Origin of the sequence: Micromonospora sp. NPDC052213 (assembly GCF_040679695.1) — a bacterium.
Classification (GTDB): Bacteria; Actinomycetota; Actinomycetes; order Mycobacteriales; family Micromonosporaceae; genus Micromonospora.
In genome coordinates, this window is sequence record NZ_JBFAVI010000005.1 from 55,864 (window position 1) to 102,004 (window position 46,141).

Here is a 46,141-nt window from a genome sequence, read left to right on the forward strand (position 1 = left end):
TGGTCGACATGGCGGTGCAGTTCCGCAACCTGCGGGGCGAGAACCTCACCTTCGTGACCAGCCCGCACGTCGGCAGCCAGACCATCAACGGGGAATCCGTGGTGGTCTCGGACAAGGAGAAGGCGCTGGCCATGTACAAGGCGATGTCCGCCGACACCATGACCGCGTGGGTGAAGGCCAACCAGAAGGCCGACGGCACCGGGAACTGACCCGCTCCGCATCGACGCCGGCCCCTACCGTGATCGACGGACGTCATCGCGGGTCGGGGGCCGGCGTCGCGTTTCCTGTGAGCCAACGGCCGACCGGTCGTATCGATCTGGACGTTTGGACAGTTTTGCTGGATGGCGGCGGGGAGAACGCCAATTGACGTCCCGACGAACTACCCAGGACGGGAAAGCGTCCGTACAGTGATCCCGCCCCCTGATCACGCGAGCTGGAGCACGCATGCCGGTTCAGACCAGCCGTCGCCCTCCGGCGCTGGAGTCCTCCGGCGGCCCGGCGCGGGCCGCCACGACCACCCCGACCCAGCCCGGAAAGGGCGGAAAGACAGGCGGCCGGCCCGCGAAGAAGCGGTCGCGCCGCAAGGACCCGCTCTGGGCCCGACTCACCCTAATCCTCGGCGCCGTGCTGATGATGACCAGCGGCGTCGCGATCGTCGGTAGCAAGGCCCTGATCAGCAAGGCCACCGGCAACATCGCCCAGCGCAACCTGCTGGGTGACGCGGGCAAGTCGGACGCCGAGGGCGGTGCCAACCTGGACGGCCCGATCGACATGCTGCTCCTCGGCGTGGACGCCCGGGAGCGGTGGGCCGCCGACGACGTCCGGGCGGACAGCATCATCGTGCTGCACATTCCCGCGACGCACGACCAGGCGTACCTGATCTCGATCCCGCGCGACACGGAGGCCCAGATCCCGGCCTTCAAGAAGAGCGGCTACTCCGGCGGGGTCGACAAGATCAACGCCGCGTTCCAGGCCGGCGCCCGCAACGGCGGCGGCTGGGAGGGCGGCGCGCAGTTGATGGCACAGACGATCAAGAAGATGACCGGGATCAGCTTCGACGGCGCCGCGATCATCAACTTCGGCGGCTTCAAGAACATCATCGAAACCCTCGGCTCGGTTCGCATCTGCGTCAGCCAGGAGGTCCAGTCGATCCACATGTCGTACGTCGACGGCAAGCCGATGTGGAACGCGGACGCCAAGAAGACCGGCAAGCCGATGAAGCCCGTGGTGCACAAGAAGGGCTGCCGGGAGATGGAGGGTTGGGAGGCGCTGGACTACTCCCGCCAGCGCAAGACTCTGAAGAACGGCGACTACGACCGCCAGCAGAACCAGCAGCAGCTCATCAAGGCGATGGCGAAGAAGGCCACGCAGAACGGCACGCTGACCAACCCGCTCAAGCTGAACGAGCTGATCACGGCGGCCGGCAAGGCGTTCATCCTCGACGTCGGCGGGGTGCCCGTCGCCGACTTCGTCTTCACGATGCGCGGCGTCACCGGCAACGACCTGGTCATGCTGAAGACCAACGGCGGCACCTTCCACGGCGACGGCAGCCGGGAGACGCTGAGCCAGGAGACGCTGGACATGTTCCACGCGGTCAAGCAGGACAAGCTGGCCGAGTTCGTCTTCGCCAACCCTCAGGTGATATCCAGCCGCACATAGCGCCGGCCCTGCCCGGCCCGCGAGCGGGGCGGCCGGGCAAACTCGGTGAAGCGGCCCGGGACCACGGAGCCGCCCGTAGCCTGACGTGAGAGAGATTCACGTACGGCCGCGGGGAGGGGTCACGTCCAGATCGGCGCGCGACGGTCGGGCACGGACCGGGGCCGACGCCCGGGCCGCCCGGCCGCGCCGCGCCCGCTGGCCCCGCGTCCTGCTCGGCCTCGGCCTGGCCGTGGTGCTGCTGGCCGGGCTCGCCGTGGTCGGCCTCCGGGTGCTCGGCGACCGGTACGAGCGCACCGTGGTGCGGGAGCAGTTGCTCGACCCCACCGCCCGGCGGGACCGGACCGACCCCCACGGGCCGCTGAACTACCTGCTCGTGGGGACCGACCGGTGGCAGAGCGGCAGCGCGGCGGACCGCCGGTCGGACAGTATCCTCATCGTGCACGTGCCCGCCGGCGGGCGCGAGGCGTACCTCGTCTCCGTCCCCCGGGACCTGCTGGTCGCCATCCCGCCCGGCAACGGCTTCGGCGGCGGGCAGGACAAGATCAACGCGGCGTACGAGCACGGCGGGGGTGGCGAGCCGGGCACCCGACTGCTCTCGGCCACCCTGGCCCGGCTGACCGGGATCCGCTTCGACGGCGCCGCCCTGATCGACTTCTCCGGCTTCCGCAAGGTCATCGACCTGCTCGGCGGGGTACGCATGTGCGTGGACACCGAGGTCCGCTCGATCCACACCGACCGGGTCTTCCACCCCGGCTGCCAGCAGATGGACGGCGGCGAGGCGCTGGACTACGTCCGCCAACGCTACGACCTGCCCGGCGGTGACTACGACCGGCAGACGCACCAGCAGCAACTGCTCCGGGCCCTGCTGGAGCGCACGAACGAGACGTCGCTGCGGACCAATCCCGTCAAGCTCGACCAGGTGATCCGGGCGGTGGGCAGCTCGCTGACCGTGGACACCAACGGCGTACCGCTGGAGGACCTGGTCCTCGCGCTGCGCGACCTGCCGGCCGACGCGCTGCGCGGCGTGCAGGTCCCCTCCCACCCGCAGACCATCGACCAGGTGTCGTACGTGGTCCTCGACAACGGCGGGAACGGGCTGTTCGAGGCGGTCCGCGGCACCCGGGTGCCGGAGTGGGCCCGGGCCAACCCCCGGTGGGTCACCCGATTGTGACGTGCGGGACGCCCCCACCTCGCCGCACCCGGCAGCACCGACCGCCCGCCGACGGTCGGCCGGGCGAGGTTCTAGGCTTGGCGCGTGTTCGGACCCCAGGTTCCCACCGTGACCGTGCCCGAGATCGCCGACGACACCTACCTGCTCGACGTCCGCGAGGACGACGAGTGGGCCGCCGGCCACGCTCCCGGCGCGCACCACCTGCCGATGATGGAGCTGCCGGCCCGGATCGCGGAGGTGCCCGCCGACCGCGACGTCGCCGTCATCTGCCGCTCCGGCGGGCGCTCCGCCCAGGTCGTCGCCTACCTGATGCGCAACGGCTGGGACCAGGTGCGCAACGTCGCGGGCGGGATGGACGAGTGGGCCGCCGCCGGGAGACCCGTCGTCGGCGGGAACGGACAGCCGGGCCACGTCCTCTAGGCGGGCGGGATGGGCGCACCCCTGGTCTTCGCGCACCGCGGCTCCTCGTACGACCTGCCCGAGCACACCCTCGCCGCCTACCTACGCGCCCTCGACGAGGGTGCGGACGGGCTGGAGTGCGACGTCCGGCTGACCCGGGACGGGCACCTGGTCTGTGTGCACGACCGCCGGCTCGACCGCACCAGCAACGGTCAGGGCCTGGTGAGCACGCGTACCCTCGCCGAGCTGGAGGCGCTGGACTTCGGCTCCTGGCACCCCCGCTGCGTGCCCGCCGACGGGGACGAGGTGCTGGACGAGTCGCACACCCGGCTGCTCACCCTGGAGCGGCTGCTGGACGCGGTGCTCACCGCCGGGCGGCCGGTCCGGCTGCTCGTGGAGACCAAGCACCCCTCCCGCTACGGCGGCGACGTCGAGCGCCGGCTCGTCGCGATGCTGCGCCGGTACGGCCTGGCCGAGCCGAAACCGGACGATCCGGTACGCGTCACCGTCATGTCGTTCTCCGCGCTGGCCGTACGCCGGACGCGGGAACTGGCCCCCGCGCTGCCCACGGTGCTGCTGCTGGAGGTGCTGCCGCCCTGGCTGCGGGCGGGGCGGCTGCCCTTCGGCGCCCGGATCGCCGGGCCCGGCGTGGCGCTGGTGCGGGCCCGCCCGCAACTCGTGCCCGCGTTGCGGGCGGCGGGCAACCAGGTCTACGTGTGGACCGTCAACGAGCCGGCCGACCTGGACCTCGTCCTCTCCGCCGGGGTGGACGGCATCATCACCGACCGGCCGGCGCACACGCTGGCCCACCTGGGCCGCTGACCGCGCGCCCGGACCGCGTCCCCGGCCCGCCCGGCCGGACGCGGGCGGCCCGGACCGGTGGGCGGGATACGGCCGGGCAGGGGTGTCCGGAATCCGACCGCCGGGGCACACTCGGGGCATGCCGGAGCGCACCGACCTCTCCGCTCTCATCGCCGGCCACACCGCGGTGATCGACTCGATCAACTCCGGCGGCGCCGGCGTCCCCGTCCTCACCCAACTGCTCCGGGTGGTCCGGCCCGCGCTCGACGCGGCGGGCATGGCCTTCGTCGAGTTCGCGCCGACCGGTGGCCGGGTGATCGCCGCCGCCGGCGCCGTCGAGTGGATCATCGGCCGGCCCGTCCCGCCCGACGACCCGGCCGTCGCCTGCCTGCTCTCCGGCACCCGGGTACGCCAGGTCCGGACGGACCGGCTCACCGGCAGGCTCGCCGGCGAGCTGGCCGCACGCGGCCTGCTCCGGATGGTGGTCGCCCGCGCGGAGATCGGCGGGCTGACCGTCGGCAGCCTGCACGCGCTCTACCCGGGCGAGGACGGGACGCGGGACGCCGGCCGGCACGACGCGATGGGCTACATCGCCTCCTGCATCGCCCACATGTACGGCGACCAGACCGGGCTGCCGGTGCACGGCGACGGCCCGGTGGTGGCGGCGCTGGCGGACGGGCTGGCCGTGGTCGACCAGGACGGGCACGTGCGCCTCTGGAACCCGGCCGCCGCCCAGGTCACCGGCCGTTCCGCGGCCGAGGCGCTCAACCGGCCGCTGCCCTTCCCGCTGCCGCCGTCCGGGCAGGTGCTCGACCACCGGCTGCCGGACGGCCGCTGGCTCAAGATCACCTCCGGGGAGCTGCCCGGCCCCGGCACCCTGCACGTGGTGACCTTCCGCGACGTCACCGACCAGCAGCGGCGCGACCACGACCGGGACCTCTTCGTCGCCGTGACCAGCCACGAGCTGCGTACGCCGGTGACCGTGATCAAGGGCTACGCCGACACGCTCACCGACCACTGGGAGTCGCTGACCGAGACCGACCGGCGGCAGGCGGCCCGGGTCATCGGGCAGCGCGCCAACGAGCTGGCCCGGCTGGTCGACCGGCTGCTCTCCGCCGCCGCCGAGCCGGGCCCGGGCGACGAGCCGCCCGCCCCGTACGACCTCGGCGACGCGCTGCGCGCGACGGTGACCGACCTGCCGGCGGAGCTGCGGCACCGGCTCGTCCTCCGCCTCCCGGCCAACCTGCCGAAGGCGCTCGGTCACCGGCCCAGCCTGGCCACCGTGCTGACGGAGCTGTGCACGAACGCCGGCAAGTACTCCCCGCCCGACTCCCCCGTCGAGATCAGCGCGGACGCGGACGGGGCGACCGTCTCCTTCCGGGTCAGCGACCGCGGCATCGGCATCCGGCCGGAGCACGTGGAACGCGCGTTCGACCGGTTCTGGCAGGGGGAGTCGGGCGACCGCCGCCGCTATCCCGGGGCCGGTCTCGGTCTCTATCTCGTCCGCCGGATCGTTGAACAGCAGAATGGATGGGTATTCCTCCGGCCGAGGGCCGGTGGCGGTACGGTCGCAGAGGTGCGGCTGCCGCGCGGGGTACCGGCGACGGGCGGCGGGGCGTGAAGGGGCGAGGGTGTCGACGGGAGCTGCCGAACGGGCATGGTGCGTGGTGGTGCCCCACCACGCCACGGGGGCACGGCAGGCGCGGCACCGGCTCGCCGACGAGCTGACCGGCGTCGTACCCCCGCCGCTCCTGGCCGACCTGGTCGCGGTCCTGGCCGAGCTGGTCGGCAACGCGGTCCGGCACGCCGACCCGCTGCCCGGCGGGGTGGTCCGGGTGGCCTGGCGACTGCGCAGCTCCGCCGCCGGCCAGCAGGTGCAGCTCCGGGTCACCGACGGCGGCTCCGCCGCGGGCCCCCGGATGCGGATGGCCGACACGGACGCCGTCGACGGCCGCGGCCTGCACATCGTCGCCGGGCTGGCCGACCGCTGGGGCGTCGAGCGTGACGGCCTGGGCCAGAGCGTGTGGGCCGAGTTCGACCCGGTCGACGTCACCCGGTCGGACCTGGCCGTGGCCGGCTGACCGTCCCCGACAGGCGGGTCCTGCCCACGCCGGCCGGCTGCGGCCTCTAGGCTGTGTCGCCGTGAGCAAGCGTCGAAAGAGCCAGCGGGCCGCCGAAGCCACCCCCAAGCGGGAGAAGGTGCGCGACATCTTCGTGCCCCGACCGTTCGAGGGGCTGACCGACGAGCCGGAGTGGATCGCCCTGCGCGAGCTGGTGCCGGCCGCCTCCGCGCCGCTGCGGCTCGCCCCCGCCCTGGTCGAGGAGTTCGGTGACCGCGAGGTCGTCCTCGCCACCGTGCTGCCGATGGCCGCCCCGGCCGTGACGAAGCCGGACGGCCGGGTCCTCGTCGGGCTCCAGCGCCACCAGCAGTCCGGCGACGTCTCCCGGGACCTGGCCGAGGCGCTGCTCTGCGCGCTGCGGGCCGAGCCGGGCCGCCCGGTGGCCGTGCCGCCGCTGCCCGGACCGGGCCCCCGCCTGCAGGACGTCCTGGTCGACGGTCCGCTGGAGATCACGATGCACGACGGGTTCGAGTTCTGGCTCGACCCGGGGGCCGGTGACGACCCGAACGTGCAGGCGTCCCTGGAACGCGCGAACGCCGCGATCTACCCGACCGTCCGGCTCGCCGCCGCCCGGGCCGCGTACTGGTGCCAGGTGCCGGAGAAGGCGCACGTGCGCTGGGTGCTGCCCGACGACGAGGACGCCGCGCTGGACGCGCTGGCCAGGCTGAGCGTGGCCGGCACGCTGACGCTCGGCGAGAACACCCGGTTCGCCGGCATGTTCCGGGCGCACGGCCGGCTGGTGCCGGTCTGGGACCTGCCCGAGGACGTCCCGGCTGCCGACTGGGAGCAGCCGGTCACCGAGTTCGCCAAGCGGTACGCCGAGGCGCTCGCCGACGCCGCCCCGCTGGACGCCGCCGGCCGGCGCGCCCGGCACGGCCTGCTCGGCCGCCAGCTCACCCTGCGCTGAGCCCCGGCCCCGCCCCGCTTCCCGGCGTCGGCGGGGCGTCCGGCCGCCCGCCGACGCCCGAGGGGTCAGGAAGGGCGCCTTCCATCACCGGAAACGTGCGGAAGGGCCCTTCCTCCCCCGCCGAGCGGCTCGCGGACCAGGGGGCAGGACATGCAGCGCGGCCCGCCCCGGCCGGAGCCGAGTTCGGAGCCGGCGATCGGGATGACCTCGATGCCGGCCCGTTCCAGTTGCGCGTTGGTCTCCGTGTTGCGCTCGTAGCCCACGCAGAGCCGGGGCGCGAGGGCGAGGGTGTTGTTGCCGTCGTCCCACTGCTCGCGTTCCGCGGTGACCGGGTCCAGGCCGGTGTCGATCACCCGGAGCTGGGCCAGGTCCATCGCGTCGGCGGCGGCCCGCAGGAACGGCGCCGGGCCGTCCACCCGCGGGTCCTCCCCGTCCGCCCCGGCGATCACCGTGTACGCCGACAGGGTGTGGGCGATGTTCGGATACATCAGCACGGCGTCGACGTCCACCATCGTGCAGACGGTGTCCAGGTGCATGGTCGCCCGCTCCTGGGCGATCGGCACGACGAGGATGGTGTGCGCCAGCCCGGCGGCGAAGACCTGCCGGGCGAGGCGTTCCGCGCCGGCCGGGGTGGTCCGCTCGCCCACGCCGACGGCCAGCACCCCGGGCGCGAGCAGCAGCACGTCGCCGCCCTCCAGGTGCTCCAGCTCGGGGTGGTAGACGAACTCGGTGCCGGCGAAGCGCGGGTGGTGCCGGTAGATCGCGTCGGTCAGCGTGGTCTCCCGCCGCCGGGCCGGCATCGCCAGGCTGGTCACCCCGACCCGGTCGCCGATCCAGAGCGAGGAGTCCCGGGTGAAGAGCAGGTTGGGCAGCGGGTCGATGACGAAGTCGTGCCGGTCCATCAGGGTGTAGACCAGGCCGCCCGGCCGTTCCCGGCTGACCCGCAGTTCCTCGTGGGCCAGCCCGGCGATGAGCACGTCGGCGAGCGCGGCCGGGTCGAGGTACGCGAGGTGGTCGGCGACCCGGGCGCGCAGCGAGTCGCCGAGCCGGGGCGAGCGCAGCACCTCCTCGGTCAGCTCGGCCCGCGCGTCGGTCACGGCGAGCGTCTCGGCCAGCAGGGTGGCGAGGTAGAGCACCTCGATCCCGCGCTCGCGCAGGGCGGCGGCGAAGGCGTCGTGTTCCTCCTGGGCGCGCCCCACCCAGGGAATGGCGTCGAAGAGCAGCGAGTCGTTGTTGCGTGGGGTGAGCCGGGCGAGCTCCGCGCCGGGCCGGTGCAGCAGCACGGTGCCGAGCCGGCCGACTTCGCTGTCCACGTAGTGGGTCACCATCGCAGCGTAGGGCAGGGTTTGGCGGCATCCGATAAAACGGTGGTGGATGAATATGGCATTCATCCGCACTCACTCCGGCGTTCCAACTTGCCGACACGGGGGACTGGCAACGTAGGGTAGTGAGGTCATAACTTCGAGGGACCTTTTGCCGGAGGTCGCGATGACTGTCTTTCCCGCTCGTCGAGCCGTACCGCCCGCCCGGGCACTGCCGCCCGCGGCGGTGCCACATCCCCGCGTGGAGTCGCCGGGGGTGCTCACGCCGGTCCGTCCGTCCCCGTTGGAGTGGGCCCGCCGCCGGCGGGCGGAGCGGGGCGCCCGCCGGCTGGAGGCGGCCGGCGCGCGGGCGCTCGGCCAGCTCGACCACCTCGGGCCCGCCTGGCACGTCATCGAGTGGCCCCGCACGGACGCCTCCGACCTGTTGCTCGACCACGAGCGCGACGAACGCGCCGGCTTCCTCGCCATCGGGCCGAGCGGGCTCTTCGCGGTCACCATCGCCGACCACGGCCGGGCCCGGGTGCTCGTCGCCGGCGACGTGGTGCAGATCAACGGCAAGCGACCGCCCTACGTGGCGGAGGCCCGCCGCGACGCCAAGCGCGCCAGCAAGGCGCTCTCCGACGCGGTGGGGCTGCCGATCCCGGTGACGCCGGTGCTGACATTCGTCGGCTCCGGCGTCATCAGCGTCTACGGCCTGCCGAAGGACTGCCTCATGGCCACCCACCGCGAGCTGGACCGCCTGCTCGTCGCCGGGGGCAGCCGGATCAGCCCGGCCACCGCCGAGAAGCTGTCCCGGGTCGCCCAGCACCCGGGCACCTGGATGAACGGCGCCTACCGGCCGGCCGCCGACTACCGTTGGTACGAGGACGGCCGAACGGCCGCTGACAAGCCGGCCGGCCGGCGGTAACGTCACCGGCGACGCCACGCGGCCCGGGTGCAGGTCGGCACCCGTCGGTCGCGCCGTCGCCGGCCGTCCGGTCGGGGCGCCCCATCACCACCGGCGGCCCGGTGACCGCAGCGCGGTCGGCGGCATCCGCGGCGACCGGCTAGCGTGGACAGACCGTCGGTGTACATAGGAGGCGCGGTGGCCCACGTCGAACTCTCGCTCTCTGACGTGTTCGTGCCGGCGGCGGGGACATCGACAGAGCTGGGGTCCGACAACTTCGGGCAGTGGTCGTCGACCGTCTCCCACGCCGACGAGCCGTGCCTGCTGATCGACGCCGAGACGAGGGTGATCGCCGTCTCCGCCTCGGGCTGCGAGCTGCTCTGCCTGGGCACCCCGGAGGACGTGGTCGGGCTGCCGCTGCTCGACGGCGGGCTCCGGCTGCTCGACTTCACCGCCAACCGGGGCGAGCTGACCGAGCCCGAGATCGACAAGATCCCGCCGCTGCTGGCCCTGTCCTCCGGGCGCCTGGCCCGAGGGCTGCTCCGGGTCCAGGCCGCGTCGGCCGACCGGCCGGACTCGACCGTGGACGCGATCTCCACCCCGGTGCTCACCGACGGTTTGGTCGCCGGTTCCCTCACGTTCTTCTGCGAGGTCTGACCTGCGGCGGGATGTGGCGTTCGCCGCACGCGGCGAATCTGGGGCGGGCGCTCTCCGAGGCCGTAAGGTGCCCTCATGCTCGATATCGCTCTGCTGCCGGGGGAGTACGCCGTGTGCCGGATGGCCGCCGGCTCCGCCCTGCCGCCCGAGCTGACGGGCGGGTTGAGCGGCGGCGACGTCGTCACGGTGAGCTGGACCGCCGACGGGATCTCGCTGATCTGCCCCGCCGACCGGGTGCCGGAGCAGGTCGCCACGGAGACGGCCTGGCGCTGCCTGCGGGTCACCGGGCCGCTCGACCTGGCCGTGAGCGGCACCCTCGCCGCGCTGGTGGACCCGCTCGCCGCCGCCCGGGTCAGCGTGGTCGCCTTCTCGACGTACGACACCGACTACCTGCTGGTTCCCTCGGTACGCCTCGGCGAGGCGACCGCCGCGCTGGAGCGGGCCGGCCACCGGGTCCTCGCCTGACCTTCACCCGGCCGCAGGTTCCTCCTAGGATGGGCTCGGCCTCCCGGCCGCAGCGACGCTCCCCGATGTCCCGAGGATCGGCCCGTGCCGCCCACCCCCTCGCGCCCCGCCGCCCCCGACCACCCGACCGGCCACCCCGCCCGGCGCGGCCGGCTCCTGGCCGCCGTGCTGCTGGCCGCGGTGCCGCTGGCCGGCTGCGGCACGCCGCCTGAGCTGCGGAACACCGCCCCCACCGCCGTCCCGACCCGCGCCGCCCCGAGCCCGGCCGGCACACCGACCTTCACACCGGCCCCGCCCCCCGCCACCGGCCTGCCCGGCGCGGCCACCCCGACCGCCGACTCCGGCCTGGTCGCGGTGCCGTGCACCGACGGCCCCTCCGGGACGCGGATCGTCGACCTGGTGCGCGGCCGGGGCGGGGTGCTCCCGGGCGGCGCCCGGGTGCGGGTGCGGACCGGCCCGCTCTGCGCCGGCGGGTGGCACTACACGCTGCTCGACGTGACCGGGCACGAGAGCCTCCAGGTGGTCACCGAGGGCCGGGCGGGCGCTCCGCGGCTGGTCACCGCCGGGACCGACGTCTGCACGGTCGAGGTCCGGGCCGCCGGGCCGCCCGGCATCCGAACCCTGGTCTGCGACGGCGGGTCGGCCGGCGTACCGGGTGCGTAGGCTGTCGCCATGCCGGGAACACCGCCGACGCGCTTCGTCTACCTCGGACCCGAGGGCACCTTCGCCGAGCAGGCGCTGAACACCATCCCCGCCGCCGAACGGGGCAGCCGCGCACCGGCCCGCAGCGTGCCGGAGGCGCTGGACGGCGTACGGGCCGGGGAGGCGGACGCCGCCCTGGTGCCGCTGGAGAACTCGATCGGCGGCGCGGTCGGGGTGACCCTGGACGAGCTGGCCGAGGGGGAACCCCTGGTGATCACCCGTGAGGTGATCCTGCCGGTCGAGTTCGTGGTCGCCGCCCGGCCCGGCACGGCGCTCGCGGACGTCCGCAGCGTCGCCGCCCATCCGCAGGCGTCCACCCAGTGCCGGGGCTGGCTGCGCGCCCACCTGCCGGACGCGGTCGTGGTCGACGTGCTCTCCAACGGCGCGGCCGCGGCCGGCGCCGCCGCCGGCGAGTACGACGCGGCTATCTGCGCCCCGATCGGGGCCACCCGGCACCGCCTCGACGTGCTCGCCGACAAGATCGCCGACCACCCGGACGCGGTGACCCGCTTCGCGCTGGTGTCCCGCCCCGGCCCGCCCCCGCCGCCGACCGGCGACGACGTGACGTCGCTGGCGGTCTACATCGCCCACGACCGGGTGGGCGCGCTGCTGGCGGTGCTGATGGAGCTGGCGGTCCGGGGCATCAACATGACCCGGATCGAGTCCCGCCCGACCGGCGAGGCGCTCGGCCGGTACGTCTTCTTCCTCGACTGCAGCGGGCACGTGGCGGACGTCCGGCTCGGGGAGGCGTTGCAGGGGCTGCGCCGGGTCTGCGCCGACGTGCGCTTCCTGGGCTCGTACCCCCGGCACCGCTGGACCGCGGCGGCGGGCGACCGGCCGGTCCCCGCGCCGCCCGGCCTCTCGGACGCCGACTACGCCGACGCCGCCGCCTGGCTGGCCCGCCTGCGCGCCGGCGACCTCACCTGACGACACCGCCCCCGATCGCGGCGGACCCGGCGGGGCCGGGCGAGACGCGGGCGGGGGCGGTACGCCTGTGGGGCGCGGGTCAGCTGAGCAGGCCGCCGAGCAGTCCGCCCTGCTGTTCCTGGGCGCCGCTGCCCATGATCGGCGGCTCCTCGGAGGGCTGCACGACGACGAAGCCCTGGCCGGCGAAGCTCATCGTGAACGCCTCGCCGGTGCGCCGGCCGAGCAGCGTGCCGAGGCCGAGCTGCTCCGCCCGGTGGTAGCCGGTCTGGAGGTTGGCCGACCAGCAGACCGCCGCCTGCGGGTCGACGTAGGTGGGAGCGTCGACGTTGAGCACGACCGGCGTGCCCTTGGTGGTGATGGCGATCCGGCCGTGGCCGGTGAAGACGCAGTTGAACAGGCCCGACGAGGAGGCCATGCCGGCCCCGCCGACCATCCGGATGTCGTACTGGAGGGTGGAGTCGAACGCCAGCACGCTGGAGCCGTTGATGGAGAGCGCGTCGCCCGGCTCCAGGTCGATGACGTGCACGTCCTTGGCGAAGTCGGCGAGGAAGACGTCACCCCGGCCGGTGACCTTCATCAGCGGGACGCCCTCGCCGGTCAGCTTCTGCTTGAGGAACTTGCCGAGCCCCCCGGAGCCGAGCGCCTGGAACTGCACCTGCCCCTGGTAGGCGACCATCGACCCGACGCGGGCCATCGCCTCGCCGTTGAGTTCGATCTTCAACATCTTGGAGTTCTGCAGCCGCATGCCGGGCTGCGCGGACTCCTTCTCCAGGTTCTCCGCGGAGAAGAGCTCGCTGCGCATGGAAGTGCCTCCTGATTTCGCGATGCCTGGACCGACGGTAGGCGTACGCCGCAACCGTCGACCACCGGCCGACCGGCCCGGCCCATCCGCCGGTCGGCGCGACCCGCGGCCCGCCCGCCGGTGGCGGCACCGGTCGCGCGCCCGCTAGCCCCAGCCCAGCTCGTGCAGGCGCTCGTCGTCGATGCCGAAGTGGTGGGCGATCTCGTGCACCACCGTCACCGCGACCTCGTCCACCACGTCCTCGTCGTCGTCGCAGAGGCGCAGGATCGGGTTGCGGTAGATGAGGATGCGGTCCGGCAGCACGCCGGAGTAGTCCCAGCCCCGCTCGGTGAGGGCGTGGCCCTCGTAGAGGCCGAGCAGGTCCTCGCCGGGGGGCGGGTCGTCCTCCACCAGGATCACGACGTTGCTCATCAGGGCGAGCAGTTCCTCGGGCACCTCGTCGAGCGCGTCGCCGACCAGCTCCTCGAAGCGCTCGCGGCTCATCTCCACCGGCACCCGCCCATTCTGCCCGACGGCGTGGCCCGCGCGGCCCGGCCAAGATCGGCGCGCCTCCACCGGAAGGGTGGCTCCCCGTGGAGGCGTACGCCGACGGCGGAGGCGCTCAGGAGGCGAGGCGGGCGGTCAGGGTGATCTGCGCGCCCGGGGAGAGCAGCCGCGAGATCGGGCAGTTCTCCTTGGCGATCTCGGCGAGCTTGGTGAACTGCGCCTCGTCGATGCCCGGCACGTCGCCGACCGTGTCGAGCTCGATCCGGGTGACGGTGAACCCGGCGTCGGTCTTGTCCAGGTGGACCTTGGCGGTGGTCTCCACGGAGGAGGGCGGCGAGCCGGCCTCGGCGAGGGCCTTGGAGAACGCCATGGAGAAGCAGCCGGCGTGCGCGGCGCCGACCAGCTCCTCCGGGTTGGTGCCCTCACCCTCCTCGAAACGCGACTTGAAGGAGTAGTTCCCCTCCAGCCCGCCCTTGCCGGTGCGGACCGTGCCGGACCCCTCGGTGAGGTTGCCCTGCCAACGTGCGGAAGCGGTACGGATAGGCATGCCCCCGACGCTATCGGAAAGGGCACCCACCGGCGACCGTTCACGCTCCGCGTCCTCGGGTGCGTACTGTGTCATGATTCGGCTCAGGCCCGCGAACGCGGAAGGGTGGCCGATGTCCCAGGATCTCCCCATTCCCCGCCAGGACCACCGGTCCGACGGCACCGCCGTCGTGGAGTGGGGCGGGTCGGAGTCGGCCCCGCCGGGCCGGCTCGGGCGTACGCTCTCCGACCTTGGCCGGGACCGCCGGCTGCCGCCGCTGCTGGCGGCGCTGGGCGCGGTGGCCGCCGTCGCCTCCCTGCTCGGCGAGTGGCAGGTGATGACGATCCCCAACGCCGGCCCGCAGGGCAACACGCCGGTACGGGTGCCGGGCGGGGTGTCCGACATCGGCGGCTTCGGGGTCGGCTACCTGGTCGGGCTGCTGGCGCTGGCCTGCGCGGTGGCGCTCGCGCTGCGCGGCACCGCTGCGGTGCGGCGCAACGTCCGGCTCGCCGGCCTGACCCTGGCCGGGGCGCTGCTGGCGCTGCTGGCCGCGACCGCCGCCTCGCTGGACGAGGCGGGCCAGCGCGTCTTCTTCTACTCGACGGACGACGGGTTCCGGGTCGAGTACGGCCGGGGCCTGGTGGCGGCGTTCGTCGCGTGCGCGCTCTTCGCGGCGGCGCTGAAGCTGGCCCCGGTCGGGGCGGCCACGCCGGGCGAGGAGGCCGCCGACGAGGGAGCGGCCGCCGACGAGGGGGAGCCGGTCGACCGGCGCCGCCGGAGTCTCAGGGCCCGCGACGTGGAGGACGACGCGCTGCCCCCACCGGCCGACCTCACGGTCGGGCCGGCCGTCCCCTTCGCCCGCCCCGAGCCCCGCGACTGACCCGGCCGTCCACCGCGCCCTCGCCGGGCCCGACCCGCTCCCGTCGCCGGCCGCCACGGAACCGGTCGGACCGGGCCGTGCCGGTCCCACCCGGCCCGCGGCCGCACCCGGCCCGCTCCGGCACCCGGCCCGCTCAGGGGGCGGCCCAGCGGACCTCGCCGTCGACCAGTTCGTCGGTGGCGCGCAGGCCGAGCCGCTCGGCCACCCGGGCGGAGGCCCGGTGGTCGGGGTGCACGTGCGCGACGAGCGCCGCGATGCCCTGCTCCGCCAGCCAGCCGACCATGCCGGCCGCGGCCTCGCCGGCGTAGCCGCGGCCCTGCTGCGGTGCCACGACCACCCAGGCCAGCTCGGCGACCGGCCGGTCGCCGTCGAGCCGCACGGTGGCCTGCACGGTCCCGACCGCGTCGCCGGTGTCCCGGTGCCGCACGACCCAGTTGAGCCAACCCTCCCCGCCGTCCGGGGACCGCCCGACCGTCTGCCGGCGGTAGCGCTCCCGCAGCTGCTCGGGGTTCGCCGGGCTGCCGCCCGTGTACTCGTGCAGGGCCGGGTCGTCGAGGAGCGGGGCGAGTTCCTCGGCGTGGTCGACACGGAGGGGCTCCAGCAGCAGCCGCTCCGTGCCGATGATCTCCGCCACCGGCCAGTCCCGCTCTCCCATCCGCCCACCGTACGGCCACCCCGCCGGACCGGGGACGGGGACACCGACGGGCCGTCGTCCGTTGGCACCGACTTCGCCCAAAGGCAATGGTCGGTACCTGCCGCGCGAGGTACGGTTGCTGCCCGCCGTCACTCAGGGTCGAGGCACCGACGACCGAAACGGCTGGTTGCGGCGGCGGCGGGCGAAGGAGGAACGATGACCCGCCCGGGCCTGCCCAAGCTGATCGCCACCGATCTCGACGGGACGCTCGTCCGCAGCGACGAGACCGTCTCCGCGTACACCCACGGGGTGCTGGACCGGGTGCGCGCCGCCGGGATCCCGGTGGTCGGCGCGACCGGCCGCGGTCCCCGACTGGCCGAGCTCACCCGCAACGACATCCGCGCCGCCGACTTCCTGGTGATGGCGGGCGGCGGTCGCGTGGTCGACCAGAGCGACCCGGCCGGGCCGGTGGTGCTGCGCGACGAGCGCCTTTCCGCCGAGGTGCTGGCCACGCTGCTCGCCGACCTGGAGGCGGCGGTCGGGCCGCTGACGGTGATGGTCGAGGCGTCGGACGAGCACGACGCGCCGCTCTGGGGCGACTACCACCCGAGCTGGCCCTACCAGGACGCGTTCGAGGCGCGCAGCCGCGCCGAGTGCCTCTCCTGCGACGTGATCAAGGCGTTCGTCCGGACCGCCGACCACCACGTCGACGAGTTGCTCGCCGTCGCCCGGGAGGTCGTCCCGCCGGAGGTCGCCACGCTCACCCAGGCGGGGCTGGGCTTCGTGGAGATCTGCCCGCCGGGGGTGGACAAGTCCACCGGGCTGGCCGTCGTGGCGCAGCGGCTCGGCGTCGACCCGGCCGAGGTGCTGGTCTTCGGCGACATGCCCAACGACCTGCCGATGTTCGCGTGGGCCGGCTGGGCCCGGGTGGCGGTCTCCAACGCCCACCCGACGGTCCGCGCCGCCGCCGACGAGGTGACGCTGCGGAACGACGACGACGGGGTGGCGGTGTACCTCGATCGACTACTGTCCCGCTGATGGGAGAAGCACCTCGGCTGATCGCCACCGACATCGACGGCACCCTGCTACGGGACGACCGCACGCTCAGCCCGCACACCGCCGACGTGCTGGCGCGGATCTCCGCGCGGGGCACGCCGGTCGTGCTGGTCACCGGCCGTCCGATCCGCTGGCTGAAGCTCGTGTACGACCAGCTCGCCGAGCCGCTGCCGGCGATCTGCGCCAACGGCGCGGTGGTCTACGACCCGGCCGCCGACGAGGTGCTCCGGGCCGACCCGCTCGCGCCGGAACTGCTCGCCGAGGTGGCCCGGCGGCTGCGCGCCGAGGTGCCCGACATCAGCTTCGCGGTGGAGATCGTCGACAGCCGGCAGATGCGGCACGAGGCGCACTACCCGCTGCGCTGGGACGCCGACCACGAGGCGATCCGGGCGGTCGAGACCCCGGAGGAGCTGCTGTCGGCGCCGGCGGTGAAGCTGCTGGCCCGGGCCGCCGACCAGGACCCGGACGCCTTCGTCGCGCTGGTCGCCGGGGCGCTGGAGGGGCTGGCCGAGGCGACCCACTCGTCGTACTCGGGGCTGGTGGAGATCTCCGCCGCGGGCGTGACCAAGGCGGCCGGGCTGGCGTGGTACTGCGCCCGGCTCGGGATCGACGCCCGGGACGTGGTCGCCTTCGGCGACATGCCCAACGACGTGCCGATGCTGACCTGGGCCGGGCGGGGGGTGGCGGTGGCGAACGCGCACCGCGCCGTCCTGGCGGTCGCCGACGAGGTGACCTCGGCGAACTCGGCGGACGGCGTGGCGGCGTACCTGGAGAAGGTCTTCGGGGTGGGCTGACGGCCGGCCGGGGGGCCCGGCCGGCCGTCACGCTCAGAGGTACTGGCCGGTGCTGTGCCCCTCGCCGCCCTGCGGCTGGCCCATGCCCGGCATGCCCGGCATCACGCCGCCGGGGCCGCTGGGCAGCGCCTGCCGGCCCGAACGCATCTGTTCGAGCTGGACCCGGGCGGCCATCTGCTGGGCGACCAGGGCCGCCTGGATGCCGTGGAAGAGGCCCTCCAGCCAGCCGACGAGCTGGGCGTGCGCGATGCGCAGCTCGCTCTCGCTGGGTGCCTTCTCCTCGGTGAAGGGCAGGGAGATCCGCTCCAGCTCGTCCCGCAGCTCGGGGGCGAGCCCCTCCTTGAGCTCGACGATCGACCGCTCATGGATCTCCCGCATCCGGTGCCGGCTGGCGTCGTCGAGCGGGGCGGCCTTGACCTCCTCCAGCAGCTGCTTGATCATGCTGCCGATCCGCATCACCTTGGCCGGCTGCTCGACCAGTCGGGTGGGGTCCTCGCCGGCGGCCTCGTCGGTCTGCACGGTGCCGACCGGCCGCCCGTCCGGGCCGACCACCACCACCGTTCCGGAGTGACCGGTGCCGTCCTGGCCCGGCTCGTCGTTCTGTCCAGCGGAGTGCGTTTCGGTCATGGGATCCATCTTTACCCAGCCGCACGGCACACCGCGCCCGGGGACCGATCCCCGACGCCGGATCGGCGGGTGATCCGCGCTACGGTCGCGCCATGCCCGCCGACCCGCGCGCCGTACTCAGCCGCCCCGCCCCGGCCCCGGACGTCACCGTCTCCTACGGCGACCACCCGGACCATGTCGCCGACCTGCGCCGACCCGCCGGGTCCGGTCCGGCCCGGCCGCTGGTCGTGGTGGTGCACGGCGGCTTCTGGTGGGCCGAGTACGACCGGCGGCACACCGACCCGCTGGCCGCCGCGCTGGCCGCGCTCGGCCACCCCGTGGCCCAGGTGGAGTACCGCAGGACGGGGCAGCCGGGCGGCGGCTGGCCCGGGACGCTGACCGACGTGCTGACCGGCGTGACGGAGCTGCCCCGGCTGGCGGCCGAGGCGTTGCCCGGGCGGGTCGCCGCCGGGCCGCCGGTCCTGGTGGGGCACTCCGCCGGCGGGCACCTGGCGTTGTACGTGGCGGCGACCGCCCCGGTCGCCGTCGGCGGCGTGCTGGCCCTGGCCCCGGTGTCGGACCTCGCCGAGGCGTACCGGCTGGATCTGGACTCCGGGGCGGTGGCCGCGCTGCTGGGCGGCGGCCCGGCCGACCTCCCCGACCGGTACGCCGCCGCCGACCCACGGTCGCTGGTGCCCATTCCGACACGGACAGTAGTCATGCACGGCGCGCTGGACGAGCAGGTGCCGGTGGCGATGAGCCGCGAGTTCGTCGCGGCCGACCGGGCGGCAGGTGGCGGCATCCGCCTCGTTGAGCTGCCAGAATGCGAGCATTTCGGGCTCATCGACCCGGAGTCGACGGCATGGCCGGAGGTCACGGCTGCTCTTCGATCTCTACTGGAAGATCGCTAAGGATTGACGCAGCGTCGCTGACCCGGTAGAACGCCGAAGGGGCGCGATCCGCCCTGCAACGCTCCCTGGAAGGAACCCGGTGTCGCAGATGAACCGCAGGCGGGCACTCCAACTGCTGGCCGCGCTCGGAACGGCGGGTCTCGCCGCCGGCTGTGGCACCGATGCCGCCGAGGGCGAAGCGGCCGGCGACGGAAGCCCGATCAAGATCGGCCTCATCGCGCCCACCAGTGGAGGTCTCAAGGCGATCGGCGACGAGATCACCAACGGCTTCCAGCTCTTCCTCGACCTCAACGGAAACGGCCTGGGCGGACACCCGGTCACCCTGCTCACCGCCGACGAGGGCGAGAGCGTGAAGACCGGCAAGGCCGCCGTCGAGGGGCTGTTGAAGCAGGGCGTGCTCGCCCTCACCGGCGTGGTCGACTCGAACGTCATGTTCGGCATCCGGGACACCGTCGAGCAGGCCCGGGTGCCGCTGATCGGCTCCAACGCCTCCCCGACCAGCCTGCAGAGCGTCGTCTACATCTGGCGGACGTCGTACGTGCTGGACGAGGCGGGCCGGGCGCTGGGGCGCTACCTGCGGGAGCAGTTGGGATCCTCGGCGCGGCTGGCGATCATCGCGCCGGAGAACGCCGGCAGCCAGGACGTGGTGCGGGGCTTCAAGCAGGAGTTCGGCGAGTCCGACCCGCGCATCAAGGACCCGGTGACCTGGACGGGCGTCTTCACCAACCCGTCGAAGTCCGCGTACCGGGCCGACATCCGCACGGCGCTGGGCCGCAAGCCCGACGCCGTGTTCTGCTTCTACGCCGGGCCGGCGGCGGTCGAGTTCATCAAGCAGCTCCGCACCGAGGGCTTCACCGGCAAGATCTACGCCCCGGGCTTCCTCACGGAGGGCACCGTGCTGGAGGCCGTCAAGGCCGAGGAGGCGACGGGCATCCAGACCGCGCTCAACTACTCGGCCGACCTGAACAACAACGCCAACCGGCGGTTCGCCTCCGCGTACCGCAAGAAGCACGGCACCTCGCCCACCACCTACGCCATGGCCTCGTACGACGCGGCACAGGTGCTCGACCAGGCCATCCGGATCGCCGGCGTGACGCCCAACCCGCAGCAGGTCAACCTGGCGCTCGGCAAGATCGGCCAGATCGACAGCCCGCGCGGGGTGTGGCAGTTCAACCAGCCGCGCACGCCGCAGCAGAAGTGGTACCTGCGCGAGGTGCAGCTCGACGGCCAGGTGCTGTCGAACGTGCTGGTCACGGAGCTGGCCACGCTCGGCTGACGGCCCCGCACGACGCGCGAGGGGGCCGGCCTCCCCACCCGAGAGGCCGGCCCCTCCGTCGTACGCCTCGCTCAGCTCGCGCGGCTCGGCTCAGTGGCGCAGCTCGGCGATGCAGCACTTCACGCTGCCGCCGCCCTTCTTCAGCTCGGCCAGTTCGACGGGGACCGGGTGGTAGCCGGCCGCCTTCAGCTTCCCGGCCAGCCGGGTCGCCGCGCTGTTGAGCACCACGTTGAGCCCGTCGCTGACCAGGTTCAGGCCGAACGCCAGCGCGTCCTCGTCGTCCGCGACCACCGCGTCGGGAAAGAGCTGGGCGAGCACCTTCTGGCTGGCCGCCGAGAAGGCGCCCGGGTAGTAGACGATGTTCTCGTCGTCGATCGACGCCAGCGCCACGTCCAGGTGGTAGAAGCGCGGGTCGACCAGGCGCAGCGACACCACCGGGCGGCCGAGCGCCTCCTGCGCCTCGGCGTGGGCCGGCAGCTCGGTACGGAAGCCGTGCCCGGCGAGGACCAGCCCGCCGTGCGCCTCGGGCAGGTACGCGAAGTCGCCCTCGCCCTCGTTCGTCTCGCTCGGCGCGATGAACCGCCAGCCCTGCGACTCGTAGAACGCCCGGTGCGCGGCGGCCTCGGCGGCCCGCTGCTCGTGCTTGAACTGCGCGCCGTAGACGGTGCCGTCGACCACGAACGCGCCGTTGGCCGCGAAGACCATGTCGGGCAGGCCCCGCTCGGGCGTGAGCAGGTGCACCTCGTGGCCGAGGCCGACCAGGGTCTCCCGCAGCCGGTCCCACTGCTTGACCGCCAGCTCCGCGTCGACCGGGGTGCTGACGTCCATCCACGGGTTGATCGCGTACTCGACCGTGAAGTGCTCGGGCGAGCACATGAGATATGTCCGCTTTCGCGGGACTCGCTGCTGGTTCACGGTGACCAAGGGTAGGTACCGTTGAACTTTGGTAACAGCCACAACCATTGCTTCCCAGAGGCGGAACGTTGCAGATAGATGCCGTAGACCAGCGGATCATTGCGTTGCTTGTCGCGGACGCCCGCGCCTCGTACGCGGACATCGGACAACGGGTGTCACTCTCCGCCCCGGCGGTCAAGAGACGGGTGGACCGGCTGCGGGCCGCCGGGGTGATCCGGGGCTTCACGGCGGTCGTCGACCCGGCCGCCGTCGGCTGGACCACCGAGGCCTTCGTCGAGCTGTTCTGCGCGGGCCGGACCACCCCGGCCCAGATCGGGGTCGCCACCCGCCGGCACCCGGAGGTGGTCGGCGCGTACACGGTCTCCGGCGAGGCCGACGCGCTCGTCCACCTGCGGGCCGCCGACATCGCGCACCTGGAGGCGGCGCTGGAGCGGCTGCGGGCCGAGCCCTTCGTGACCTCCACCCGCAGCACGATCGTGCTCTCCCGACTGGTCGAGTCCCCCGGCGTCGGGCCCTCCGGCGGCTGACCGCGCCGACCGGGCCCGGGCGCGGCGGAAAGCGCCGGTGGTCGCCCTTGCCGCCGGTCACGAACTGCGGCGCGGAAGGTCCGGGCGGGTCGGAACCACACGCCGCGCGGCCGCGTCGAACCGGCCATGAGACGGGGAGCACACATCCTGGCGGCCGGCACGCTGGCCGCCCTCACCCTGCTCGGCGGGAGCGCGATTCCGCCGCGGCCCGGCGATCCGCCGCCACGGCGCCTGCCGGCCGCGCCGGTGCTGGTCTCCTTCGACTCCTGCGCCGACGCGCTGGCCGGGCTGCGGGCCGCCGCCCGCGCGTCCGTCGGACCGCGGGGATTCGGCGGCGGCTGGCGCACGGGGGTCGCCCTCAGCGCGGTCCCGGACGCCGCGCGGGCGGAGGCCGCAGCCGCCCCCGAGCACTCCACCACCAACAACCACGAGGCCGGCGCGGACGAGCCCGACCTGGTCAAGACCGACGGCCGGCGGATCGTGACGGTCAGCCGGGGGCTGCTGCGGGTGGTGGACCCGGCCGCCCGGCGGGAGACCGGGCGGGTCGACCTCACCGGGGCGCTGCCGGAGCTGGGGTGGGGGCAGCAGAGCCTGCTGCTGCACGGCGACCGGGCACTGGTGCTGGCCCAGGTGGGCGCCGGCGGGGCCAGGGAGTTCGCCGGGTCGCGGATCGCCGGCGTACCGCGGCTGATCCTGGTCGACCTCGCGGGCCCGCCGCGGGTGCTCGGCACCTACCGCATGGACGGGAGCCTGGTCGACGCCCGGCAGACCGGGTCCACCGCGCGGGTCGTCGTCCGCACCCGGCCCCGGCTGAAGTTCCCGTACGTGAAGCGCGGCACCGACGCGGCGCGGACGGCCGCGAACCGGGCGGTCATCGACCAGGCCGGGGTGGAGGCGTGGCTGCCGGCGTACGAGTGGACGGCCGGCGCCCAGCGGCACACCGGGCGGGTCGGCTGCGACCGGCTGAGCAGCCCGCCCACCTGGTCCGGCACGTCGATGTTGACGGTGCTGAGCTTCGACCTGGCCGCCGACCGGCTCGGCGACGGCGACCCGGTCACCGTCGCCGCCGACGCGACCACGGTCTACGGCACCGGCCCGAACCTCTACCTCGCGGGCAAACGCCCGGTCACGGGTCGGCCCGCCGGGCCGCGCCGGGACCGGCCGGCGGGCGCACAGGTCACCGAGATCTACCAGTTCGACACCGGCGCACCGGGGCGTCCCCGCTACCTCGCCGCCGGCACCGTGCCGGGGTCGCTCGTCAACCAGTACGCCCTCTCGGAGTGGCAGGGGCACCTGCGGGTCGCCACCACCACCGGCGATCCCTGGGGCGCCCGCCCGAGCTCCGAGTCCGGCGTGCACGTGCTGCGCCGGGACGGCGACGCGCTGACCCGGGTCGGCGCGGTCACCGGCCTCGGCCCGGGCGAGCGGATCTGGTCCGTGCGCTTCCTCGGCGGCTCCGCGTACGTGGTCACGTTCCGCCGGACCGACCCGCTCTACGCGGTCGACCTGGCCGACCCGACCGCGCCCCGGGTCACCGGCGAGCTGAAGATCACCGGGTACTCGGCGTACCTGCACCCGCTGCCGGACGGGCGGCTGCTCGGCGTGGGCCAGGAGGCCGACCGACGGGGGCGGACGCAGGGGCTCCAGGTCTCCCTGTTCGACGTCCGCGACCCGGCCCGGCCGGCCCGGCTCGACCAGTGGCACGTGCCCGGGCAGTACTCCGCGCTGGAGTACGACTCGCACGCCTTCCTGCACCGCCCGGAGACCGGCCTGGTCGCCCTCCCGGTCGGCGACGACGTACGCCTGCTGCGGGTTTCCGGGAGCGACATCGGCGAGGTCGGCACGGTGTCCCACCCCGGCGGGGCGGGCGCGGTTACCCGGTCGTTGCTGGTGGGTGACGTGCTCTGGACCGTCTCCGACGCGGGCCTGCGCGCCACCGATCCGACCACCGCCCGGAGCCTCGACTGGCTCCCTGTGACCTGATTCTCCCTCCCCGGCGGGTGGGGCCCGGTTTCTCGGGGTTTCCGGGCCCCACCCGTCTCAGCCGAGGAGGCTCCGGTCAGAGGTACATGCCGGTGCGGTGCTCACCCTGGTCGCGCCTGACCGCCTTGTCGCCCTCGCCGAAGAAGCGCTTGCCGCCGAACTCGCCGTGCAGCCGGTCGTCCAGCTCGTCCGCGAGCCCCGTCATCACCTGCACGGCGAGCATCAGGTGGGTGGCCTGGAAGTTGCGGCCGAAGACCGGGATGGACGCCCACACGGTGTCGTCGGCGCAGTAGAGCCGGCCGATGGGCATCCGGTTGGTCAGCTCGGAGAGCTTCACGTAGAGCCGCTCGGTGGGCTCGACCTCGGTGAGCACCGGGGAGAAGACGTCCACCAGCGGCGGGTTGTCGCGGACCCGGACGAAGACCATCGCCGAGCCGGCGCGGATGTTGATGTCGCCGTCGGAGTCGACCTGCAACCGGTCCGAGTCCGACTTGAGCATGGTCGAGACGACCGTGCGGACCCGCTCGGCGAGCGCGGCCACGTCGCCCTCCGGGGCCTGGGCGGCGGTCGCCGCGGCGAGCGCCTCGTCCAGGTCGGCCTCCACGTCGCGGTCCGGGCCGAACTCGCTGCGCGCGGTGCCCAGCGGCTCCACCGGCAGCGGCTCCCCCTCGGCGTCGTGGATCAGGTAGACGAGGAAGGCGGGGTGCGGGGCGCCGTAGACGTCGCGCAGCGTCCGGGTGATCAGGGCCGCCAGCCGGGTGGCGTCGGTGGTGTTGCCGTCCAGCCCGAAGTGCTCGCCGGAGCCCGCCACCACGCCGGGCGGCGACCAGCCGAGGGCGATCATGTCCGCCACCGCGGCCCGGTCCAGCCGGTAGCCCTGCGGCAGGGTGGCGTTGCCGACCGCGCGGGCCGCCAGCCGGCCCTCCTCGCCGACGTCGACGCTGACGGAGTAGACCGCGTCGCCGGTGCCGGAGGCGGTGGGGTCGAGCGTCAGCTCGACGTGCGTACCCGTCGGCAGCGCCGCCAGCCGCTCGGCCAACGCCCGCGCGAACTCCCGCCACGCCTGGGTCACCTTCGCCCGCAGGTCGGCCGTGGTGGGCTCGTCGAGCAGGATCGGCTCGTGGTGTGCCGGCAGGGTGCCGGGCGTGTCACCGTTCGGCGCCGAGGGGTGGTCTGCCGTCATGATCGCCTCCGTCCGTCCAGGTCACCCTACCCACGGATCCTGGGGGACGAATCAGCCCGACAGCGATCGGACAACGACCTCAGGCGGGGCCCTCGCCGGCGCGTTCGGCGCCCAGTTCGACCGGCCACGAGGCGGCCAGCGCGCTGAGCCGGGCCGCGGCGCCCGCCGGGTCCGCGCCCCCGCCGACCGCCAGCCCGAGGAGGTACGCGGTGACGGGCGCGCCCGGCCGCAGCACCTGGTGCGCCACGTCCTTGGCCAGGTCGAGCACGGCCGGCACCGGCACCTGGGCGGGGTCGAGGCCCAGCTCGGCACAGGCCGCCGTCACCCAGTCGTCCATCACCGTCATCGCGCCCACTCCTCCGCCCGGCGTACGTCCTCGTCAGTGTCGCAGTCGAACCAGGGCGGCGGGCCGGCACCGGTCCACGGCACCTCGCGGACCCGCAGCCCGGCCAGCAGGGCCCGGATCGGCGCCCCGGCCAGCGACGCGGCACCGCCCCGCCCGGCACGGGTGGCCGGCTCAAGGGCGGTGGCCGGCTCGGTGGCGGTGGCCGGCTCAAGGGCGGTGGCCGGCTCAGGGGCGGACCGCTCGGCGGCGAGGCGGTCCAGGGCGGCGCGCAGCGGGGCCACCCGCCACACCCCGCAGAGCGTCTGCCGTCGCCCGTCCTGGTCGACGTAGCAGGCGCCGTCGTGATCGACGTCGAGCCGGTCGAGCAGCCCGCCGACGGCGGCACGGGTGAGCAGGGGCAGGTCGGCGGCGAGCAGGGCGACCACCGGCGTACCGGGGTCGAGCAGGGCCAGCCCGGCCGCCGCGGCGGCGACGGGACCCCCGCCCGGCGGCTCCTCCCGGGTCACCCGCACCCCGGCGGGCACCGGCCCGGGCGGGCCGACCACGATGCGCGGGACGGCGTCGGCGACGGCGGCCAGCACCCTGTCCCGCATGGGCCGGCCGCCGACCACCCGGGCGGGCTTGTCCACGCCGCCCATCCGGCGGGCAGCCCCGCCGGCCAGCACCACCGCCGCGTACGCGTCCACCCCGCCACGGTAGCCGCGCGGCGACGCGGGGGCGGGGTGCAGGATGGCGGGATGGGACGGGCGACTGACCGACGCGGCGTGCTCCGCGTCGACCTCGACGCGGCGGACACCGGCCGCACCTCGCTACGCCGGCAGGATGCCCTCGCCGTGGAGGAGCCGCTGGAGATCCGGGTCGGTGCGGCGGGCCCCGGCCGGCGACGGCCGCTCGCGGTGACCATGCGTACGCCCGGCGAGGATCTGGACCTGGCGATCGGCTTCCTGCTCACCGAAGGGCTGATCCGTGCCGCCGACGACGTGCACACCGCGCAACTCTGCGCCGGCGCGGAGACGCCCAACACGTACAACGTGGTGGACGTGGTGCTCGCGCCCGGCGTGCCCGAGCCCGCCACCGACCCGGCCCGGAACTTCTACACCACCAGCTCCTGCGGGGTGTGCGGCAAGGCGAGCATCGACGCCGTGCGTACCCGGTCCGTCTTCGCGGTGGGTGACGACCCGCTGACCGTGCCGGCGGCGGTCCTGGCCGAGCTGCCGGACCGGCTGCGGGCGGCGCAGCGCGGTTTCGACCGCACGGGCGGGCTGCACGCGGCGGCCCTGTTCACGGCGGACGGCGAGCTGGTCGTGCTGCGCGAGGACGTCGGCCGGCACAACGCGGTCGACAAGGTGATCGGTTGGGCGGTCCGCGAGCGGCGGCTGCCGCTGGCCGGGCACGTGCTGCTGGTCTCCGGGCGGGCGAGCTTCGAGCTGACCCAGAAGGCGTGGATGGCCGGCGTGCCGCTGCTCGCGGCGGTCTCCGCGCCGAGCAGCCTGGCGGCGGACCTGGCCGAGGAGGCGGGGCTGACCCTGGTGGGCTTCCTGCGCGACCGGACGATGAACGTCTACGCCCACCCCCGCCGGATCACAGCCTGATCCACGTGCCGAGCAGTTCCAACCGGGCGGCGGCGTCCCGGGCCAGCAGGAAGCCGGCAATGCCGAGGACCCAGCCCAGCATGCTGCCGGAGGTCCGCACGATCCAGGCGTTGAGGCGGGCCAGCAGCGGCTCGACCAGCCTCGGCCCGGCCACCCGGGCCGCCAGCAGCAGCACCGCCGGCAGCACCATCACCAGGCAGTAGGCGGCGAGCAGCCCCACCACCGCCCCCGCGCCGAGCCCCGAGGTGGTCAGCAGGCCGACCGCGCCGAGGTACGGCAGCATCGTCGCCACCTCGGCGAGCGCCGCGAGCAGCGCCAGGCCGACCAGCCAGCGCGGCGAGGAGTCGCCGGCCGTGGCCCGGTCCCGCCAGCGCAGCACCCCGCCGCTGCGCCGGGGCCGCTTGCCGTCGTAGCGGAAGCTGAGCACGAACAGGCCGATCCCGAGGGCGAGCTGCGCCCAGAGCACGGGCCGGTTGTCCAGCGCCCCGCGGGACGAACGTCCGCTACATCCTTCGGCGGATGCCCGTGTCCGGGGGGCGGTGGAAGGCGTGTCGAGCTGCCCCGTCCATGAGACCACCCGCGTACCGGCTAACCGCGGGCCCGCGCCCACCCGGTGAAGCGCTCGGTCAGGTCGCCCGGTGCCGGGGCGCGGTCCGACGCCGCGAGCTGTTCACCCGCCTCCGCCTGGAGGGTCGCCAGGTGAACCAGCAGGCCCGCCCGGTCCGTCCGGTACTCGGCGAGCAGCCGCAACTTCGCGGCGGAACACGGCCAGGCGATCCCACAGGCCGCGCAGCGCCAGGTGGGCCGGGTGGGCAGGTGCTCGGGGCGCCGCCGACTCACGCCGTCACCTGCACGCGGGAGATCGGGCGGCGGGCCGGGGCAGCGGCCGGGAGCGTCGTACGCCAACGCACCCCCTCGCACCGCACGTACAGCGAGCGCCGGTCCACGGCGTCGCCGCGCGCGTTCAGCTCGTAGACGTCGATCCAGCACCATCCGTGGTACGTGTGCCAGTCGGTCAGGACACGGATCACCCGCACGGTGATCGGGCGGACGAACTGCGGGCTCGCGGATCGGGTCAGGCACAGGACGTCGCCGGAGGTGATCTCTCGCGGGCTCACCGTCTTTCCCTTCGTCCGTCGGCTGGAGGAGGGGGCCGCCACGGATGCTCGCCCGGCGGCGGCCCCCTCGCCGGCACGACCGGCGGGCTTCGGGTGCCTCCACCGGCTCGCGCCGTCTACACAGCACCTTGCCGAGGGTTGCCAGACAGTGACACCGCGTAGCAGTCTGTACCGGAATCATTCGGGACGTTCGAGTGAGGGATGGGGATGAACCGGGCGGTACAGATAGCGATGGCGAAGGCCGGTGAGACTGCCGAGAGCCTTGCAGCTCAAGTCGGCGTTGACCCGAAGACGGCGGCGCGGTGGGTGAGCCAGGGACGAATTCCGCAGACCCGTCACCGTGCCCGCGTCGCCGAGATCCTGAACAAGGACATAGAGGAGCTTTGGCCGGACGCCCTGAAGCGCCGCGAGCCGGCCTGGTTCAGGCCGTGGACAGAGATTGAGCGCGAAGCGTCAGGGCTGCGATGGTTCGAGTCGGCCGTTCTCCCGGGCCTTCTGCAAACCGAGGACTACGCCCGTGCCGTTCTCACCAGCGGCCCTTTGAACGCCGACGCGGAAGCGCATGTCGACACCCGGCTACGCCGGCAGGCCGCCGTGCTCGATCGCCCGCGTCCTCCCCTCCTGGTCTTCGTGATCGACGAGGCTGCGCTCCGGCGAGGGGAACCCGAGGTCATGCAACCGCAACTGGATCACCTGATCGAACTTGCCCGGCGTCCGAACGTCATGGTCCATGTGCTTCCCCTTCGCGCTGGGCTGCACCCCGGCCAGGCCGGACCCTTCATCATTGCCAGCACGCCTGACGGCGACGTCGGCTACCTGGACGACCAAGCCGCCGGTCGCATCACGAATGACGTTGCTCCGCTCTGGGCCGTCTGGGATACCGTGAGATCGGTCGCGCTGCCGCGAGACCAGACCGTCGACCTTCTGAGAGCGCGATCATGGATGACCTGACCGGCGCGCGGTGGCGCAAGAGCACCCGCAGCAGCTCGAACGGTGGCGCGTGCGTCGAGGTCGCCGACAACCTTCCTGGCGTCGTCGCCGTACGCGACTCGAAGGACCCGGCCGGCCCGGCCCTCACCTTCGGGCCGGCGGCGTGGCGCGCATTCGTCGCTCGGGTCGCCGAACGGGCCTGACCGCCCCCGCACGCGACGTCTCGGCACGGGGCGAACCGAGACCGTCGTCGCCGGGACGAAACGGTGTGGCGGCCGGCCGCACGACGTCCTGTCGGCATGCTGCCGCTCCGGGCGGGGCACGACGGGCGAGACGGACGCGGCCGGTCCGTGGTTGACTGCCCGGCGTGAAGCTGGGCGTCGGCGAGCAGCAGCTTCCGGCCATCCTGGACCTTCCGGCCGGGCCGGCCCGGGGAGCCCTCGCCGTGCTGCACGGCTCCCACGCCGGCACGCGGTCCCACTTCCTCTACGAGCACCTGGCCCGGCTGCTGCCACCGGCCGGCATCGCCGTGCTGCGCTACGACCGGCGCCCCCGGGTCGACGGTCACGACGTGCCGCTGACCGCCCAGGCCGACGACGCGGCGGCAGCCCTCGACGTGTTGCGCCGGCAGGTCGGCGACGCCCCCGTCGGGCTGTGGGGGTTCAGCCAGGGGGCATGGGCGGCCGCGTTGACCGCCAGCCGGCACCGGGTCGACTTCCTCGTGCTCGTCGGGTGCAGCGGCGTCAGCCCCGCCCGGCAGATGCGGTACGCCACCGCCGAGCAGCTTCGCCGCCACGGGTACGGCGACGCCGACCTCGCCCACCTGAGCCGGCTGCGTCGGGTCACGGAGACGTACCTGCGCGGCGGGCTGCCCCGCTCGGTCGCCCAGGCGGAGCTGGACGCGGCCGTCGAGCGGCCCTGGTTTCCGCTGGTGTTCCTGCCGCGTGAAGTGCCGGAGCCGGGTGCCTGGGCCGACATGGACTTCGACCCGGAGCCGGTCTTCGCGGAGCTGTCCTGCCCGGTGCTGCTCTGCTACGGCGAGACCGACGCCTGGACGCCGATCGAGGAGAGTCTGGCGGTGTGGCGCCGGGCCGCCCGCGCCGCCGAGCTGACCGTCGCCCGGCTGACCGGCTGCGACCACGCGCCCACTCTGCACGAGGCCGACGACCTGGCCGGCGTCAGCCCGCAGTACGAGCAGGTCCTGCTCTCCTGGCTGAACCGGCGGCTCCCTGGCGGGGGATGACCCGGGGGCGCCACGCAAGTGGTGAGGGCGTAGTTCCGCCGGCCGGTGGTGGTGGTGTAGGTGTGGTCGTGCTCGCGGGCGGCGTGGAAGCACCAGGCCTGCCGCTGACCTGCGACTCCTGCTGTTCCGTCAGTTTCCGCGCGAAGCCAGTCGATCATGATTGAATGCTGCGCGTCGCGGTGCTCGGAGTGCTGGTGCCGCGCATCCGCTTCTCTTCGCAAGGTGACGTGGGTCATATCAAACCCCATGTCACGAACGGGACGGCAGCTTGCGTCTGGTGGTCGTCCGCACGGCGGGAACGACCGACACGAAAGAGACAGCAGAGCGATGAACGCGACAACAGCGCAGCGGCACGAGGTCCTGGTCCTGGGCGCCGGCTACGCCGGGCTCGCCGCCGCGATCCAGCTCGCGGCACGCACCAGGAAGCGTGGGAACTTGCGAGTGACGCTGGTCAACGCCTACGACACCTTCACCGAACGGCTCCGACTGCACATGACTGCCACCGGCCAGGAGACGGCCGAGATGAACATCCCGGAGCTGCTGGACGGCACCGGCGCCGGCTTCGTCCGCGGCTGGGTCACCGCCGTGGACGCCGAGGCGAAGACCGTCCGGATCGACGACGACCGGGTCCTGCGCTACGACACCCTGGTCTTCGGCCTGGGCAGCATCGCGGACACCGTCGCCGTCCCCGGCGTGGACGACCACGCCTACACCCTCAACAGCCCGGAGGACGCCGCCCTCCTCGCCGACCGGCTGACCCGGCTCGACGGCGGGACCGTCGTGGTCGGCGGCAGCGGCCTCACCGGCGTCGAGGCCGCCGCGGAGATCGCCGAGCGGCACCCGGAGCTCCAGGTGGTGCTGCTGGGCCGGCAGGAGCCGGGTGCGAGCATGCACCCGAAGGCCAAGGCCTACCTGAACGCGGCGCTCGCCCGGTTCGGCGTGCGGGTACGCAGCGGCGTCGAGGTGGCCAAGGTGCTGGCGGACAGCGTCGAGCTCGCGGACGGCTCCGGCATCCCGGCGGCCGCGGTGCTGTGGACCAGCGGCACCCGCGTCTCGCCGCTGGCTGCCGCCGCGGGCCTGACCGTCGACGAGCGCGGCCGCGTGGTCACCGACAGCGCGCTGCGCTCGGTCTCCCACCCGGACGTCTACGCCGTGGGCGACGCGGCGGCGATCCGCCAGGGCTACGGCGTGATGCACGGGACCTGCCAGGGCGGCATGCCCACCGGCGTGCACGCGGCCCTCTCGATCCTGCGGGTGCTGGCCGGCAAGGAGCCCAAGCCCTTCCGCTTCGGCTACTACCACACCCCCGTCAGCCTGGGCCGGAACGACGCCGTCGTGCAGTTCACCCACCCTGACGACAGCCCGCGCCGGATCGTGCTCACCGGCAAGCGGGCCGCGAAGTACAAGGAGGCGGTCACCGCCGCGCCGTGGCCGACCTTCGCCCGCATGAAGAAGATGCCCGCCTCGGGCGCGTTCTGGCCGCACGGCGGCCGCTACACCCGGATCCGGAGCGCCAAGTGACCCAGCCGCAGCAGGCCGGCCCCGACCAGCTCGCCTTCCAGCAGTACCGCACCCTGCTCTTCTCCGTCGCCTACCGCATCCTCGGCACCGCCGCCGACGCCGAGGACCTGGTCCAGGACGCCTGGCTCAAGTGGTCGGCGGCCGACCGTTCCCAGGTCGCCGACCCCAAGGCCTATCTGACCCGGATCGTCTCCAACCTGGCGATGGAGCGGCTTCGTTCGACCCGCCACCAGCGCGAGACCTACGTCGGGCCATGGCTCCCCGAGCCGATCCTCACCGGCCCGGACACCGCCGACGGCGTCGCCACGGCGGACTCCGTCTCCATGGCCCTGCTGGTGGTCCTGGAGACGCTGAGCCCCCTGGAGCGCGCGGTCTTCGTGCTGAAGGAGGTCTTCGCCTTCAGCTACGCGGAGATCGCAAAGGCGGTGGAACGTTCGGAGACGGCGGTCCGGCAGGCCGCGCACCGCGCCCGCGAGCACGTCCAGGCCCGCCGGCCCCGTTTCACCGCCGACCGCGCCCGCCAACGCGAGGTCACCGAACGCTTCTTCGCAGCGACGGCGGGCGGCGACATCAACACCCTCATGGAGTTACTCTCCCCGGACGTGACGCTGTGGACCGATGGCGGCGGCAAGGTCCGCCAGGCCCTCAAGCCGGTCGTCGGCCTGGAGACCGTGGCCCGTTGGTTCGCCGCGCTCGGCACCGTGCCCTACCAGGGCGTCGAGCCCGGGCAGATGCGGGCAGAGATCACCTGGATCAACGGCGGCCCGGGCGTGGTCTTCCGCGGCCCGGACCGCGTGGTCGCCACGCTGACCTTCGACTTCGACCCGGAGGGCCGCATCTCGACCATCCACAACGTGGCCAACCCCGACAAGCTCCACGCCGTCGCCGACGGAACTCGGCACGAACTCGCGTGAGCTGCGCGGTCGTTGTCGACGCCCTCCAGAATCCCCGTGAACGCCCGGACCCGCTGCCCCAGGCAAGGTCGGGACCAACTTCCGGAGCCGACCACTGAGGGATCATCGGGGGCCACGACGGCTGCGCCGGTGGCGTACGACGCCCGGCATGGCGCCGGCCGGCCACCCGTCCAACTCGGACGGCGGCACGCCCCGCCTCAGCAGGTCGTCGAGGAGCAGCGCCAGCGGGTAGCCGGGATGCTCGGCCAGGCACCGTTCCAGGGCGACCGCCGCCAGCGCCCCCTGCCCCGCCCGCCAGGCCGCGAACGCCAGCAGCGCCGCCGGCGCGGCGATCAGCTCCGGCTCGGCCCGGCGCAGCACGTCGGTCCAGAGCGCGATGTCCTCGTCCCGCCCGTCGGTGCGCCCCCACGCGTGGTCGCGGACCGGTACGTGGGTCAGCAGCAGGCTCAGCCAGGCCACCTCGTCGTCGCCGAGCCGCTGCCCCCGCCGGTGTCGGCGCAGCGCGCCGCGTACCGCCGCCGCCCCGGCGGCCCGGACCGCAGACCCGTCGCGCAGCTCCGCCGGGGGCGCCTTGTCGAGCAGCGCCACCAGGCGTCGCTCGGCGCGGGCGGCGGCCCGGCGCATCGCCACCCGGCCCGGGCCGTCGACCGGAGCGACCTGTGCGACGAGGGCGGCCCGGTCGGGCAGGGCGACCTGGCCGGCGAAGACGGCTGCCGCGCTGACCTCGCTCGCGCCGGCGTCGAAGCGGATGCCGTCGGGCGGGCAGCACTCCGGCTCCGTGCAGACGTACGACCAGTAACGGCCCTCGGTGACACGGAGGGCGTCCAGCACGGGGAGACCGGCCACGGCCAGCGCGGCGCGCACGGCGTCGACGGCGGGGGTGACCCGGGCGGCCGGGCCGTAACCCAGGACGGTGGTGGTCTCGGCGCCCTGCCGGACGATGACGCCGGCGAGGTGCCGGGCGGGATCGCGCGGATCTGCCAGGCCGGGCAGGTCGGCCCGGGCGGCGAAGGTGATCCGACGGCCCCGCATGGCCACCACGACCACGCTGTCGGCCGGGTGGAAGCCGAGCAGGTAGGGCACGGCGGCGATGAGGTCGGCAGGGGAACGGACGGCGAGCCGGGGGCGGTCGGTCGAGGTCATGGCAGGAGCCTGCGGCGCGGGCGAAGCCGCCGGCAGCCCCTGTGGACGACACGCGGGTTATCCACAGACACGGAGCGTGTCGCACCAGCTCAGGCGCTCACGCCCCGACGCGGGTCGGGCTGGTCCGCCACCAGGGACGCCAGCTCGCTGCGGGAGCCGACGCCCAGCTTGGGGTACGCCTTGTAGAGGTGGTAGCCGACCGTGCGTGGGCTCAGGAAGAGCTGTGCGCCGATCTCCCGGTTGCTCAGCCCTCGGGCGGCCAGCTGCACCACCTGGTGTTCCTGTGGCGTCAACCGCTGCACGGCACCCGTGTCGGCGGCCCGGACGCTCTCCCCGGCGGCGCGCAGTTCGGCACGCGCCCGCGCGCTCCAGGGCCGGGCCCGGAGCCGGTCGAAGATCTCCAGCGCCGAGTGCAGCACGATCCGCGCCTCGCTGATCCGGCGCGCCCGGCGCAACCACTCGCCGTGGAGCAGCTCGGTGCGGGCCCGTTCGAACGGTGGGCCGCCCTGCCGGTGCAGCGCCACCGCCTGGGCGTACCGGTCGTCGGCGTTGCCGTCCAGCAGTGCCTGGCACCGCAGCGCGACCGCCCGCGTCCACGGCTGGCGGACGTGCGCGGCCCATTCGGCGTACTGCCGGGCAGCGGGGAGCCCGTCCGCCGGCCGATTCACCCGTACCGCGGCCTCCACCAGGTCGGGAAGGCTGGCCATCGCGCCGCCACGGTGTCGCGCTGCCAGCATCCCGGAGAGCCGGCCGTAGGCCGCCTCGTACCGGCCGAGGCCCAGGTCCAGCAGGCTCAGCGCGCCCGCCGCGTGGACGTTGCCCGGCGTCACGCCCCGCGCTATCGGTTCCGCGGTCAGCTCGACGCACCGCTCTTCGTCACCCCGGACGGCGGCCAGGGCGGCCAGCACGGTGTTCAGGTAGACCGCGTGCCGGCGCTGCCCGGTGTCCGCCGCGATCCGCAGGCCCTCCGTGGCGTTGGCCTCCGCGTCGTCGTGCCAGCCGGACATGAGCTGGGTGCGGGCGAGCAGCGGGAGCACCGAGGCGAGCAGGCCGGCGGCGCCCTGCTGACGGGCCGTGTCGGCCAGTCGCGCCGCGATGTCGTGCGCGCTGTCGAGGTCGGCCAGCATCAGGTGCCACCACCCGATGTCGAGCAGCTCCAGGTGCTGCGCGCAGCCGGTCGTCTCCTCGACCAGCACCCGCAGCGGCCCGACCGAGGCGTCGGAGAGGGCGTTCTGCGCGGCGAAGACCCGGGACAGCGCGCTGACGAGGTGTGCGCTGGGCACGCCCAACTCCTCGGCCCGGGCGGCGGTGCGGTCCAGCGCGCCGAAGTCGCCCGCGTTGGCGGCCGCCCGGCCGGCGCGGAAGAGCAGGTGACCGGCCCGGCGCGGGTCGAGGGAGGCCACCGCCACGGCGGCGTCGGAGAGCAGGCGGTGGGCCTCCTTCGGGCGGTCCCGCGAGTCCAGCACGGTGGCGCGGACCAGGGCGATGTCGGCCAGTTGCACGGGATCGGTGACGTAGTCGGCGGCCTGGTCGGCCAGCGCCGCGGCCCGATCCAGCTGGCCGGCGTCGGCGGCCGCCTCCGCCGCCGTGGTCAGCCGTTGCCCGCGCCGGGCCCGGTCCGCGGTGAGCGCGGCGGCCCGCTCGCACATCGCCGAGACCGCCGCGCTCACCCGGGGCGACCCGCTCCGGGCGGCGGCCTCCAGGGCCTGCGCCGCCTCCTCGTCCGGGCCGATGGCCATCGCCGACCGGTGCCAGGCGTACGAGCAGACGTCGCCCCGGGCCGCGTAGACCGCCGCGAGCGCCTCGTGCGCCGCCATCCGGCTGCCGGCTTCCGCGGTCTCCCGCAGCGCCGTACGCACCAGCGGGTGCCGGAACACCAGCCGGCCCTCCACCAGCCGCACGAGCTGCGCCTGCTCGGCGGGGGTCAGGTCGTCCCGGGTGCAGCCGAGGCGTTCGGCGGCCGGGAGCACCACGGCGGCGTCGGCGGTGGACGCGTCGGCGGCGACGCCGAGCAGCCGCCGGGTCGCCTCGGGCAGCCGCCGCACCCGCTCGGCGAAGACCTGGTGAAGCCGCTGGTAACGCGAGGACGGCACGCGCCGCGGCTCGCCGTCCAGGGGCAGTTCCAGCAGGGCGAGCGGGTTGCCCTGCGCCTCGGTGAGCAGGTCCGACCGGAGGTAGCCGGGCACCGGCTCCGGCCGTTGCGCGACCAGGGCGGCGGCCGCCGCCTCGTCCAGCGGCCCGATCGGCAGCTCCGGCAGGCCGACCGGGTCGAACGGGGACGGCTCGTCGGCGCGGACCGCGACGACCACCGCGATCGCCTCGGCGTCAAGCCGACGCACGGCGAAGAGCAGCGCCTCCGCCGAGGCCGCGTCGAGCCAGTGCGCGTCGTCGACCAGGCAGAGCAGCGGGCGTTCCTCGGCCAACTCGGCCAGCAGGGTCAGCACGGCCAGCCCGACCAGGAACCGGTTCGTGTCGCCGCCGGCCTCCTGGCCGAGCGCCGCCCGCAGCGCCCGGGCTTGGGGGGCGGGCAGGGCGTCCAGCCGGTCGGTCTCCCGGCCGAGCAGCAGGTGCAGCCCGGCGTAGGGGAAGCCCGCCTCCGACTCGATCCCGTCGGTGCGCAGCACCCGCATGTCGCCGGCCAGGTGCGCGGCGTGGTCGAGCAGCGCGGACTTGCCGATCCCGGCCTCACCGCGCAGGACGAGCACCCCGCTGCGCCCGGACCGAACCTGCCCGAGCAGGGCATCGATCCGGGCGATCTCCTCGGTCCGGCCGTGCAGCACGGGAGTCAAGGCTACGCGGCCATCGTCGCGCTCATCGCCTGGTGAAGCGTCTCCTCCGACAGCGCGCCGTTGAGCGTACGGCCGGCGATCCGGAACACCGGCACCCCGCGTACGCCCTCGGCGCGCACCCGGGCGAGGGTCAGGCCGCGTACGGGGCGCGCTCGCGGGCCTCCCGCAGCGCCCGGCCCCACCAGCCGAGCTGGTCCAGGACGGTCTTGGCGGCGTTGTTGCAGCCCTGCGGCTCCACCGGCGTCCCGGACTCGTCGAACCTGTCCCAGCAGCCGTGGAAGCTGACCGTGTCCCGCACGGTCGTGGCGTGTACCTCGGCGAAGACCTGCCGCAGGTGCTCCACGGCGCGCAGGCCGCCGGAGACCCCGCCGTAGGAGACGAAGCCCACCGGCTTCGCGCGCCACTCGTCGCGGTACCAGTCGATCGCGGCCTTGATCGAGGCCGGGTAGCTGTGGTTGTACTCCGGCGTGACCACCACGAAGGCGTCGGCGGCGGCCAGCCGCGGCGCGAGCGCGGCGACCACCGCCGGCTGCGGCGCGCCGAACGCGGTGAGCGTCGCCGGCAGGTCGACCTCGGCCAGGTCGATCACGTCGACGTCGAAGCCGCCGTGCTGGCGCGCCTGGTCGACGAACCAGGTGGCCACCACCGGGCCGAAGCGCCCCTCCCGGGTGCTGGCCACGATGACGGCGAGACGCAACTGCTGCGTGGTCATGGATGTTCTCCCAGGTCGATCGGGTGTGTGCCGACCACGCTAGGCAGCCGGCGGCGCCCCGCCATCTGTCAACCGACCGGTCACGATCCGGGCCGCGGCCCCGGTGGCCGGTACGGTCGTTCGACAGATGCCCGGCGGACGTCCGCGTCCCTACCGTCGGCGCCCATGACCGCCACACACGCGCCGCAGCAGCAGCCACCCGTCGTCCGCACCCGCTGGGCCCCGGTCGCCGCCGTGGCCCTCGCCATGCTCGCGGTGACCTCCGAGCTGAGCATCGCCGGCGTGGTGCTGCCCTCGATCGGCTCCGAGCTGGGAGCCGACCCGGCGGCCACCACCTGGGTGTTGCTGGCGTACGCGCTCCCGATGGCCGCGATCTCCATCCCGGCCGGCCGCTGGGCCGACCAGGCCGACCCCCGACTGATCTTCGTCGTGTCCATGGTCGGCATCGGGATCACCAGCGTGCTCGCCGCCCTCGCACCGGCGATGTGGGTGCTGCTGGCCGTACGCCTGCTCCAGGGCGTCACCGGCGGGCTCACCCTGGCGGTCTACCTGCCGGTGATCGCCACGGCCGTGCGGGCGGACCAGCGGGCCCGCGCGATCAGCACGGTGGTGACCATCATGACCGTCGGCGGGATGGCCGGCGCGTCGCTCGGCGGGCTGGTCGCCGGCGCCCTCGGCTGGCGCGCGGTGTTCCTGCTGAAGCTCCCCCTCGTGGCGGTCGCGCTCTGGTTGGGCCTGCGGGCGTTTCCCCGCGACGGCCGGGGACTGCCCGCCCCCGGTCTGCCGCTGCTTCGCGAGGTGGTGCTGCTGGGCGGCACGGTCGCCGCGGTGCTCGTCGCGGTCGACGAGATCACGGCGCGGCCGGCGGTGGCCGCCGGGCTCGGCGCGCTCGCCGTGGTACTCGGCCTGACCTGGGCCCGGCTGCCCGCCTCAGGACCGGTCATCGCGCTGGTACGCGGTCGCCGCTTCGGGTTCACCGTCCTCGGGCTGTTCCTGGTGTGCTTCAACGTCGCGCTGACGGCCTTCCTCCTGCCGTACCTCCTCGCCGACGTCCTGCACGAGGGCCCGGAGGTCACCGGGATGCTGCTGCTGGTCAACATCGGCGCCATGACGGTCGCCTCGCCGGCCGCCGGCTGGCTCGCCGACCGGATCGGCGCGCTGCCCGCGGCGGCACTGGGCGCCGCGCTGGTCGCCGGCGCGACGCTGCTGCCGGTGACGCTCCCGGCCGACGCCGGTCTGGTGCACGTCGGATGGCAGGTCGCGGTGGTCGGCATCGGGTTCGGCCTCTTCAACACCCCGGTCATCGCGGCGATCATGGCGGCGGCGCCCACCGGGTCGACCGGCGCCGCCGGCGGGGTCAGCGGCACGGTACGGATGATCGCGACAACCCTCGCGCCCGCGGTCGCCGCGCTGTGCTGGACCGTCGGCGGTGGCGGGCTGGCCGGCTTCCGCACCGCCCTGGTGGTGCTCACGGCGATCCAGGCCGCCGGGGCGCTGGCGCTGCTGGCCGCCCGGCACCGCAGCCCCGCCCCGGTACCCGCCCGTGCCGGCGACTGACGGGTTACCTTGCGCAGATGGATCTGGCGTACCTGCGGGCGCACCCGGAGCACCTGCCGACCTTCCTGACCCACCAACGGATCCGGGAGACGCCCGTCTCCGGCGGCGACATCTGCGCCGCCTCCCGGCTGACCCTGGACGACGGCCACTCCGTCTTCGCCAAGACCTGGCCGGAGGGGTCCGGCCGGTCGCTGCCGGAGGGCTTCTTCGCCGCCGAGGCGGCCGGCCTGCGCTGGCTGCGCGAGGCGGGCGCGGTCGCGGTGCCGGAGGTGGTCGTGGCGCTGCCGGAGCTGCTGGCACTCGACTGGGTCGAGCCCGGCGAGCCGACGCCCGAGGCGGCCGAACGGTTCGGCCGGGAACTGGCGGGGCTGCACCGGGCCGGCGCGCCGGCCTTCGGGGCCGAGTGGGCCGGGTTCATCGGGGCCCTCCCGCAGGACAACACGCCGGACGACGGCCCGTGGTCGCGCTGGTTCGCCGAGCGCCGGCTGGTCCCCTACCTGCGCCGCTCGGTGGACGGCGGCGCGCTGACCGGCGCGGAGGCCGGGCTGGTCGAGGAGGTCGTCGACCGGATCGGCGAGTTCGGCGGGGACGAGCCGCCGGCCCGCGTCCACGGCGACCTCTGGCCGGGCAACGTGCTCTGGGGGGCCGACGACCGGGCCTGGCTGGTGGACCCGGCGGCGCACGGCGGGCACCGGGAGACGGACCTGGCGCAGTTGGCGCTCTTCGGCGGCGCGCCCCACCTGGACCGGATCCTCGCCGCGTACGCGGAGGCGTGGCCGCCGGCCGACGGGTGGCGGGAGCGGGTGCCGCTGCACCAGCTCCACCTGATGCTGGTGCACACCGCCCTGTTCGGCGGGGCGTACCGCGATGCGGTCGTCCGCACCGCCCGGTCGGCGCTGGCCGGGCTGGTGCGCGCTACCGTCGACGGGTGAACGCCGCCCCGCCGACCGACGGCGTCCTCGTCGACCGGTACGGCCGCGTCGCCCGGGACCTGCGCGTGTCGCTGACCGACAAGTGCAACCTGCGCTGCACCTACTGCATGCCGGCCGACGGGCTGCCCTGGCTGGCGGGCCCGCAACTGCTCGACGACGACGAGATCGTCCGGTTGGTCGGGGTCGCGGTGCGGCGGCTCGGGGTGACCGAGGTGCGGTTCACCGGCGGGGAGCCGCTGATCCGGCCCGGACTGGTCGGCATCGTGGCCGCCGTGGCGGCACTGGAGCCGCGTCCCCGGATCTCCCTGACCACCAACGGCATCGGGCTGGACCGGCTCGCCCCCGCGCTGCGCGCCGCCGGGCTGGACCGGGTGAACGTCTCGCTGGACACCCTGGACCCGGAGCGGTTCGCCCGGCTCACCCGGCGCCGGCGCCTCCCCGACGTGCTGGCCGGGCTCGCCGGAGCCACCGCCGCCGGGCTGACCCCGGTCAAGGTCAACGCGGTGCTGATGCGCGGGATCAACGACGACGAGGTGCCGGCGCTGCTCCGCTTCGCCCTGACGCACGGCTACGAGCTGCGGTTCATCGAGCAGATGCCGCTGGACGCCCAGCACGGCTGGGACCGCGCCACCATGGTCACCGCCGACGAGATCCTCGCCTCGCTACGCCGGGAGTTCGCCCTGGCCCCCGACCCCACGGAACGCGGCGCGGCGCCGGCCGAGACCTGGCTGGTCGACGGCGGCCCCGCGCGGGTCGGCGTGATCGCCAGCGTCACCCGGCCGTTCTGCGGCGACTGCGACCGCACCCGGCTCACCGCCGACGGGCAGGTCCGCACCTGCCTCTTCGCCACCGAGGAGGCCGACCTGCGCGGCGCGCTGCGGGCCGGGGCGGACGACGACGAGCTGGCCCGGCGCTGGCGCACGGCGATGTGGGGCAAGCGGGCCGGGCACGACATCGACGACCCGGCCTTCCTCCAGCCGGCCCGGCCGATGTCCGCGATCGGGGGTTGACCGTGGCGGAACCGGCACAGCGGGCCGCCGCCGAGGCGGCCGACGTCCGCGAAGGAAACGGGACCGTGGCAGCACCGGCACGCCCGGTCGACGCCGGGGCGCGACTGACCGTTCGCTACTTCGCCGGGGCGCGGGCCGCCGCCGGCCGGCCCGAGGAGACCGCACCCGGCGGCGGCTGCCTCGACGAACTCGTCATGGAACTCGCCGAGCGGCACGGCGAGCGGCTCGCCGCCGTGCTGCGGGTGGCGAGCTTCCTCGTCGACGGTGTGACCTGCCATGATCGTCGGGCACCGCTACCGGCCGGGGCCACGATCGACGTCCTGCCCCCCTTCGCGGGCGGCTGAGGGAGGCGCACACATGCTGGCGGCACTGGCCTTCGTGGCCACCATGGCGCTGATCACCGGCCTGATCCACCTCTACCTCTGGAAGCGGCTGGTGCGCGACACCACCACCCCGGGGCGTTGGCGGCGGATCGGCGGGATCACCGCCCTGGTGCTGGCGCTGCTCGTACCGGCGACCATGGCCGGCACGCAGGCGGGCCTCTACTGGCTCGCGTGGCCGGGCTACCTCTGGCTCGCCGTCATGTTCTACCTGCTGGTGCTGCTCGTGGCGCTGGAGGTGCCGATGCTGGTGGCCCGGCTGGTGCTGCGCCGCCGGGTCGCCGCCGCGGAGCCCACCGCCGCCGCGCCCGAGCCCGCCCTGGTCGGCGCGACGGGGCCGGCCGATCCGCCGGCCGCCGGCGCGGTCGCGCAGCCGGACCACGACCCGGCCCGCCGGTTGCTGCTCGCCCGCGGGGCGGCGATCTTCGCCGGGCTCACCGCGACGGGCCTCACCGGGTCCGGCATCCGCACCGCGCTCGGCCCGCCGCGGCTCGACCGGGTGCAGATCCCGCTCGCCAAGCTCCCCCGGAGCATGGACGGCCTGCGGATCGCCACCGTCTCCGACATCCACCTCGGCCCGCTGCGCGGCCGGGCCCACACCGAACGGATCGTCGCCGCGATCAACCGCCTGGACGCCGACATCGTCGCGGTCGTCGGCGACCTGGTCGACGGCTCGGTGGCCGAACTGGGCGAGGCGGCCGAGCCGCTGCGCGGCCTGCGCTCCCGGCACGGCAGCTACTTCGTCACCGGCAACCACGAGTACTACTCCGGCGTCGAGGAGTGGGTGCAGGAGCTGGACCGGCTCGGGCTGCGGGTGATGCAGAACGAGCGGACGGAGATCCAGGCCCGGGGCGGCGTGCTCGACCTGGCCGGGGTCAACGACGTCACCGCCGCCGGCACCGGGCTGGCCGCCCCGGCGGACTACGCGGCGGCGCTCGGCGACCGCGACCCGAGCCGCCCCGTGGTGCTGCTCGCCCACCAGCCGGTGGCCGCAGTGGAGGCGGCGAAGTTCGGCGTCGACCTCCAACTCTCGGGGCACACCCACGGCGGCCAGATCGTCCCGTTCAACCTCCTGGTGAAGCTCCAGCAGCCGGTGGTCTCCGGCCTCGGCGAGGTCGACGGCACCAAGGTGTACGTCACCAACGGCGCCGGCTTCTGGGGCCCGCCGGTCCGCGTCGGCGCCGAACCCCAGGTCACCCTGGTGGAGTTGCGCAGCGCCTGAACCGGGCGGGACGCTCCGCCGGGCGCCTGGCCCGGCGGAGCACCCTGACCTCACCTGACCCGCGGGCGCGGGTTCACCTCGGGCGCCTGCACGTACCGCAGGTGCCGGGGCCACGCCTCCTCGACGACACCGGCGTAGCTGGCGTCGCTCGGCGCCGGATCGGTGACTTCCTTGGTCATGCCCCTCACACGCTCAGGCCCGTCGGTACGGTCGACACCACCGCTCGATCTGTTTCCGGCCGCGCCCACCGCCCCTCGCCGATTGCGCACCTCACCTCCGCGCGTGGCGGATGACGGGCACCAACGGGCTCGTGACAGGATGCGGCGTGCCTCCGTTCAGCGCCGCACCCTCCGGTGGCCTCCCGCCGTTCGTCGCGGATCTGCACATCCACTCGAAGTATTCGCGCGCGTGCAGCCGCGACCTCACCCTGCCCAACCTGGGCTGGTGGGCACGGCGCAAGGGCATCGGCGTGCTCGGCACCGGCGACTTCACCCACCCCGCCTGGTACGACCACCTGCGCGAGACCCTGCACCCCGCCGAGCCCGGCCTGCACCGGCTCAGCCCGGAGGCGGAGCGGGACGTCGCCCGCCGGCTGCCGCCCCGGCTGGCCAGCGAGGCGGAGACGGACCCGGTCCGCTTCATGCTCAGCGTGGAGATCTCCACGATCTACAAGCGGGACGACCGCACCCGCAAGGTGCACCACCTCGTCTACCTGCCCGACCTGGACGCGGTGGCCCGGTTCAACACGGCGCTCGGGCGGATCGGCAACCTCGGCTCGGACGGCCGGCCGATCCTCGGCCTGGACTCGCGGGACCTGCTGGAGATCACCCTCGAGGCCAGCGCCGACGGCTACCTGGTGCCCGCGCACATCTGGACGCCGTGGTTCTCCGCGCTGGGCTCCAAGTCCGGCTTCGACGCGATCGCCGACTGCTACGCCGACCTCGCCGACCACGTCTTCGCGGTGGAGACCGGCCTCTCCTCCGACCCCGAGATGAACTGGCGGGTCGGCAGCCTGGACCGCTACCAGCTCGTGTCGAACTCGGACGCCCACTCGCCGCCCGCCCTGGCCCGGGAGGCCACCGTCTTCGCCACCGCCCGGGACTACTTCGCCATCCGGGACGCGCTGCGCACCGGCGACGGGCTGGCCGGGACCATCGAGTTCTTCCCCGAGGAGGGCAAGTACCACGCGGACGGGCACCGGCTCTGCGGGGTCAACTGGTCCCCGGAGCGGACCCGGGCCGCCGGCGGGCGCTGCCCGGAGTGCGACAAGCCGCTGACCGTCGGCGTGCTGAGCCGGGTGGAGGAGCTGGCCGACCGTCCGGCGGGGCACCGGCCCCCGCACGCCAGGGACGTCACCCACCTCGTGCCGCTGGCCGAGGTCCTCGGCGAGATCAACAAGGTGGGCGCCCGCTCGAAGAAGGTCGAGGGGAAGCTCAACGACCTGCTCGCCGCGCTCGGCCCGGAGCTGGAGATCCTCACCACCACCCCGCTCGCCGAGATCGCCCGGGTCGGCGGGGAACTGCTCGCCGAGGGCATCGGCCGGCTGCGCCGGGGCGACGTCCGACGGGTCCCCGGCTACGACGGCGAGTACGGCGTCATCACCCTGTTCGACCCGGCCGAGCTGGGCGCGCGCACCGGCACGGCGCAGGAGACGCTCTTCGACGTACCCGTGCCGGCGCAGCGCACCCCCGCGGAGCCGGCGCCGAAGCCGCGGGCCAAGCGCCCGGCGGTGGCCAGGGCCGAGCCGAAGCGCAAGGCCGCGCCGGCCACGCCGCCGCCCCCGATCGCGCCGGCGCCCTCGCCGCACGAGCCGTTCGAGCCGATGCTCGCGGGCATGGAGGAGGTCGGCACCGGCCTGCTGGACCGGCTGGACGCGATGCAGCGGGTGGCCGCCTCCGCGCCCGGCGGGCCGCTGCTCATCGTCGCCGGGCCCGGCACCGGCAAGACCCGGACGCTGACCCACCGGATCGCCTACCTCTGCGCCGAGTTGAACGTCTTCCCGGAGCAGTGCCTGGCGATCACGTTCACCCGGCGCGCCGCCGAGGAGCTGCGGCACCGTCTCGACGGCCTGCTCGGGCCGGTCGCCGAGGACGTCACGGTCGGCACCTTCCACTCGCTGGGGCTGACCATCCTGCGGGAGAACGCCGACGCCGTCGGCCTGCCGGCGGACTTCCGGATCGCCGACGACGCCCAGCGGGCGGAGGCCCGTGCCGAGACCGGCGCCGACGACGCCGGCTACGCGGCGCTGCTGCGCAAGCAGGGCCTGGTCGACCTGGACGAGCTGCTCACCCTGCCGGTCGCGCTGCTGCGGGCCGACCGGAAGCTGGTGCAGCGCTACCGGGAGCGCTGGCGGTGGATCTTCGTCGACGAGTACCAGGACGTCGACGAGGTGCAGTACGAGCTGCTGCGCCTGCTCAGCCCCGCCGACGGCAACCTCTGCGCCATCGGCGACCCGGACCAGGCCATCTACTCCTTCCGGGGCGCCGACGTCGGCTACTTCCTGCGCTTCTCGCAGGACTTCACCGACGCCCGGCTGGTGCGGCTGAACCGCAACTACCGCTCCTCGGCTCCCATCCTGGCCGCCGCGGTGCAGGCGATCGCGCCGTCGTCGCTGGTCCGGGGCCGCCGGCTCGACCCGGCCCGGCTCGACCCGGAGGCCCCGCTGGTCGGCCGCTATCCCGCGGCCTCCGTCGCCGACGAGGCCGACTTCGTCGTACGCACCATCGACGAGCTGGTCGGCGGGCTCTCCCACCGGTCGCTCGACTCGGGGCGGATCGACGGCCGGTCGACCTCGCTCTCCTTCTCCGACATCGCCGTGCTCTACCGCACGGACGCGCAGGCCGCACCGATCGTGGACGCGCTGGCGCGGGCCAACATCCCGGTGCAGAAGCGCTCGCACGACCGGCTGCGGGACCGGCCGGGGGTGGCGGCCATCGCCCGCGAGCTGCGGCACGCCGACGGGCTCGACGGCTCGCTGGCCGCCCGCGTCCGGCTGGCCGGTCAGGTGCTGGCGGAGCGCTTCGCCGTGCCGACGCTGGACAGCGCCGGCGCGGTACGCCCGGAGGACGTCCGGGCGGCGGTCGACCTGCTCACCCCGCTGGCCCGCCGCTGCGGCGACGACCTGCCGCTGTTCCTGTCCCAGCTCGCCACCGGCGCGGAGGTGGACGCCCTCGACCCGCGCGCCGAGGCGGTCACCCTGCTCACCCTGCACGCCGCGAAGGGGCTGGAGTTCCCGGTCGTCTTCCTGGTCGGCGCCGAGGACGGGCTGCTCCCGCTGCGCTGGCCCGGCAGCACGCCCGACGACGACGCGATCGCCGAGGAGCGGCGGCTCTTCTTCGTGGGGCTGACCCGGGCCCAGGACCGCCTGTACGTCACCCACGCTGCCCGCCGCAGCCGGCACGGCAACGAGCGCGACTGCTCCCCGTCGCCGTTCCTCGACGCCATCGACCCGGGCCTCTTCGAACGCTTCGGCGAAGCCGAACCCCGCCGCCCCCGAGACCGCCAACTCCGCCTCATCTGAGGGAACGCGCGGGTCAGGTGGTGAGGGTGGCCAGCCAGGCGCCGGTGAGGAGGGCCGGCCCGAGGGGGAGAGGGGTGTCCCGGCGCACCCTGCCGGCAGCCAGCAGGGCGAGCACCACCACGCCGTTGAGCAGGTGCGGCAGAAGCAGCCCGAGCGCCAGCGGCGACCAGCCCAGCCAGCCGAGCGGCAGGCCCAGCACGGCGGCGAGCTTCACGTCGCCGAAGCCCAGCCGCGAGCCGGGCAGCAGGGCCAGCAGCGTGTGCCCGACGAAGCAGAGCGCGGCCCCCGCCACCGCGCCGAGCAGCCGCCCCGGGGCACCGGCCAGCAGCGCCGCGCCGGTCAGGCCGACGGCGACGACCAGCGCGGCCGCGCCCACCAGCGGGTCGGGCAGCCGCAGGCAGGCCAGGTCGACCACGGCCAGCACCAGCCCCACCGCCGCCAGCCCGAGGAAGGCCGGCAGGACGGGGTCGCCGCCGAGGGCCGCCGCGAGCCCGGCGAACACGACCGCGCCCACCACCGCCGCCCCGAACCCGGTGGCCGGGCCGATGCCGGCGGCCCGGGCGGGGGCCGGCGGCCCACCGCGGCCGACCGGCCGGCCGGGCTGGCCCGTCGCGGCG

The 46,141-nt window shown here is 74.6% G+C and carries 50 protein-coding genes (1 of these 50 cut by a window edge); 32 read left to right on the forward strand and 18 right to left on the reverse strand.

Going from position 1 to position 46,141, the window contains the following annotated elements:
• The 8 genes from AB0L34_RS02725 to AB0L34_RS02760 all read left to right on the forward strand — a co-directional run.
• On the forward strand, window positions 1-209 hold the 3' portion of the coding sequence (locus AB0L34_RS02725) for an LCP family protein (RefSeq protein WP_363701288.1). 1,039 nt of this gene lie to the left of the window's left edge; the window shows 209 of its 1,248 coding nt (coding positions 1,040-1,248); the start codon falls outside the window, past its left edge; its stop codon occupies window positions 207-209.
• 235 nt (window positions 210-444) lie between these two features.
• On the forward strand, window positions 445-1,659 hold the full coding sequence (locus tag AB0L34_RS02730) for an LCP family protein (protein WP_363701290.1): 1,215 nt from the start codon (window positions 445-447) through the stop codon (window positions 1,657-1,659).
• A 232-nt stretch (window positions 1,660-1,891) separates the two neighbouring features.
• A complete protein-coding gene (locus tag AB0L34_RS02735) occupies window positions 1,892-2,830 on the forward strand; it encodes an LCP family protein (protein WP_363701364.1) in 939 nt (312 codons plus the stop codon).
• Window positions 2,831-2,914: 84 nt separating this feature from the next.
• Window positions 2,915-3,250, forward strand: a complete 336-nt coding sequence (locus tag AB0L34_RS02740) for a rhodanese-like domain-containing protein (protein WP_350702586.1) — start codon at window positions 2,915-2,917, stop codon at window positions 3,248-3,250.
• A 9-nt stretch (window positions 3,251-3,259) separates the two neighbouring features.
• A complete protein-coding gene (locus tag AB0L34_RS02745) occupies window positions 3,260-4,051 on the forward strand; it encodes a glycerophosphodiester phosphodiesterase family protein (protein ID WP_363701292.1) in 792 nt (263 codons plus the stop codon).
• A 118-nt stretch (window positions 4,052-4,169) separates the two neighbouring features.
• Complete coding sequence (locus tag AB0L34_RS02750) at window positions 4,170-5,651, forward strand: ATP-binding protein (protein WP_363701294.1); 1,482 nt, start codon at window positions 4,170-4,172, stop codon at window positions 5,649-5,651.
• A gap of 43 nt (window positions 5,652-5,694) precedes the next feature.
• Entirely contained in the window at window positions 5,695-6,111 is a 417-nt protein-coding gene (locus AB0L34_RS02755) for an ATP-binding protein (RefSeq protein WP_363701366.1), read from the forward strand.
• A gap of 61 nt (window positions 6,112-6,172) precedes the next feature.
• Entirely contained in the window at window positions 6,173-7,057 is an 885-nt protein-coding gene (locus AB0L34_RS02760) for a DUF5926 family protein (RefSeq protein WP_357450465.1), read from the forward strand.
• Between the two features lie 65 nt (window positions 7,058-7,122).
• Here the strand turns inward: AB0L34_RS02760 and AB0L34_RS02765 are convergent, their stop codons facing one another.
• On the reverse strand, window positions 7,123-8,385 hold the full coding sequence (locus tag AB0L34_RS02765; RefSeq protein WP_363701296.1) for an arginine deiminase: 1,263 nt from the start codon (window positions 8,383-8,385) through the stop codon (window positions 7,123-7,125).
• Between the two features lie 160 nt (window positions 8,386-8,545).
• On the opposite strand from AB0L34_RS02765, the gene AB0L34_RS02770 reads away from it, so the two are divergent.
• The 5 genes from AB0L34_RS02770 to pheA all read left to right on the forward strand — a co-directional run bounded on the left by AB0L34_RS02770 (window position 8,546) and on the right by pheA (window position 12,016).
• Window positions 8,546-9,286, forward strand: a complete 741-nt coding sequence (locus AB0L34_RS02770) for a hypothetical protein (protein ID WP_357450459.1) — start codon at window positions 8,546-8,548, stop codon at window positions 9,284-9,286.
• A gap of 177 nt (window positions 9,287-9,463) precedes the next feature.
• Complete coding sequence (locus tag AB0L34_RS02775) at window positions 9,464-9,922, forward strand: hypothetical protein (protein ID WP_363701298.1); 459 nt, start codon at window positions 9,464-9,466, stop codon at window positions 9,920-9,922.
• Window positions 9,923-9,997: 75 nt separating this feature from the next.
• Entirely contained in the window at window positions 9,998-10,387 is a 390-nt protein-coding gene (locus tag AB0L34_RS02780) for an ACT domain-containing protein (RefSeq protein WP_357450453.1), read from the forward strand.
• 165 nt (window positions 10,388-10,552) lie between these two features.
• Window positions 10,553-11,050: a hypothetical protein gene (locus tag AB0L34_RS02785; RefSeq protein ID WP_363701368.1), complete on the forward strand. Its 498-nt coding sequence runs from the start codon at window positions 10,553-10,555 to the stop codon at window positions 11,048-11,050.
• A gap of 9 nt (window positions 11,051-11,059) precedes the next feature.
• Window positions 11,060-12,016: a prephenate dehydratase gene (gene pheA, locus AB0L34_RS02790; protein WP_350702570.1), complete on the forward strand. Its 957-nt coding sequence runs from the start codon at window positions 11,060-11,062 to the stop codon at window positions 12,014-12,016.
• Between the two features lie 79 nt (window positions 12,017-12,095).
• Here pheA and AB0L34_RS02795 read toward each other — a convergent pair whose 3' ends face one another.
• From AB0L34_RS02795 to AB0L34_RS02805, 3 genes are all read right to left on the reverse strand, one after another.
• Window positions 12,096-12,818, reverse strand: a complete 723-nt coding sequence (locus tag AB0L34_RS02795) for an AIM24 family protein (protein WP_350678421.1) — start codon at window positions 12,816-12,818, stop codon at window positions 12,096-12,098.
• 144 nt (window positions 12,819-12,962) lie between these two features.
• On the reverse strand, window positions 12,963-13,307 hold the full coding sequence (locus AB0L34_RS02800) for a metallopeptidase family protein (RefSeq protein WP_350702725.1): 345 nt from the start codon (window positions 13,305-13,307) through the stop codon (window positions 12,963-12,965).
• 112 nt (window positions 13,308-13,419) lie between these two features.
• Window positions 13,420-13,851, reverse strand: coding sequence for an OsmC family protein (locus tag AB0L34_RS02805; RefSeq protein WP_363701301.1), 432 nt, complete (start codon window positions 13,849-13,851; stop codon window positions 13,420-13,422).
• Between the two features lie 112 nt (window positions 13,852-13,963).
• Here AB0L34_RS02805 and AB0L34_RS02810 point away from each other — a divergent pair, with 112 nt between their 5' ends.
• Window positions 13,964-14,710 (forward strand): hypothetical protein, encoded by a 747-nt coding sequence (locus AB0L34_RS02810; protein ID WP_363701303.1) that lies wholly within the window; start codon window positions 13,964-13,966, stop codon window positions 14,708-14,710.
• 133 nt (window positions 14,711-14,843) lie between these two features.
• Here the strand turns inward: AB0L34_RS02810 and AB0L34_RS02815 are convergent, their stop codons facing one another.
• Complete coding sequence (locus tag AB0L34_RS02815; RefSeq protein ID WP_357450441.1) at window positions 14,844-15,365, reverse strand: GNAT family N-acetyltransferase; 522 nt, start codon at window positions 15,363-15,365, stop codon at window positions 14,844-14,846.
• A 195-nt stretch (window positions 15,366-15,560) separates the two neighbouring features.
• Between AB0L34_RS02815 and AB0L34_RS02820 the strand changes: the two genes are divergently transcribed.
• Window positions 15,561-16,382, forward strand: coding sequence for an HAD family hydrolase (locus tag AB0L34_RS02820; protein ID WP_363701305.1), 822 nt, complete (start codon window positions 15,561-15,563; stop codon window positions 16,380-16,382).
• On the forward strand, window positions 16,382-17,194 hold the full coding sequence (locus AB0L34_RS02825) for an HAD family hydrolase (RefSeq protein WP_357450435.1): 813 nt from the start codon (window positions 16,382-16,384) through the stop codon (window positions 17,192-17,194). The genes AB0L34_RS02820 and AB0L34_RS02825 overlap by 1 nt, the downstream gene beginning before the upstream one ends.
• Before the next feature lie 33 nt (window positions 17,195-17,227).
• On the opposite strand, the gene AB0L34_RS02830 is transcribed toward AB0L34_RS02825, so the two are convergent.
• Window positions 17,228-17,830: a bacterial proteasome activator family protein gene (locus AB0L34_RS02830; protein ID WP_357450432.1), complete on the reverse strand. Its 603-nt coding sequence runs from the start codon at window positions 17,828-17,830 to the stop codon at window positions 17,228-17,230.
• 83 nt (window positions 17,831-17,913) lie between these two features.
• On the opposite strand from AB0L34_RS02830, the gene AB0L34_RS02835 reads away from it, so the two are divergent.
• Together AB0L34_RS02835 and AB0L34_RS02840 are read left to right on the forward strand one after the other, a co-directional pair.
• Window positions 17,914-18,711 (forward strand): alpha/beta hydrolase, encoded by a 798-nt coding sequence (locus tag AB0L34_RS02835; RefSeq protein ID WP_363701308.1) that lies wholly within the window; start codon window positions 17,914-17,916, stop codon window positions 18,709-18,711.
• A 79-nt stretch (window positions 18,712-18,790) separates the two neighbouring features.
• A complete protein-coding gene (locus AB0L34_RS02840) occupies window positions 18,791-19,987 on the forward strand; it encodes an ABC transporter substrate-binding protein (protein ID WP_363701310.1) in 1,197 nt (398 codons plus the stop codon).
• A gap of 90 nt (window positions 19,988-20,077) precedes the next feature.
• Here the strand turns inward: AB0L34_RS02840 and ddaH are convergent, their stop codons facing one another.
• Entirely contained in the window at window positions 20,078-20,911 is an 834-nt protein-coding gene (gene ddaH / locus AB0L34_RS02845) for a dimethylargininase (protein WP_357450423.1), read from the reverse strand.
• Between the two features lie 59 nt (window positions 20,912-20,970).
• Here ddaH and AB0L34_RS02850 point away from each other — a divergent pair, with 59 nt between their 5' ends.
• On the forward strand, window positions 20,971-21,429 hold the full coding sequence (locus AB0L34_RS02850) for an Lrp/AsnC family transcriptional regulator (protein ID WP_350702553.1): 459 nt from the start codon (window positions 20,971-20,973) through the stop codon (window positions 21,427-21,429).
• Window positions 21,430-21,555: 126 nt separating this feature from the next.
• A complete protein-coding gene (locus AB0L34_RS02855; protein WP_363701312.1) occupies window positions 21,556-23,412 on the forward strand; it encodes a beta-propeller domain-containing protein in 1,857 nt (618 codons plus the stop codon).
• 76 nt (window positions 23,413-23,488) lie between these two features.
• Here the strand turns inward: AB0L34_RS02855 and AB0L34_RS02860 are convergent, their stop codons facing one another.
• From AB0L34_RS02860 to AB0L34_RS02870, 3 genes are all read right to left on the reverse strand, one after another.
• A complete protein-coding gene (locus tag AB0L34_RS02860; RefSeq protein WP_357450417.1) occupies window positions 23,489-24,595 on the reverse strand; it encodes a hypothetical protein in 1,107 nt (368 codons plus the stop codon).
• A gap of 79 nt (window positions 24,596-24,674) precedes the next feature.
• Window positions 24,675-24,941: a DUF6457 domain-containing protein gene (locus AB0L34_RS02865; protein WP_363701314.1), complete on the reverse strand. Its 267-nt coding sequence runs from the start codon at window positions 24,939-24,941 to the stop codon at window positions 24,675-24,677.
• Complete coding sequence (locus tag AB0L34_RS02870; protein WP_363701370.1) at window positions 24,938-25,579, reverse strand: NTP transferase domain-containing protein; 642 nt, start codon at window positions 25,577-25,579, stop codon at window positions 24,938-24,940. Before AB0L34_RS02870 ends, AB0L34_RS02865 begins: the two co-directional genes overlap by 4 nt.
• A 99-nt stretch (window positions 25,580-25,678) precedes the next feature.
• Between AB0L34_RS02870 and fdhD the strand changes: the two genes are divergently transcribed.
• Window positions 25,679-26,533 (forward strand): formate dehydrogenase accessory sulfurtransferase FdhD, encoded by an 855-nt coding sequence (fdhD, locus tag AB0L34_RS02875; protein WP_363701316.1) that lies wholly within the window; start codon window positions 25,679-25,681, stop codon window positions 26,531-26,533.
• Here the strand turns inward: fdhD and AB0L34_RS02880 are convergent.
• From AB0L34_RS02880 to AB0L34_RS02890, 3 genes are all read right to left on the reverse strand, one after another.
• Window positions 26,523-26,999, reverse strand: coding sequence for a GAP family protein (locus tag AB0L34_RS02880; RefSeq protein ID WP_363701318.1), 477 nt, complete (start codon window positions 26,997-26,999; stop codon window positions 26,523-26,525). The genes fdhD and AB0L34_RS02880 overlap by 11 nt on opposite strands.
• 122 nt (window positions 27,000-27,121) lie before the next feature.
• Entirely contained in the window at window positions 27,122-27,373 is a 252-nt protein-coding gene (locus tag AB0L34_RS02885) for a flavin reductase (RefSeq protein WP_363701320.1), read from the reverse strand.
• Complete coding sequence (locus AB0L34_RS02890) at window positions 27,370-27,651, reverse strand: hypothetical protein (RefSeq protein WP_363701322.1); 282 nt, start codon at window positions 27,649-27,651, stop codon at window positions 27,370-27,372. Before AB0L34_RS02890 ends, AB0L34_RS02885 begins: the two co-directional genes overlap by 4 nt.
• A gap of 207 nt (window positions 27,652-27,858) precedes the next feature.
• Between AB0L34_RS02890 and AB0L34_RS02895 the strand changes: the two genes are divergently transcribed.
• From AB0L34_RS02895 to AB0L34_RS02915, 5 genes are all read left to right on the forward strand, one after another.
• Window positions 27,859-28,602 (forward strand): helix-turn-helix transcriptional regulator, encoded by a 744-nt coding sequence (locus AB0L34_RS02895; protein WP_363701324.1) that lies wholly within the window; start codon window positions 27,859-27,861, stop codon window positions 28,600-28,602.
• Window positions 28,590-28,784 (forward strand): DUF397 domain-containing protein, encoded by a 195-nt coding sequence (locus AB0L34_RS02900; protein ID WP_363701326.1) that lies wholly within the window; start codon window positions 28,590-28,592, stop codon window positions 28,782-28,784. Before AB0L34_RS02895 ends, AB0L34_RS02900 begins: the two co-directional genes overlap by 13 nt.
• 164 nt (window positions 28,785-28,948) lie before the next feature.
• Window positions 28,949-29,824 carry an alpha/beta hydrolase gene (locus AB0L34_RS02905; RefSeq protein WP_363701328.1) on the forward strand — a complete coding sequence of 292 codons (876 nt, stop codon included), beginning with the start codon at window positions 28,949-28,951 and terminating at the stop codon, window positions 29,822-29,824.
• Window positions 29,825-30,151: 327 nt separating this feature from the next.
• On the forward strand, window positions 30,152-31,345 hold the full coding sequence (locus AB0L34_RS02910) for an FAD-dependent oxidoreductase (RefSeq protein WP_363701330.1): 1,194 nt from the start codon (window positions 30,152-30,154) through the stop codon (window positions 31,343-31,345).
• Window positions 31,342-32,259, forward strand: coding sequence for an RNA polymerase sigma-70 factor (locus tag AB0L34_RS02915; RefSeq protein WP_363701332.1), 918 nt, complete (start codon window positions 31,342-31,344; stop codon window positions 32,257-32,259). Before AB0L34_RS02910 ends, AB0L34_RS02915 begins: the two co-directional genes overlap by 4 nt.
• Window positions 32,260-32,361: 102 nt before the next feature.
• Here AB0L34_RS02915 and AB0L34_RS02920 read toward each other — a convergent pair whose 3' ends face one another.
• From AB0L34_RS02920 to AB0L34_RS02930, 3 genes are all read right to left on the reverse strand, one after another.
• Window positions 32,362-33,402, reverse strand: a complete 1,041-nt coding sequence (locus AB0L34_RS02920) for a DUF4192 domain-containing protein (RefSeq protein ID WP_363701334.1) — start codon at window positions 33,400-33,402, stop codon at window positions 32,362-32,364.
• An 89-nt stretch (window positions 33,403-33,491) separates the two neighbouring features.
• The gene (locus tag AB0L34_RS02925; RefSeq protein ID WP_363701336.1) at window positions 33,492-36,182 is read right to left on the reverse strand and encodes an AAA family ATPase; all 2,691 of its coding nucleotides are present in this window, start codon (window positions 36,180-36,182) and stop codon (window positions 33,492-33,494) included.
• 139 nt (window positions 36,183-36,321) lie between these two features.
• The gene (locus AB0L34_RS02930; RefSeq protein ID WP_363701338.1) at window positions 36,322-36,903 is read right to left on the reverse strand and encodes an NAD(P)H-dependent oxidoreductase; all 582 of its coding nucleotides are present in this window, start codon (window positions 36,901-36,903) and stop codon (window positions 36,322-36,324) included.
• 165 nt (window positions 36,904-37,068) lie between these two features.
• On the opposite strand from AB0L34_RS02930, the gene AB0L34_RS02935 reads away from it, so the two are divergent.
• The 5 genes from AB0L34_RS02935 (at window position 37,069) to AB0L34_RS02955 (ending at window position 42,004) form a co-directional block, all read left to right on the forward strand.
• Window positions 37,069-38,460 (forward strand): MFS transporter, encoded by a 1,392-nt coding sequence (locus AB0L34_RS02935; protein ID WP_363701340.1) that lies wholly within the window; start codon window positions 37,069-37,071, stop codon window positions 38,458-38,460.
• A 17-nt stretch (window positions 38,461-38,477) separates the two neighbouring features.
• On the forward strand, window positions 38,478-39,392 hold the full coding sequence (locus tag AB0L34_RS02940) for a fructosamine kinase family protein (protein WP_363701342.1): 915 nt from the start codon (window positions 38,478-38,480) through the stop codon (window positions 39,390-39,392).
• The gene (gene moaA, locus AB0L34_RS02945) at window positions 39,389-40,402 is read left to right on the forward strand and encodes a GTP 3',8-cyclase MoaA (RefSeq protein ID WP_363701344.1); all 1,014 of its coding nucleotides are present in this window, start codon (window positions 39,389-39,391) and stop codon (window positions 40,400-40,402) included. The genes AB0L34_RS02940 and moaA overlap by 4 nt, the downstream gene beginning before the upstream one ends.
• A gap of 65 nt (window positions 40,403-40,467) precedes the next feature.
• Window positions 40,468-40,746: a MoaD/ThiS family protein gene (locus AB0L34_RS02950; RefSeq protein WP_363701346.1), complete on the forward strand. Its 279-nt coding sequence runs from the start codon at window positions 40,468-40,470 to the stop codon at window positions 40,744-40,746.
• A gap of 13 nt (window positions 40,747-40,759) precedes the next feature.
• Window positions 40,760-42,004 carry a metallophosphoesterase gene (locus AB0L34_RS02955; protein WP_363701348.1) on the forward strand — a complete coding sequence of 415 codons (1,245 nt, stop codon included), beginning with the start codon at window positions 40,760-40,762 and terminating at the stop codon, window positions 42,002-42,004.
• Window positions 42,005-42,054: 50 nt separating this feature from the next.
• Here the strand turns inward: AB0L34_RS02955 and AB0L34_RS02960 are convergent, their stop codons facing one another.
• Window positions 42,055-42,183, reverse strand: coding sequence for a hypothetical protein (locus AB0L34_RS02960; RefSeq protein ID WP_363701350.1), 129 nt, complete (start codon window positions 42,181-42,183; stop codon window positions 42,055-42,057).
• A gap of 146 nt (window positions 42,184-42,329) precedes the next feature.
• Here AB0L34_RS02960 and AB0L34_RS02965 point away from each other — a divergent pair, with 146 nt between their 5' ends.
• Window positions 42,330-45,524, forward strand: coding sequence for a UvrD-helicase domain-containing protein (locus tag AB0L34_RS02965; protein ID WP_363701352.1), 3,195 nt, complete (start codon window positions 42,330-42,332; stop codon window positions 45,522-45,524).
• 13 nt (window positions 45,525-45,537) lie between these two features.
• Here AB0L34_RS02965 and AB0L34_RS02970 read toward each other — a convergent pair.
• On the reverse strand, window positions 45,538-46,141 hold a 604-nt coding region (locus tag AB0L34_RS02970), incomplete at its 5' end, for an A24 family peptidase (protein WP_363701354.1).

What these genes read in the sequence shown, in the direction of transcription:
- AB0L34_RS02730 (WP_363701290.1), top strand. Translation starts at nt 445, where the DNA reads ATGCCGGTTCAGACCAGCCGTCGCCCTCCGGCGCTGGAGTCCTCCGGC.
- AB0L34_RS02745 (WP_363701292.1), top strand. Translation starts at nt 3,260, where the DNA reads ATGGGCGCACCCCTGGTCTTCGCGCACCGCGGCTCCTCGTACGACCTG.
- AB0L34_RS02750 (WP_363701294.1), top strand. Translation starts at nt 4,170, where the DNA reads ATGCCGGAGCGCACCGACCTCTCCGCTCTCATCGCCGGCCACACCGCG.
- AB0L34_RS02765 (WP_363701296.1), bottom strand. Translation starts at nt 8,385, where the DNA reads ATGGTGACCCACTACGTGGACAGCGAAGTCGGCCGGCTCGGCACCGTG.
- AB0L34_RS02770 (WP_357450459.1), top strand. Translation starts at nt 8,546, where the DNA reads ATGACTGTCTTTCCCGCTCGTCGAGCCGTACCGCCCGCCCGGGCACTG.
- AB0L34_RS02780 (WP_357450453.1), top strand. Translation starts at nt 9,998, where the DNA reads ATGCTCGATATCGCTCTGCTGCCGGGGGAGTACGCCGTGTGCCGGATG.
- pheA (WP_350702570.1), top strand. Translation starts at nt 11,060, where the DNA reads ATGCCGGGAACACCGCCGACGCGCTTCGTCTACCTCGGACCCGAGGGC.
- AB0L34_RS02795 (WP_350678421.1), bottom strand. Translation starts at nt 12,818, where the DNA reads ATGCGCAGCGAGCTCTTCTCCGCGGAGAACCTGGAGAAGGAGTCCGCG.
- AB0L34_RS02805 (WP_363701301.1), bottom strand. Translation starts at nt 13,851, where the DNA reads ATGCCTATCCGTACCGCTTCCGCACGTTGGCAGGGCAACCTCACCGAG.
- AB0L34_RS02810 (WP_363701303.1), top strand. Translation starts at nt 13,964, where the DNA reads ATGTCCCAGGATCTCCCCATTCCCCGCCAGGACCACCGGTCCGACGGC.
- AB0L34_RS02815 (WP_357450441.1), bottom strand. Translation starts at nt 15,365, where the DNA reads ATGGGAGAGCGGGACTGGCCGGTGGCGGAGATCATCGGCACGGAGCGG.
- AB0L34_RS02820 (WP_363701305.1), top strand. Translation starts at nt 15,561, where the DNA reads ATGACCCGCCCGGGCCTGCCCAAGCTGATCGCCACCGATCTCGACGGG.
- AB0L34_RS02825 (WP_357450435.1), top strand. Translation starts at nt 16,382, where the DNA reads ATGGGAGAAGCACCTCGGCTGATCGCCACCGACATCGACGGCACCCTG.
- AB0L34_RS02830 (WP_357450432.1), bottom strand. Translation starts at nt 17,830, where the DNA reads ATGGATCCCATGACCGAAACGCACTCCGCTGGACAGAACGACGAGCCG.
- AB0L34_RS02835 (WP_363701308.1), top strand. Translation starts at nt 17,914, where the DNA reads ATGCCCGCCGACCCGCGCGCCGTACTCAGCCGCCCCGCCCCGGCCCCG.
- AB0L34_RS02855 (WP_363701312.1), top strand. Translation starts at nt 21,556, where the DNA reads ATGAGACGGGGAGCACACATCCTGGCGGCCGGCACGCTGGCCGCCCTC.
- AB0L34_RS02860 (WP_357450417.1), bottom strand. Translation starts at nt 24,595, where the DNA reads ATGACGGCAGACCACCCCTCGGCGCCGAACGGTGACACGCCCGGCACC.
- AB0L34_RS02865 (WP_363701314.1), bottom strand. Translation starts at nt 24,941, where the DNA reads ATGACGGTGATGGACGACTGGGTGACGGCGGCCTGTGCCGAGCTGGGC.
- AB0L34_RS02870 (WP_363701370.1), bottom strand. Translation starts at nt 25,579, where the DNA reads ATGGGCGGCGTGGACAAGCCCGCCCGGGTGGTCGGCGGCCGGCCCATG.
- fdhD (WP_363701316.1), top strand. Translation starts at nt 25,679, where the DNA reads ATGGGACGGGCGACTGACCGACGCGGCGTGCTCCGCGTCGACCTCGAC.
- AB0L34_RS02895 (WP_363701324.1), top strand. Translation starts at nt 27,859, where the DNA reads ATGAACCGGGCGGTACAGATAGCGATGGCGAAGGCCGGTGAGACTGCC.
- AB0L34_RS02900 (WP_363701326.1), top strand. Translation starts at nt 28,590, where the DNA reads ATGGATGACCTGACCGGCGCGCGGTGGCGCAAGAGCACCCGCAGCAGC.
- AB0L34_RS02910 (WP_363701330.1), top strand. Translation starts at nt 30,152, where the DNA reads ATGAACGCGACAACAGCGCAGCGGCACGAGGTCCTGGTCCTGGGCGCC.
- AB0L34_RS02920 (WP_363701334.1), bottom strand. Translation starts at nt 33,402, where the DNA reads ATGACCTCGACCGACCGCCCCCGGCTCGCCGTCCGTTCCCCTGCCGAC.
- AB0L34_RS02930 (WP_363701338.1), bottom strand. Translation starts at nt 36,903, where the DNA reads ATGACCACGCAGCAGTTGCGTCTCGCCGTCATCGTGGCCAGCACCCGG.
- AB0L34_RS02935 (WP_363701340.1), top strand. Translation starts at nt 37,069, where the DNA reads ATGACCGCCACACACGCGCCGCAGCAGCAGCCACCCGTCGTCCGCACC.
- AB0L34_RS02940 (WP_363701342.1), top strand. Translation starts at nt 38,478, where the DNA reads ATGGATCTGGCGTACCTGCGGGCGCACCCGGAGCACCTGCCGACCTTC.
- AB0L34_RS02955 (WP_363701348.1), top strand. Translation starts at nt 40,760, where the DNA reads ATGCTGGCGGCACTGGCCTTCGTGGCCACCATGGCGCTGATCACCGGC.
- AB0L34_RS02960 (WP_363701350.1), bottom strand. Translation starts at nt 42,183, where the DNA reads ATGACCAAGGAAGTCACCGATCCGGCGCCGAGCGACGCCAGCTACGCC.